The sequence below is a fragment of the Pseudomonas sp. FP2254 genome (assembly GCF_030687695.1).
Lineage (GTDB): Bacteria > Pseudomonadota > Gammaproteobacteria > Pseudomonadales > Pseudomonadaceae > Aquipseudomonas > Aquipseudomonas quebecensis.
On the sequence record NZ_CP117444.1, the window covers coordinates 2,499,281 to 2,556,951 of the forward strand.

A 57,671-nucleotide genomic window follows, 5' to 3' on the forward strand; every position below is an offset into this window, starting at 1 on the left:
TGCGGATGGAAAACGACTACCTAAAAAAGCTCGATGCCTTGGTTCAGGAGAAGAAACGAATAGCGCAGCAGAAAAAGCGCAAATCGTAATAGGACTGAGGCCGCTGCATTCTCTCGAAAGCCTGCTGAAATTTGCCGGTTTGGCACGCAGCACCTTTTACTATCAGCAAAAGGCGCTGCAAGCGGCTGATAAGTACGCAGAGCTGAAAGACAAGATTCGCTCGACGTTCGACGAGCACAAGGGCCGGTATGGCTATCGCCGCATAACGGCTGCTGTACGGAGCGCTGGTCATCTCGTCAATCACAAGACTGTTCAGCGACTGATGGCGCAGCTTCAGCTCAAGAGCTTGGTGCGGGTGAAGAAATACCGGGCCTACAAGGGAGAGGTAGGCAAGGCAGCGCCTAATCTTTTGAAGCGTGAGTTCGAAGCTCCGTCACCCAATCAAAAGTGGGTAACCGACGTTACAGAGTTCAAAGTTGGAGGTCAGAAGCTTTATCTGTCTCCCGTTTTGGATCTGTACAACGGCGAAATCATTTCCTACGAGGTTGCCAGAAGACCGTTGTTCGATATGGTCGGGAAGATGCTCAAAGGTGCATTCAAGCGGCTTCAGCCGCATGAAAAACCGGTTTTGCACTCAGACCAGGGCTGGCAGTATCGAATGCCCATTTACCTGCGGGCTCTCAAAAAATGCTCCGTTACGCCGAGCATGTCGCGCAAGGGTAACTGCTATGACAACGCGGCCATGGAGAGTTTCTTCGGCACACTGAAGTCCGAATTTTTTATCTGAAAAAATTTAACGACCTGGATGAGCTTCACGCAGGCATCGACGAGTACATCCAGTATTACAATCACTCGCGTATCAGACTGAAGCTAAACGGCCTGAGTCCTGTTGAATACAGAATTCAGGCCGCTCAGGCATAGATAGAAAATCGTCCAACTTTGTGGGGTCAGTTCAGGGAGCGTGGGAACGATTTGTGCCGTGTTTGATCGTTCCCACGCTCTGCGTGGTAACGCCTCCTGGGACGCTCCGCGTCCCGCCAAGCGCCGCCAGCTCAGGCTACTGCGCGCAGGCGACGCGGAGCGTCACGGGCTGCATTCCCACGCGGGAGCGTGGGAACGATCAGTGCAGTACTTAACCTTTAATATCAGCCAGTGAACGGTCACCCTCAGGCCAGGTTCTGCTCGGTCAAGCGTTGCACCGCCAGTCGCCGGTAATGGGACGGGGTCATGCCCTTGAGCTGTTGAAAGCGTCGGTTGAAGTTGGAGATGTTATTGAAGCCCGACTCAAAGCACACATCCGTCACGGCCTTATCGCCATCGGCCAGCAGCTCGCAGGACTTGCTGATGCGCAGCCGATTGACGAATTCGATAAACGTACGCCCGGTGGCCTGTTTGAACACGCGGGAGAAGTAGGTGGGTTTCATGCCCAGGTGCTCGGCGACTTCTTCGAGCGGCAACTCCCGTGCGTAGTGGGCGAAAATGTAGTCCACCGCGCGGTTGGTGCGGTCGATGCTGTGTTCGTCGGCCGTTTGCGGTGCGGTAACGCCGGACAGCAGTTGGTAGTCGTCACACGCGCTCAATACGTCCAACAGGATAAAGAAATGCCCCAGGCGCGCCATGCCCTGGGCGTCCTCGATGCGCTGCATCAAGGCCATGGCCTGGGCGATGGTGTGCTTGCAGCGAAACTCAATACCCGACTGCGCGCGCTCCAGCAGCGGCGCGAGGTTTTTGAGTTCGGCGAAAATATGGCTGCCCTGTTCAAGCAGTTCATCGGTGAAGTTCACCAGCATGTCGCGCTTGGGCACCACTTCGTCTTCCTCCACCTGGCTGATCCAGTTGTGGGGCAGGTTGGGGCCGGTGAGGAAAAGGCTCTCGGGGTAGAAGTTGCCGATATAGTCGCCGATAAACACTTTGCCGGAGCTGGCGACGATCAGGTGCAGTTCGTATTCCTTGTGGAAATGCCAGCGCACCAGCGGGCAGGGGAAACCATGCTGGCGATAAATGATGGACAGACCGTTGTGATCGTCCATCAGCTCGTAGGAAGGGTCGGTGATGCGCGTTGCTCGGGTCATGCTGCCGTCGCTTTATTGTGGTCGCTGCGTAGGATAATGCCCCTTGTGCACCACGTCGCCAACGTCTGTGTTTACACGTTGCGGTTTTTCGCCTCGATCCACTGTGCCATGTACTGAGTACTTTTATGCGCGTGGTGGCGCAGCATGCTGCCGGTGAAGTTGTCGCGGCGATGGGCCGCGAGGTGGTGGCGGCATTGTTGCAGGCATTCGATCAGTGCCGGGCCATGGACCGCCTGATCGTAACGGCGGGCAATCAGGTTGCGGCCGTCGTTCTGCGCCCGATTCCAGCGCCCGCGGTCTTGATACAGGGCTACGGCAGCGATGGCCAGTGCATTGGCATCTGTGGCGATGGCTCCCGGCCATGGTTGCTCGTCGCCCATGGCTTCGGCGCCGATCGGCGTGGTCACATTTGGCGTGCCACACAGCATGGCATCGACCAGCTTGCCCTTGATGCCCGCGCCAAAGCGCAGCGGCGCCAGGCAAATGCGCGCAGCGCTCATGACTTGCAGCGCATCTTCAGCCCAGTTCATGACATGAAAGCCCTGTGCCGGGTTGTGCAGGGCAGTGGCCTTGGGCGGGGTGTAGGAGCCATAAATATGTAACTGGGCGCCCGGCAGTTGCTGACGGATCAGCGGCCACACGCTGTTCTTCATCCATAGCACCGCGTCCCAGTTGGGGGCGTGGCGAAAGTTACCGATGCTGAGAAAGTGCGCGCGGTCTTCAAACGGCGTGAACGGCTCGCTCGGCGGCTCGAGCATCAGCGGGCACCAGTGGAGCAGGGTGGCCGGCACCTTGAACTGCTCGGTGAGCAGGCGGATTTCCACGTCGGAGATCATCAGGCTGATGTCGCATCGGTAGATCGCGGCAATTTCGCGCTTGGCCAGGTCGGTGTCGGCCATGTGCTGGAACTCCTCGGCGAGGGCCGGGGCGAACAGGTCGGCAAAGTCATCGCTGTCGGGCTCGGCCTTGAGGCGCGCTTTCAGGCGCTGATGGCGAGCGTCGCGCAGGCTCTGCAGGTCGGATGTCTCGAGCACGCGCAGGGCGTTCGGGCAGTGCTTTTCGACGCGCCAGCCGAACTGCTCCTCCATCATGAAACGGTCGAACAGCACGATATCCGGGGCCAGTTCGCGGACAAAGTCATCGAAACTGCTGTTATTGAGCTCGATGGCGCATTCGGCGATGCCCAGCGCCGACAGGTCGGCCTTGTGCTCGCCGAGTGCGGCGGGGCTGCTGAAGGTGATGTCCCAACCTTGCGTCAGAAAAGTTTCGAGGATCTGCATCATATGCCCGCCCGCAGCCGAGGAGCGCGGCTCCGGCCAGACGTAACCAATGACCAGGACTCGGGTAGCAGGCGACTTCATCGACAACGGTTTCCTTGCAGGGCAGGGCGAAAGGCGCGCAATTAAACCACAACCGACGACATGACAATTTGTGTCCGGCGGTAGGTGGTCACCGTACTTTGTGGTTAACTTCGGCCTCTCGAATTCGTTTAACCCAAACTCAGCATAAGGATTCTGTTCATGGCTCAAGTCACCCTCAAAGGCAACCCCGTCCAGGTTGAAGGCGAACTGCCGCACGTTGGCGCCAAGGCCCACGACTTCACCCTGACCGCCGGCGATCTGTCGGACGCAACCCTGGCGACCTTTGCCGGCAAGCGCAAAGTGCTGAACATCTTCCCAAGCGTCGACACCCCGACCTGCGCCACTTCGGTGCGCAAGTTCAACGCCCAGGCGAATGAACTGAACAACGCCGTGGTACTGTGCATCTCCACCGACCTGCCATTTGCCCAGGCGCGCTTCTGCGGCGCCGAAGGCCTGGAAAACGTCAAGAGCCTGTCGGATTTCCGTGATTCGGATTTCGCGGTTGATTACGGCGTGTCCATTGCTGACGGCCCGCTCAAAGGCCTGACCGCCCGCGCGGTCGTCGTGCTGGACGAGAACGACACCGTGCTGCACAGCGAGCTGGTAGCGGAAATCGGCCAGGAGCCGAACTACGAAGCAGCCCTGGCTGTTTTGAAGTAACTGTTTCGGCGCATTGCTGTCGCTTGGCGGTAACACGCTTGATACATGATTGCGGCCTGGCCTAGTCCAGGCCGTTTTTATTTGCGCTTCAGGTGCTTAGCTCAAATAGCCGATGAACTGAGCTGCTGAAGTCAGACGTTGTAAGCCCAAGGTAAATAGCCGGTAAAGGCGCTTTTCTAAATGCGCCCCAGTGCTTATCTTTCAGCCTCCCAAAGAAGAAGCTCTCGCGCCCAATGGTTGACCACTCAATGCAATCCTCCCCCCGTCGTTCCCGTCGCTGGCTGTTCGGCCTGCTCGTGTTGCTGGTTATCGCCGGCCTGTGCTGGAAATTCTGGCCAGGCGGCGCGGCCCATAAAGACGCACCCGCCGGGCACACCGGCAAAACCGGCATGGCGCGCCCGGGCTTCGGCGGCTCTACCGGCCCGGTGCCGGTGCGCGTGGCGCCGGCGGTGTTGGGGGAATTCCCGGTGTACTACAAGGCGCTGGGCACGGTCACGGCGCTCAACACCATCAACGTGCGCAGCCGCGTGGGCGGGGAGTTGGTAAAAATAGCCTTTGAAGAAGGGCAGATGGTCAAGGCCGGCGACCTGCTCGCCGAGATCGACCCGCGCAGCTACCAGAACGCATTGCTCCAGGCCCAGGGCACGTTGTTGCAGAACCAGGCCCAGTTGAAGAACGCCCAGGTCGACGTGCAGCGCTATCGCGACCTGTATGCCCAGGACAGCATCGCCAAACAGACCCTGGACACCGCCGAAGCGCTGGTCCTGCAATACCAGGGCACGGTCAAGACCAACCAGGGTGCGGTGGATGACGCCAAGCTCAACCTCGAATTCACCAGGATCCGCGCGCCCATCAGTGGCCGCGTAGGCCTGCGACAGCTTGACGTGGGCAACCTGGTAGCGGCCAACGACACCACCGCGCTGGCTGTGATCACCCAGACCCAGCCGATCAGCGTGGCCTTCACCCTGCCGGAAAATACCCTGGACACGGTCCTGGCCCGTTACCACGCCGGCAATAAGCTGCCCGTGGAAGCCTGGGACCGTGGCGACGCGAAGATTCAGGCCACCGGCGTGCTGCAAAGCCTGGATAACCAGATCGATGTCACCACCGGCACCCTGAAATTCAAGGCACGCTTCGATAACAAGGACCAGGCGCTGTTCCCCAACCAGTTCGTGAATGTGCACCTGCTGGCCGACACCTTGCACAACGTGGTACTGGCCCCCTCGGCGGCCATTCAGTTCGGCAACAACGGCACCTTCGTCTACAAGCTTGATGGCGACAAGAAGGTCAAGGTCCAGCCGCTGGTAGTGGGCGACACCGACGGCGACAACACCGTGATCAAGCAAGGCCTGGTCGCCGGCGACCGGGTGGTGCTGGAAGGCACCGACCGCCTCAAGGATGGCAGTGAGGTCGAAGTGGTCAATGACAGCAGCGAAGTACCGACCACGCCAACTCAACACCTGCAGGGCAAGCCCGCGGCCAAAGGGGAGACCGGCGACACCGCCGGCAAGGCGCAAAAGGTCGGTTCATGAACCTGTCGCGGCTGTTTATCCTTCGCCCGGTCGCGACCACTCTGAGCATGCTGGCCATTGTCCTGGCCGGCATCATCGCGTACCGCTTGCTGCCCGTGTCGGCCTTGCCGCAGGTGGATTACCCGACCATCCGCGTGATGACCTTGTACCCCGGCGCCAGCCCTGATGTGATGACCAGCGCGGTCACCGCCCCCCTGGAACGCCAGTTCGGGCAGATGCCCGGCCTGACCCAGATGGCTTCCACCAGCTCCGGCGGCGCCTCGGTGCTGACCCTGCGCTTCAACCTCGACATCAATATGGACGTGGCCGAGCAACAGGTGCAGGCCGCGATCAACGCCGCCACCAACCTGCTGCCCAAGGACTTGCCGGCGCCGCCGGTGTACAACAAGGTCAACCCGGCGGACACCCCGGTGCTGACCCTGGCGATCACCTCCAAGACCATGCTGCTGCCCAAGCTCAATGACCTGGTCGATACGCGCATGGCGCAGAAAATCGCGCAGATCAGCGGCGTCGGCATGGTCAGCATCGCCGGCGGCCAGCGCCAGGCGGTGCGCATCAAGGTCAACCCCGAAGCCCTGGCGGCCAACGGCTTGAACCTGTCGGACGTGCGCACCTTGATCGCGGCGTCCAACGTCAACCAGCCCAAAGGCAACTTCGATGGCCCTACGCGGGTCTCGATGCTCGATGCCAACGACCAGTTGGTCTCGCCCCAGCAATACGCCGAACTGATCCTGGCCTACAACAACGGCGCGCCGCTGCGTCTTAAGGACGTCGCGCAGATTGTCGACGGCGCCGAGAACGAACGCCTGGCCGCCTGGGCCAACCTGAACCAGGCCGTGCTGCTCAATATCCAGCGCCAGCCGGGCGCCAACGTGATCGAGGTGGTCGACCGTATCAAGGCACTGCTGCCGAGCATTACCGACAACCTGCCGGCCGGCCTGGAAGTCACCGTGCTTACCGACCGCACCCAGACCATCCGCGCATCGGTCAAGGACGTGCAGCACGAGCTGCTGATCGCCATTGCCCTGGTGGTGATGGTGACATTCCTGTTTCTGCGCCGGTTCAGCGCCACGATCATTCCGTCCATAGCGGTGCCGCTGTCGTTGGTCGGTACGTTTGGCGTGATGTACCTGGCCGGGTTTTCCATCAACAACCTGACGCTGATGGCCCTGACCATCGCCACCGGCTTTGTGGTGGACGATGCCATCGTGATGCTGGAAAACATTTCCCGCTATATCGAAGAGGGCGAAACGCCGCTGGCTGCCGCGCTCAAGGGCGCCAAGCAGATCGGTTTCACCCTGATTTCCCTGACGCTGTCGTTGATTGCGGTGCTGATCCCGCTGCTGTTCATGGCCGATGTGGTCGGGCGGTTGTTCCGCGAATTCGCCATCACCCTGGCGGTGGCGATCCTGATTTCCCTGGTGGTGTCCCTGACCCTGACGCCGATGATGTGCGCGCGTCTGCTCAAACGTGAGCCCAAGGAAGAAGAACAGGGCCGTTTCTATAAAGCCAGTGGCGCCTGGATCGACTGGTTGATCGAAGGCTACGGGCGCAAGTTGCAATGGGTGCTCAAGCACCAACCGCTGACCCTGCTGGTGGCCATCGCCACCCTCGGCCTGACCGTGGTGCTGTACCTGGTGGTGCCCAAGGGCTTTTTTCCGGTGCAGGACACCGGCGTGATCCAGGGTATTTCCGAAGCGCCGCAGTCGATCTCCTTTGCGGCGATGAGCCAGCGCCAGCAGGAGTTGGCCAAGATCATCCTCGCCGACCCGGCGGTGCAAAGCCTGTCGTCCTATATCGGTGTGGACGGTGACAACGCCACCCTCAACAGCGGCCGTCTGCTGATCAACCTCAAGGCCCATGGCCAGCGCGACCTCAGCGCTGCCCAGGTGATTACCCGCCTGCAGCCGCAGATCGACCAGTTGGTGGGCATTCGCCTGTTTATGCAGCCGGTGCAGGACCTGACCATTGAAGACCGCGTGAGCCGCACCCAGTACCAGTTCAGCATGTCGTCGCCGGACGCCGAGCTGCTGGCGCTGTGGAGCGACAAGCTGGTGCACGCCCTCAGCCAGTTGCCGGAACTCACCGACGTGGCCAGCGACCTGCAGGACAAAGGCCTGCAGGTGTACCTGGTGATCGACCGCGATGCGGCCTCGCGCCTGGGCGTCAGCGTTTCGACCATCACCGACGCGCTGTACGACGCCTTCGGCCAGCGGCAGATCTCGACCATCTACACCCAGGCCAGCCAGTACCGCGTGGTGCTGCAGGCCCAGTCCGGCGAAACCCTCGGCCCGGACGCGCTGAACCAGATCTACGTAAAAACCACCGACGGCGGCCAGGTGCGCCTGTCGAGCCTGGCCAAGGTGGAGCAGCGCCAGGCCCAGTTGGCCGTGGCGCACATCGGCCAGTTCCCGGCGGTGATGATGTCATTCAACCTGGCGCCCGGCGTGGCGCTGGGCAAGGGCGTGGAGCTGATCAACCAGACGCAGAAAGACATCGGCATGCCGGTGGGCGTGCAGACCCAGTTCCAGGGCGCGGCCCAGGCGTTCGAAGCCTCGCTGTCGAGTACCTTGCTGCTGATCCTGGCGGCGGTGGTCACCATGTACATCGTGCTGGGCGTGCTCTACGAGAGCTATATCCATCCGATCACCATCCTGTCCACCTTGCCCTCGGCGGCGGTGGGGGCTTTGCTGGCGTTGCTGCTCAGTGGTAATGACCTGGGCATGATCGCGATCATCGGCATCATCCTGCTGATCGGTATCGTCAAAAAGAACGCGATCATGATGATCGACTTCGCCCTCGACGCCGAACGCAACCAGGGCCTCGACCCGCAGACCGCGATTTATCAGGCCGCGCTGCTGCGTTTCCGACCGATCCTGATGACCACCCTGGCCGCGCTGTTCGGCGCCGTGCCGTTGATGCTGGCCAGCGGTTCCGGTGCGGAGCTGCGCCAGCCCCTGGGCCTGGTGATGGTCGGCGGGCTGCTGGTGAGCCAGGTGTTGACGCTGTTCACCACGCCGGTGATCTACCTGTATTTCGATCGGTTGGGACGCCGCTGGCGCAAGACCGACATTGAGGACGTGGTGTGATGGGCGTGGCGAAAGCAGTGGCAAGCGGCAAGCGGCACGCTGCAAGGGAACGGCAGGGGCAGCCTACGTCTTTTGCAGGTAGCTTGAAACTTGCCGCTTGGAGCTCCCCCCCATGAACCTGTCCGGACCGTTCATTCGCCGGCCGGTAGCGACCATGCTGCTGAGCCTGGCGATCATGTTGCTCGGCGGGGTGAGCTTCAACCTGCTGCCGGTGTCGCCGTTGCCGCAGATCGACTTCCCGGTGATCGTGGTGTCGGCCAGCCTGCCCGGCGCCAGCCCCGAGGTCATGGCGTCCACCGTAGCCACGCCGCTGGAGCGCTCCTTCGGCTCGATTGCCGGCATCACCACCATGAGCAGCAGTTCCAGCCAGGGCTCGACCCGGGTGATTCTGGCGTTCGACTCCGACCGCGACATCAACGGCGCGGCGCGGGAAGTGCAGGCGGCCATCAACGCCTCGCGCAACCTGCTGCCCAGCGGCATGCGCAGCATGCCCACCTACAAGAAGATCAACCCGTCCCAGGCGCCGATCATGGTGCTGTCGCTGACCTCGGACGTATTGCAGAAGGGCCAGCTGTACGACCTGGCGTCCACCATCCTGTCCCAGAGCCTGTCCCAGGTGCCGGGGGTGGGCGAGGTGCAGATCGGCGGCAGCTCCTTGCCGGCGGTGCGCATCGAACTGGAACCCAAGGCCCTCGACCAGTACGGCGTGGCCCTGGACGATGTGCGCAACACCATCGCCAATGCCAACCAGCGCCGGCCCAAGGGCTCGCTGGAAGACAGCGAACGCAACTGGCAGATCCAAGCCAATGACCAGCTGGAAAAGGCCAAGGACTACGAGCCGCTGCTGATTCGCTACCAGAACGGCGCGGCTTTGCGCCTGGGGGATGTGGCCAGGATCAGCGACGGCGTGGAAGACCGCTACAACAGTGGTTTCTTCAACAACGATGCGGCCGTTTTGCTGGTGATCAACCGCCAGTCCGGGGCCAACATCATCGAGACCGTGCGCCAGATCAAGGCACAGTTGCCGGCGCTGCAGGCGGTGCTGCCCTCCAGCGTCAAGCTCAGCCTGGCCATGGACCGCTCGCCGGTGATCACCGCCACCCTGCACGAAGCGGAGATGACCCTGCTGATCGCGGTGGGGCTGGTGATTCTGGTGGTGTACCTGTTCCTCGGCAATTTCCGCGCTTCGCTGATCCCGACCCTGGCGGTGCCGGTATCGCTGGTGGGCACGTTCGCGGTGATGTACCTGTACGGGTTCTCGTTGAACAACTTTTCGTTGATGGCGTTGATCCTGGCCACCGGCCTGGTGGTGGACGATGCCATTGTGGTGCTGGAGAACATCTCCCGGCATATCGATGACGGCGTGCCGCCGATGAAGGCGGCCTATCTGGGCGCCCAGGAAGTCGGGTTTACGCTGTTGTCGATGAACGTGTCGCTGGTGGCGGTGTTCCTGTCGATCCTGTTTATGGGCGGGATCGTCACCAACCTGTTCCGCGAGTTTTCCATCACCCTGTCGGCGGCGATCATTGTGTCGCTGGTGGTGTCGCTGACCCTGACGCCGATGCTCTGCGCGCGCTGGCTCAGGCCCCATGTCAAAGGCCATATGACCGGTCTGCAGCGGTGGAGCCACAGGATCAACGAGCGCATGGTCGCCGGCTACGCCCGCAGCCTGGACTGGGTGCTGCGCCATCGGCGCCTGACCTTGCTCAGCCTGTTGCTGACCATCGGCGTCAATGTGGCGCTGTACATCGTGGTGCCGAAAACCTTTATGCCGCAGCAGGACACCGGGCAGTTGATCGGCTTTGTGCGCGGCGACGACGGCCTGTCGTTCAGCGTGATGCAACCGAAGATGGAAATCTTTCGCCAGGCCGTGCTCAAGGACCCCGCAGTGCTCAGCGTGGCCGGCTTTATCGGTGGCAACAACGGCACCAACAACGCCGTGATGCTGGTGCGGCTCAAACCCATCAAAGAGCGCAAGGTCTCGGCCCAGGCGGTGATCGAGCGGCTGCGCAAGAACGTGCCGCCGGTGCCGGGCGGGCGCCTGTTTCTGATGGCCGACCAGGACCTGCAGTTCGGCGGCAGTCGCGACCAGACCAGCGCCCAGTATTCCTACATCCTGCAAAGCGGTGACCTGGCCGCGCTGCGCCTGTGGTACCCGAAAGTGGTTGGCGCGCTGCGCGAGCTGCCGGAATTGACCGCCATCGACGCCCGCGAAGGCCGGGGGGCGGCGCAGGTCACGCTGGTGGTCGATCGCGACCAGGCCAAGCGCCTGGGCATCGACATGAACATGGTCACGGGGGTGCTGAACAACGCCTACAGCCAGCGGCAGATTTCCACGATCTACGACAGCCTCAACCAGTACCAGGTGGTGATGGAGGTCAATCCCAAATATGCCCAGGACCCGATCACCCTGAACCAGGTGCAGGTCATTACCGCCGACGGCGCACGGGTACCGTTGTCCACCATCGCCCATTACGAGAACAGCCTGGCGGACGACCGCGTCAGCCATGAAGGCCAGTTCGCCTCGGAAAATATTGCTTTCGACATCGCTCCCGGGTTCACGGTGGAGCAGGGCACAGCCGCCATCGAACGGGCGATTGCCAAGGTTGGCCTGCCGGAGGATGTGATCGCCAAGATGGCCGGCACCGCCGATGCCTTTGCGGCGACGCAGAAGGGCCAGCCGTTCATGATCCTCGGCGCGCTGGTGGCGGTGTACCTGGTGCTGGGGATTCTCTACGAGAGCTATATCCACCCATTGACGATCCTGTCGACGTTGCCCTCGGCCGGTGTCGGTGCATTGCTGTCGATCTACCTGCTGGGTGGCGAGTTCAGCCTGATCTCATTGCTGGGCCTGTTCCTGCTGATCGGGGTGGTGAAGAAAAACGCGATCCTGATGATCGACCTGGCGCTGCAATTGGAACGCCATGACGGCATGAGCCCGCTCGAGTCGATCCGCAGCGCTTGCCTGCTGCGTCTGCGGCCGATCCTGATGACCACCCTGGCCGCCATCCTCGGCGCCTTGCCGCTGCTGCTCGGCGCCGGCGACGGCGCGGAAATGCGTCAGCCCCTGGGCCTGACCATCATTGGCGGCCTGGTGTTCAGCCAGATCCTGACCCTTTACACCACCCCGGTGGTTTACCTTTACCTCGACCGCGCGCGCCACCGCTTCAATGCCTGGCGCGGCGTACGGACCGATGCTGCCCTGGACACTGCGCTATGACCGATTCATCCCTCGCCCCGAAAAAGCTGTTGGCAGCGGCACTCTGCGGTCTGTTGCTCAGCGCCTGCGCCATCGGCCCGGATTATCAGCGCCCGCAGGTCATCGAACCCGCGCAGTTCAAGCAAGCGCAAGGCTGGCGCCAGGCCACGCCAAGCGACTCACTGGCCCGTGGCGCCTGGTGGGAATTGTATGGCGACCGTCAGCTCAATGACCTGGTCGCGCGCCTGAACAATGCCAACCAGACCGTGGCCCAGGCCGAGGCGCGCTTTCGCCAGGCCCAGGCATTGGTGCGCAGCTCACGCGGCGCGTTCTACCCCAGCGTCGACCTCAGCGTGGGCAAGACCCGCGCCAGCCAGGGCACCGGCAGCAGCAGTGCCAGCCTCAGCAGCTCCAGCAGTGGCATCCGCGACACCCTCAACGCGCAGTTGGGCGTGAGCTGGGAGGCGGATGTCTGGGGCAAGTTGCGCCGTGGCCTGGAGGCCAACGAGGCCAGCGCCGAAGCCAGCTCGGCGGACCTGGCCGCGATGCGTCTGAGCCAGCAATCGGAGCTGGTGCAAAGCTACCTGCAACTGCGCGTGATGGATGAACAGACGCGGCTGCTGCAGGCCACCCTCGACACCTATCAGCGCTCCCTGCAAATGACCGAGAACCAGTACCGCGCCGGAGTCTCGGGCAAAGAAGCGGTGGCCCAGGCACAGACACAGCTCAAGACCACCCAGGCCAGCCTGATCGACCTGATCTGGCAGCGCGCTCAGCTGGAAAATGCCATCGCGGTACTGATCGGCGAGGCGCCGGCCAACTTCAACCTGGCCGTGAGCAAGGACATTCCGCAGTTGCCGCAGATCCCGGTCGGCCTGCCGTCGCAGTTACTCGAACGCCGCCCGGACATCGCCTCGGCCGAACGCGCGGTGATCGCCGCCAACGCCAATATCGGTGTGGCCAAGGCGGCCTATTATCCGGACCTGACCCTGAGCCTGGCCGGTGGCTATTCCAGCAGTACCTATGCCGACTGGATCAGCCTGCCCAACCGCTTCTGGTCGGTGGGACCGAAACTGGCCATGACCCTGTTCGACGGTGGCCAGCGCTCGGCGGAAGTCGACCGCACCGTGGCGTCCTATGACGAAACCGTGGCCAAGTACCGTCAGACCGTGCTGGATGGCTTCCGCGAAGTGGAGAACTACATGGTTCAACTCAAGGTGCTGGAGGACGAAGCCGTGGTCAGCAACGAAGCGCTGGAGGCGGCACGCGAGTCATTGCGCCTGACCCAGAACCAGTACAAGGCCGGGCTGATCGCTTACCTGGACGTGGTCACCGTACAGGCTACCGCTCTGAGTAACGAACGCAGTGTGTTGACCTTGCTGCAGTCGCGCCTGGTGGCCAGCGTGCAATTGATTGCCGCACTGGGCGGTGGCTGGGATGGGCAGACGCCGATCGATGCCAAGGATTAAGCCGCAGCACCCGCGCTTTCCATCGCGGACGGCTGAATACACAAGGCCGCGCACGGGCGTTTTTGAGCCGGCGGATTGACGTCAAAAAGCCCATGATGGCCTTGTGATAATTATTCAACTGTCGCCGAATATTTATCGCTACAATCCGCCGCTTTGCCACTCGGTACGGGCGTTCCAGCTCGTCGCCCGCGAGACTCGTCATGCTTATCGGTAGCTATTCCCCTTCGCTGGTCGTGATCTCGCTGTTCGTTGCGATCCTGGCTTCCTACACGGCACTCGACCTGTCCGGCCGCATCGCCACCGCCCAGGGGCGCGCTGTCTACCTGTGGATCGCCGGCGGAGCGCTGGCGATGGGGGTAGGGGTGTGGTCGATGCACTTTATCGGCATGTTGGCGCTGCGTTTGCCGTTCGCCCTGGGGTTCGACGTCGGCATCACTGCGTGGTCGCTGTTGATCGCGGTGCTGTCCAGTGGCTTCGCCCTGTGGCTGGTCAGCCAGGCCCGTTTACCCGCCTGGCAATTGCTGTTCGGCGCGCTGGTGATGGGCGCCGGCATCAGTTGCATGCATTACACCGGCATGGCCGCGATGCGCATGACCCCGGGCATCGACTACGACCCGACCTTGTTCGGCGCTTCGCTGCTGATTGCGGTGGCGGCCTCGGGCGCGGCCCTGCTGATCGCGTTCAACCTGCGGCGCAACACCCCCCATGTGCGCCTGCTGCGCGGTGGTGCCGCAGTGGTGATGGGCGTGGCCATCGTCGGCATGCATTACACCGGGATGGCGGCGGCCAGTTTTGCCGATGACAGCTACTGCGCCGCCGCGCTGGACGGTCTGAGCGGCAACGGCCTGGACAACCTGGTGCTGGTCACCACCCTGGCGGTGCTTGCCATCGCCTTGCTGACTTCATTGCTCGACGCCCGCCTGGAAGCGCGCACCGCCGTGCTCGCCACGTCCCTGACCCAGGCCAACCAGGAGCTGACCCACCTGGCCCTGCACGACATGCTGACCGGTCTGCCCAATCGCAGCCTGCTCGCCGATCGCATTCAACAGGCCATGCAGGCGGTGGAGGAACAAGGCGGTTGCTTTGCGCTGATGTTTATCGACCTGGATGGCTTCAAGCCGGTCAACGATGCCTTTGGTCATCATCTGGGCGACCAATTGCTGCGCGAGGTGGGCCTGCGCCTGCGCGAGGACTTGCGCAGCCACGACACCCTGGCGCGCATTGGCGGTGACGAGTTTGTACTGCTGGTGCAACTCAGCCAGCCGGACGACGCCCTCGGTCTTGCCGAGCGCCAGGTGCAATTGATCAACCGCGCGTTCCAGGTGGCCGAACACGAACTGAAAATCTCTGCCAGTGTCGGTATCGCGTTGTTCCCCGGCAACGGCGGCACCCCGCAGGACCTGCTGATGAATGCCGACGCGGCGATGTACCACGCCAAGGGGCTGGGCAAGAACGGCTATAGCTTTTTCGATGTGTCGATGAACACCAATGCGCGCAAACAACTGCAGCTGTTGCAGGACCTGCGCAATGCCGTGGAGCAGCAGCAGTTTCGCTTGTATTACCAGCCCAAGTTCGATGCCGCCAGCGGCATTGCGGTGGGCGCCGAAGCCTTGTTGCGCTGGGAGCATCCGCAACAGGGCCTGTTGATGCCCGCGACGTTTATCGACCTGGCGGAGAAAACCGGGCTGATCATTCCCATCGGCGAATGGGTGCTGAATGAAGCCTGCCGCCAGATGCGCGTGTGGTACGTGCAGGGTTATGAAGAGTGGCGCATTGCGGTGAACTTGTCCGCGTTGCAGTTTTGCCATGCCGGGCTGGTCGACAGCGTCGCTGCCGCGCTTGAACGCCATCAGTTGCCGCCTAACAGCCTGACCCTGGAAATCACCGAAACCACCGCCATGAGCGATGCCGACGCGAGCATGAACGTGTTGCAGCAGCTGTCCGACATGGGTGTCGACCTGTCGATTGATGACTTCGGCACTGGCTATTCCAGCCTGATGTACCTCAAGCGCCTGCCGGCCAACGAGCTGAAGATCGACCGGGGCTTTGTGCGTGATCTGGAACACGACAGCGACGACGCCGCCATCGTCTCGGCCATCGTCGCCCTCGGCCAGGCCTTGGGGCTGCGGATCGTGGCCGAAGGTGTGGAAACCGACCGGCAGCAGGATTTTCTGACGCGCCTGGGCTGTAACTCCCTGCAAGGCTACTTACTGGGCCATCCGCTGCCGGCAGACGGTTTCATGGCCGATATTCGCCGTGCCGAAGACGCCGCGGCGCCTGACAAAAACCTGGGATGAGGGGGTCTCAAAACGCTTCGCCCCACTCGGCACCTCGCTCAGGCTGGGTGTGCCCGTAATCCGGCCAGCTTGGTTAGCGGGGCGCCTGAGGTCAAAAGCAAGAGCGGCTCGCTTCGCATCGTGGTTAGGGTTGGTGGCTGCGCATCTTCGGTAAAAACATAGCCTTGGAAAATGAGGTTCTGGTGGTGGGCAGGCTTTCTGTGGTGAGGCGCTTGTTGTGGTGAGCGGGCTTGCCCCGCGTTGGGCTGCGAAGCGGCCCTATCTCAGGCGATGTGGTTTAGCTGACACACCGAGTTGCCTGGGTTTGGGGCTGCTTCGCAGCCCAGCGCGGGGCAAGCCCGCTCACCACAGCAAGCCCGCTCACCATAACAAGCCCGCTATCACAAAGTTATTTGTCAGACTTTAAGAATATCTATGCCCCGATGGGGGCCTCACAGCCGACCAGGATGCTACCAATGCGCTCATGTCCACACATAACGCAGCGCGGCATAACCTTTACTGGAAAACTCGCTGAGCAGGCTGGCTTCGGATTTTAGTCGGATGCCGTAGCCCGCATTGAAAAAACCGTCGATCTGCCCGTTGCGGGTCCGACTGTCGCTCAGATACCTGTCGTCGGCGTTGTCTATGAACCGCAGTACCTTTTCCAGGTTATACGCGGCATCGGCCCTGGCGTCCGGGTTGGGGTTCGCCTCGGTCCAGTCGCCGACCTGCCACTTGAGCGCGTCGGCGAGCGGGTAGTGATCACGGCTTTCCAGGAAGCGCGACAGGACCGCGCTTTGCTCGATAATCCTCTCTGCCGATCGATGATCGCCGTCCGGACGGCGCACGGGGCCTGTCATCTCGCGCAGTTGATTGCGTTCAGCGGTGCGCATGTAGTTGGGGGGCACGGGTAATGGCTTGATGCCTGCGGGCAGGACAGAGTTCATAGAAAATCTCGACGTTGAGCAGCAGGGGGCTTTCTTTAATGAGCACATAGCCTGGGTGGTCCGGCTGACGCTTCGGTTCCAGTCAAAACGACCGCGCAATCCTCCCCAGCGTCTCCATCGCTTTTTCCGACGCTTCTGTCCAGGGGCTGCCGTAATTCAAGCGGATGCAATTCCTGAAGCGCTGGGTTGCGGAGAAGATCGGCCCCGGCGCGATGCTGATGCCTTGGGCCAATGCCATTTGGAACAGTTTTAACGAGTCGATCTGTTCCGGCAGTTCCAGCCACAGGAAGTAACCACCGGCCGGTTGGCTGACGCGGGTTTGTGCCGGGAAGTAGCGGCCGATGGCAGCGAGCATGGCGCTTTGCTGTTCCTCCAGGGCATAGCGCAATTTGCGCAGGTGCCGGTCGTAGCCGCCGTGTTGCAGGTAGTCGGCTATCGCCGCCTGCGCCGGCATCGATGGGCACAGTGAGGTCATCAGCTTCAAACGCTCGACTTTCTGCGCATAGCGCCCGGCGGCAACCCATCCCACCCGATACCCCGGCGCGAGGCTCTTGGCGAAGGAGCCGCAGTGCATCACCAGGCCTTCGGTGTCGAAAGCCTTGGCCGGCTTGGGCGCGTGCTGGCCGTAGTACAACTCGGCGTACACATCGTCTTCGATCAACGGCACCTGGTGGCTGCGCAGCAGTTCCACCAGCGCTTGTTTTTTGGTTTCGGGCAGGGTGGCGCCCATGGGATTCTGGAAACTGGTCATGCTCCAGCACGCCTTGATCGGGTAGCGCGCAAGGCTTTGCGCCAGGGCATTGAGATCAATGCCGTCGCGCGGGTGCACCGGGATCTCCACCGCCTTGAGCTTCAAACGCTCCAGCACCTGCAGGCAGGCATAGAACGCCGGTGCTTCGATGGCCACCAGGTCGCCCGGCTCGGTCACGGCCTGCAGGCACAGGTTGAGCGCTTCGAGGGCGCCGTTGGTGATCAGCAGTTCTTCCATGGGCAGCATCAGGCCGCCGACCATATAGCGCAGGGCAATCTGCCGACGCAATTGCGGGTTGCCCGGCGACATGTCGGTAACCACCAGGCGCGGGTCCATCTCCCGGCTGGCGCTGGCCAGGGAGCGGGCCAGGCGCGGTAACGGGAACAGCATCGGGCTGGGAAACGCCGAACCGAAGGGCACGGTGTTGGGGTCTTTGATCGAGTCGAGCACCGAGAACACCAGTTCGCTCACATCCACCTCAGTGGATTCATGCACCTGCTCGCTCACCACCGGCTCGGAAAACGGGCGCGGTGCGTGGGTATTGACGAAATACCCGGAACGCGGACGGGCGCGGATCAGTCCACGGCGTTCCAGCAGGTAATAAGCCTGGAACACCGTAGAGGGACTGACGCCGTACGTCTGGCTGGCATAACGCACCGACGGCACGCGCTGGCCAGGCCCCAGGACACCGGAGCGGATCAGTTCGGCGATGTCGTCGGCGAATTTTTCGTAGCGTTTCATGGGGGCCTTAAACTTTTGTTTTTTATATGAGTGCAGATCCCACATTGGATCATCATCATTTTTCGATACCGCGCGCTCAGCGGTTGAGCGGCGCCACGAAGCGGCTTTCAGCCGCGTTGTAGACCCACGGCTCATCCACATCCGTCACCTTGAAGCGCAGCGTCTGCGAACTGCTCGCCGGCTTGTCCGCCAGCAGTGTGACCGACACCGGCACATCGACGATCTCCCCCGGCGCCAGGCTCAGTTCGGTCTTGCCTTGCAGTTGGAAACCGTAGGCTTCCACCAGCTCCACCCGGTATTGCTGGCGCTGCTGGGTCTTGTTGATGACCTTGAGACTGTAGATGTTTTCAATCAGGCCCTGGCTGTTTTCGCGGAACAGGCCACGGTCCTTGGTCACGTCCAGCGACACCATCGGCCGTTGCATCAGGGCCACCACCAGCGCGGCGATCATCACCAGCAGCACGGCACTGTAGCCGATCAGGCGAGGGCGTAGCAGGTGTGTCTTGCCGCCCTGCAGTTGATGTTCGCTGGTGTACCGCACCAGGCCGCGCGCATAGCCCATCTTGTCCATGATCGAATCGCAGGCGTCGACGCAGGCCGCGCAGCCGATGCATTCCATTTGCAGGCCGTCGCGGATGTCGATGCCGGTGGGGCACACCTGAACGCACAGCTGGCAGTCGATGCAATCGCCCAGGCCGAGGTCGGCCGGCCTGGCCTCGCGTTTACGCGGGCCGCGCTGCTCGCCACGCGCGGCGTCGTAAGAGATGGTGAGGGTGTCTTTATCGAACATCACACTCTGGAAACGCGCGTAGGGGCACATGTGCATGCACACCGCTTCACGCAGCCAGCCGGCGTTGAGGTAGGTCGCGGCGGTAAAGAACAGTACCCAGAACAGGCTGACGCCGCCCATCTGCCAGGTCAGCAGTTCCGTCGCCAGCGGGCGGATGGGGGTGAAATAACCGACAAAGGTCAGACCGGTCAGCACACTGATGCCCAGCCACAACGTGTGCTTGGCCGAGCGCCGCGCCAGTTTGTTCAGGCTCCAGGGCGCCGCTTGCAGCTTGATGCGCTGGTTGCGCTCGCCCTCGGTGACTTTTTCGCACCACATGAACAGCCAGGTGAACGAGCTTTGCGGGCAGGTGTAGCCGCACCAGACGCGCCCGGCGAAGACCGTAATGGCAAATAGGCCGAAGGCACAGATGATCAACAGCGCCGATAAGAGGATGAAGTCCTGGGGCCAGAATGTCGCACCGAAAATGTGGAACTTGCTTTGCGCCAGGTCCCATAGCACGGCTTGCCGGCCGCCCCAGTTCAGCCACACGGTGCCGAAGAAGGCCACGAACAGAAAGCCGGCACCGAACACGCGCAAGGTGCGGAACAGCCCGGTGAAGCTGCGGGTATGGATCAGGGTGTCGCTGGATTTGGCCTTGACCTTCTTTGGGTGCACAGGCTCAAACATTTCCACGGTAGGGATTCGTTCGCTCATGGTCGTTCGCTCATCAGCCTCCATCAGGCCAATGGACTATGCGCGGCAAGCTGTTTGCAGAACAGACTCAGCTGGAACGATAAAAAGCGGATCAGATGCCCTGCAGATGCAGGCCTGCGACAGTGTGCTGCACCCTAGGGCTATCAGGGTGCAGTCGGTTGCACTGCGCGTTGATACAGATCAATCAAATCGCCGATCCCGATTCAGTGACCTTTTTGTGCTGGCGCCCATCGATTGCGCCGGCCACAGTAAGAGCGTCGGCCTCCTGTTCGGTGATGTAGACGCGCTCGGCACCTACGTCCACATACGACATGGCGCGGGGCATGTCGGTGCTTACCGTTACTTCTGCGGCCGGCAGGCTGTATTCGCGACCCTCGTCATTGACCTTGAAAAAACACGTCTGGTTATCGATACGGACAGGCATGGCGTTCTCCTTTCATAGACAGTCAGCCGTTAGGGCGTCGGCACGTGCCCGACGTTCCCGGCAACTGACTGGCGGTCGCCGCTGTCAATCCTTTACCCATAATTAGAAAGGAAAGGTGTATGGACGCTTGGTGGCATGAAGTGTGGGTGACCCTGCAGGCTGAGTTCGCCGATATCGGCGATGCGCGGCAAGTGACCCAGATCACCGTGCGCTTGCTGATCGCCGCGCTCCTCGGCGGCATTCTGGGGTTTGAGCGAGAGCACAAGGGCAAGGCTGCCGGGGTGCGCACCCATATGCTGGTGGCGTTGGGCGCGGCACTGTTTGTGCTGGTGCCACAGATGTCCGGCAACCAGGCCGATGCCATGAGTCGGGTCGTGCAAGGGGTGATTGCCGGGATCGGATTCCTGGGCGCCGGTACCATTCTCAAAGGCAAGGAGGACGAGGCAGGCCAGCAAGTCAAGGGCCTGACCACCGCGGCCGGGCTGTGGATGACCGCCGCCATCGGCGTGGCGGCGGGCATGGGGCGCGAAGCGACAGCGGTGTTGAGTACGTTGCTGGCGCTGGCGGTATTCAGCGTGGTGCCGATGATCGTCAAGCGCTTCGAGAAGGACTGACAACCACGCCAGGATGTGGGGCAGGTGGCTCCTGCATGGGCGGTGGAGGGTTTTCAGGCGGTTCCTGCTCGGGGATCGGCTCCGGTTCAGTAGGCGGCAGGGTCGGGTTATCGATATTCGGGTCGGGCGTTTCAGCCGGGATCGGGATCGTCATCGGTGTGGCCTCCTTTGTGCTTTGCTCTACCGGTGGACATCCGCACGGGTGATTTGATTCCCGCCCAATGGCGGCACATCCACCTGAACTTTTAATGCAGGCGCAGGCTCGGACCTAATGCGCCAACGCTCAGGGAGAGTGCTGGCGTATTGGATTCGGATCTAGCAAAGAGCGTCCACTGGGCGTAAGGGGAAGATGCTCGATGACTGCTGAAACACAGGTTCCAGACACTGCCGTATTGCCGCTGTCCCAGGCTTTGTTATTGCCCAGGATCGCGATCGAAAGCACCAGCCCCGTGATTGACGGTGGCGAGTTCGCGGTCAAGGCCGTGGTCGGCCAGTGCATTCACGTGACCAGCAAAGTATTTGCCGACGGTCATGACAAGCTCGCCGTGCTGATCCGTTGGCGCCCGCTGCGTGACGAGAGCTGGCATAGCGTGGTGATGACCGACGTCGGTAACAATGGCTGGGAAGGCGCGTTCACGGTGGCCCAACAGGGGCCCCATGAATACTGCATCGAAGCCTGGATCGATACCTACGCCAGCTTTTGCTACGAGTTGCGCAAGAAGCACGAAGCCGGCGTGCCGGTGAGCCTGGAGCTGCAGGAAGGCCGCAGCCTGGTGCAGCAGGCCGCCGAGCGCAGCGACAACGAACTGCGCGATCGCCTGATGCTGCTGCACCATGAACTTTCCGGTTTGCTGGAAACCGAGCAAGTGGCGTTGTTTCTGCACGAAGACAGTGCACACCTGATGACCCAGGCCGACCACCGCGCTTACTTGAGCATCGGCAAGGTCTACCCGATTGACGTCGAACGTGAACGCGCGCAATTTGCCAGCTGGTATGAGCTGTTTCCGCGCTCGATCACCGACGATCCAGCGCGTCACGGCACGTTCAATGACGTGCACTCGCGCCTGTCGATGATCCACGACATGGGCTTCGACGTGTTGTACTTCCCGCCGATCCACCCGATCGGGCGCAGCCATCGCAAAGGCAGGAACAACTCACTCACCGCCGGCCCGGACGATCCTGGCAGCCCTTACGCCATCGGCAGCGAGGAGGGCGGTCACGAGGCCATCCATCCGCAGTTGGGCAGCCGTGAAGACTTCCGCCGCCTGGTCAAGGCCGCCGCCGATCACGGCCTGGAAATCGCTCTGGACTTCGCCATCCAGTGCTCCCAGGACCACCCGTGGCTCAAGGAGCATCCAGGCTGGTTCAACTGGCGCCCGGACGGCACGATCAAATATGCCGAGAACCCGCCGAAGAAGTATCAGGACATCGTCAACGTCGACTTTTATGCCGCCGATGCGATTCCGGGGTTGTGGACCGAATTGCGCGATATCGTCGTGGGTTGGGTGGAAGAGGGCGTGAAGACCTTTCGCGTCGACAATCCCCACACCAAACCGCTGCCGTTCTGGCAGTGGTTGATCAGCGATGTGCGGTCCAAGTACCCCGACGTGATCTTCCTGGCGGAAGCGTTTACCACGCCGGCAATGATGGCGCGCCTGGGCAAGGTGGGTTACTCCCAGAGCTACACCTATTTCACCTGGCGCAACACCAAGGCCGAGTTGAGCGAATATTTCACTCAGCTCAATCAGTCGCCGTGGCGCGAGTGCTACCGGCCGAACTTTTTCGTCAACACGCCGGATATCAACCCCGCGTTCCTGCACCAGTCCGGGCGCCCGGGTTTTCTGATCCGTGCAGCGCTGGCGACCATGGGCTCCGGCCTGTGGGGCATGTATTCGGGCTTCGAACTGTGCGAAGCCGCGCCGGTGCCGGGCAAAGAGGAATACCTGGACTCGGAGAAATACGAGATCCGACCACGGGACTTCACCGCGCCCGGCAACATCATTGCCGAGATTGCCCAGCTCAATCGCATCCGTCGCCAGAACCCGGCGCTGCACACGCACTTGGGCTTGAAGATCTATAACGCGTGGAACGACAACATCCTGTACTTCGGCAAGCGCAGCGAGGACGGCAGTAACTTCATTCTGGTGGCGGTCAACCTCGACCCTTATAACGCCCAGGAAGCCCATTTCGAACTGCCATTGTGGGAGATGGGCCTGCCGGATGATGCCCAGACCCAAGGCGAAGACTTGATGAACGGCCATCGTTGGACCTGGTATGGCAAGACTCAGTGGACGCGCCTGGAACCGCAGATGCCGTTCGGGATCTGGCGCATCACCACCTGATGTGGGAAGGGGCAAGCCCCTTGCACATTGAGCCTGCAAGATTTATCGAGTGTTTCAGGAGTTTTCAATGGCGAAGAAACCCAAGGCTGCCACCTTTATCAAAGACCCGCTCTGGTACAAGGACGCGGTGATCTATCAGGTGCACGTAAAATCTTTTTTCGATTCCAACAATGACGGGATCGGCGATTTTCCAGGCTTGATCGCCAAACTCGACTACATCGCCGATCTGGGCGTGAACACCATTTGGTTGCTGCCGTTTTATCCATCGCCGCGCCGCGACGATGGCTACGACATTGCCGACTACCGCGGCGTGCACAGTGACTACGGCACCATGGCCGACGCCAAGCGCTTTATCGCCGAAGCGCACAAACGCGGCCTGCGGGTGATCACCGAATTGGTGATCAACCACACCTCCGACCAGCACCCCTGGTTCCAGCGGGCGCGCAAGGCCAAGCCCGGTTCGGCCGCACGGGACTTCTACGTGTGGTCCGATGACGACCAGAAATACGACGGCACCCGTATCATCTTCCTCGATACCGAAAAGTCCAACTGGACCTGGGATCCGGTCGCCGGCCAATACTTCTGGCACCGCTTCTATTCCCACCAGCCCGACCTCAACTTCGACAATCCGCACGTGATGAAAGCGGTGCTTGAAGTGATGCGCTATTGGCTGGACATGGGCATCGACGGCCTGCGCCTGGACGCCATTCCATACCTGATCGAGCGCGATGGCACCAATAACGAGAACCTTGAAGAAACCCACGGGGTGCTCAAGCAGATCCGCGCCGAGATCGACGCCAATTACCCCGACCGCATGCTGCTGGCCGAAGCCAACCAGTGGCCGGAAGACACCCAGCTGTATTTCGGCGACAAAAAGGGCGACGACGGCGACGAATGCCACATGGCCTTCCACTTCCCGTTGATGCCGCGCATGTACATGGCGCTGGCCCAGGAAGATCGTTTCCCTATCACCGATATTTTGCGCCAGACCCCGGAAATTCCCGCCAATTGCCAGTGGGCGATCTTCCTGCGTAACCACGATGAACTGACCCTTGAAATGGTGACGGACAAGGAGCGCGACTACCTGTGGAACTACTATGCCGCCGACCGTCGCGCGCGGATCAACCTGGGCATTCGTCGACGCCTGGCGCCCTTGCTGGAGCGTGACCGCCGCCGGGTCGAATTGCTTAACAGCCTGCTGCTGTCGATGCCGGGCACGCCCACCCTGTATTACGGCGATGAAATCGGCATGGGCGACAACATCTATCTGGGCGACCGCGATGGCGTACGCACGCCGATGCAATGGTCCATCGACCGCAACGGCGGCTTCTCCCGCGCCGACCCGGCCAGCCTGGTGTTGCCGCCGATCATGGACCCGCTCTACGGTTATTTGTCGGTCAACGTCGAAACCCAGACCCAGGACCCGCACTCCCTCCTGAACTGGACCCGGCGCATGCTGGCGGTACGCAAGCAGTCCAAGGCGTTCGGTCGCGGCAGCCTCAAAATGCTCTCGCCGGCCAACCGCCGCATCCTGGCCTACACCCGCGAATACACCGGCGCCGATGGCCGCACGGAGATCATCCTGTGCGTGGCCAACGTGTCGCGCAGCGCCCAGGCGGCCGAGCTGGACCTGTCGGCATTTGCCGGCATGGTCCCGGTAGAGATGCTCGGCGGCAACGCGTTCCCGCCCATCGGCCAGCTGAATTTCCTGCTGACCCTGGCGCCCTACGGGTTTTATTGGTTTGTGCTCGCCGCGGAAAACCAGATGCCCAGTTGGCATGTGGAACCGGCGCAGAGCATGCCCGACTTCACCACATTGGTATTGAAAAAACGCATGGAAGAACTGCTCGAAGAACCTTGCCGCACCACCCTGGAACAGACCTCATTGCCGGCCTGGCTGCCCAAACGGCGCTGGTTTGCCGGTAAGGACACGGCGATCGACAGCGTACGCATTGCCTACGGCGTGCGATTTGGCGATGCCGAGCATCCGGTGTTGCTGAGCGAGCTGGAAGTCAGTGCCGGCGGCCAGGTCAGCCGTTATCAATTGCCGTTGGGCTTCCTCGGTGAAGACCAATTCACCAGCGCCTTGCCGCAGCAACTGGCCATGGCCCGGGTACGTCGAGCCCGCCAAGTGGGGCTGGTGACCGACGCGTTCAGCCTTGAGCATTTTGTTCGCGCGGTGATCCAGGGCCTGCAAGCCGGCACGCGGCTGGCCTGCAATGACGGCGAGTTGCGGTTCGACGCGACGCAACACTTGGGCGCGCTGCAACTGAACGATGAGTCGCCGGTGCGCTACTTGTCTGCCGAGCAGTCCAACAGTTCGGTGGTGGTAGGCGAGAGCCTGGTGCTCAAGTTAATCCGCAAAGTCAGCGCCGGGGTGCACCCGGAGCTTGAGATGAGCGCGTACCTGACCGAAGCCGGTTACGCGAATATTTCGCCGTTGATGGGCGCCATGGTGCGTCACGACAGTGACGGCCAGGACAACCTGTTGATGATCGCACAGGGCTATCTAAGCAATCAGGGCGACGCCTGGACGTGGACCCAGAACAATCTGGAACGCGCGATCCGTGACGAACTGGCCGAGGCCCTTTCCGAGCAGGAGCAGCACTACAACGCCCTGGGCGAACTGGCGGATTTTGCCGCACTGCTCGGCCAGCGCCTAGGCGAAATGCATCAAGTGCTCGGCGCCACTACCACCCATAAAGACTTCAAGCCCGAAGTCACCAGCGTTAAGGACACCCAGGCCTGGGCCAAGGATGTCGGGGCGCAGATCAGTCGCGCGCTGCAACTGCTCGAACTGCATCAAAACCAATTGAACCCTGCCGATCAGGCACTGGTCAGTGAATTGCTGTCGCAGAAAAAAGCCATCGCCACGCACGTGAACAGCCTGGCGAAGGCCACCTTGGGCGGCTTGCGCATTCGCGTCCATGGCGATCTGCACCTCGGCCAGGTACTGGTGGTGAAGGGCGATGCCTATTTGATCGACTTCGAAGGCGAACCGGCGCGACCGCTGCATGAGCGACGGGGCAAGCACAGCCCGTACAAAGATGTCAGCGGTGTGCTGCGCTCCTTCGATTACGCGGCGGCGATGGCTTTGAATCTGCAAGGCGTCGACCATTCGGCCCAGGCCGATCAGGCACGCCAGCGTGTGACCGAGCGCTATGTGAAGGAGGCGCGTCAGGCATTTATCCAGGCTTATCAGCAGGCTACGTCTACACTGGCGCATGACTGGCAGGATGCCAACGGCCAGGACGCCGCGCTGACTTTGTTCAGCCTGGAGAAGGCCGCGTACGAAGTGGCCTACGAAGCGGAAAACCGCCCGACCTGGTTGCCCGTGCCTCTGCAAGGGCTGCACAGCCTGTTGAGCGGGCTTATACCTATATCGAAAACTGCACGCGGTGGGGAGACGTCATGAGCTATACACATAAAGAACCGCTGCAGCCAAAGTTGACTGCAATGCCGGCGTCCAAGGACGTCGAAGCGCTGGTGCGCGCCGAGCACCACGACCCGTTTTCGATTCTCGGGCCCCATGACGATGAGCAGGGTGGCCAATTTATCCGTGCATTCCTGCCGGAGGCATTGAGTGTGCAGGTGCTGAGCCGCGACGGTGGCGAAACGCTCGGCAGCCTTGACGCGACTCAGGTGCCTGGGCTGTTTGTCGGGCACTTCTCTACTCGTCAGCCGTACTTATTGAAAATTCAGTGGGCCGGCGGCGAGCAGATCACCGAAGACCCCTACAGCTTCAGCCAATTGCTGCTGGGCGAAATGGACCTGTATCTGTTTGCCGAGGGCAATCACCGCGACCTGGGCAACTGCCTGGGTGCACAGGTCACCAGCGTCGACGGCGTGCAGGGCGTGCGCTTTGCCGTGTGGGCACCGAATGCCCGGCGTGTGTCGGTGGTGGGTGACTTCAATATCTGGGACGGACGCCGTCATCCGATGCGCCTGCGTCATCCTTCCGGCGTGTGGGAGATCTTCATCCCACGCCTGCAGCCGGGTGCCGCCTACAAATACGAGATTCTCGGTGCCCACGGTATTTTGCCCCTCAAGGCCGACCCCGTGGCGCTGGCGACCCAACTGCCGCCGGACACCGCCTCGAAAGTTGCCGCGCCGCTGCAAGTGGACTGGCAGGACCACGACTGGATGCAGGCGCGTGCCGACAAGCAAAAGTCCAGCGCGCCCTTGTCGATCTATGAATTGCACGTCGGCTCCTGGCAGTGCGAATTGGACGAGGCCGGTGAAGTGGCCCGACAGTACGGCTGGCGGGAACTGTCGGAGCGTTTGATTCCCTATGTTCAGCAACTGGGCTTCACCCATATCGAGCTGATGCCGATCATGGAACACCCGTTTGGCGGGTCCTGGGGCTATCAAGCCCTGTCGCAGTTCGCGCCCAGCGCGCGCTTCGGCTCGCCGGAAGATTTCGCTTACTTCGTCGATGCCTGCCACCGGGCTGATATCGGTGTGATCCTTGATTGGGTGCCGGCGCATTTTCCGACCGACACCCACGGCCTGGCGCAATTTGACGGCACCGCGCTGTACGAATACGCCAACCCGCTCGAAGGCTTCCACCAGGATTGGGACACGCTGATCTACAACCTGGGCCGCACCGAAGTGCACGGCTTTATGCTGGCGTCGGCGCTGCACTGGCTCAAACACTTCCACGTCGATGGTCTGCGCGTGGATGCGGTGGCATCGATGCTGTATCGCGACTATTCGCGCAAAGCCGGCGAGTGGGTGCCCAACCGGCATGGCGGGCGCGAGAACCTGGAGGCCATCGACTTCCTGCGCCACTTGAACGACGTGGTTGCGCTGGAGGCGCCGGGAGCCCTGGTGATCGCCGAGGAGTCCACGGCCTGGCCTGGCGTCAGCCAGCCGACCCAGCAAGGCGGCCTGGGCTTCAATTACAAATGGAACATGGGCTGGATGCACGACTCGCTGCACTACATCCAGCAGGACCCGGTATACCGTGCCCATCATCACAACGAGCTGAGTTTCGGCCTGGTGTATGCCTGGTCCGAGCGTTTCATCCTGCCGATCTCCCATGACGAAGTGGTCCATGGCAAGCATTCGCTGATCGACAAGATGCCCGGCGACCGCTGGCAGAAATTTGCCAATCTGCGCGCCTACCTGGCGTTCATGTGGATGCATCCGGGTAAGAAGTTGCTGTTCATGGGCTGCGAATTCGGCCAGTGGCGCGAGTGGAACCATGACCAGCAACTGGACTGGTACCTGCTGCAATACCAGGAACACCAGGGTGTGCAAAAGCTGGTGGGCGACTTGAATCGCCTGTACCGCCAGGAGCCGGCCCTGCACGAGCAGGACGACGCGCCGCAAGGTTTCCAGTGGCTGATCGGCGACGATGCGATCAACAGCGTCTACGCCTGGCTGCGCTGGAGCAAGGACGGCAAACCGGTGTTGGTGGTGGCCAACTTCACGCCGGTGCCTCGCGAGCACTATGCCGTGGGCGTGCCGTTTGCCGGGCGCTGGAGCGAGGTGATCAACAGTGACGCGGATATGTACGCCGGTTCCAATTTCGGCAATGGTGGCGAAGTGTTCACCGTCGACGAGCCGCGCCATGGTCAGCCCGTTTCGCTGTCGTTGAATCTGCCGCCACTGGGGGTGCTGATTCTGCGGCCCGAGCCGAGTTAAAGGCTCTGCGGTGCGGGATTCTGTTGTCCGCGTTGCTGGCAGGGTGCCACAATGGCGCCTTTGTCGCGGCAACGGAATCAGGCGTATTTCATGAATGGTCTTGGACACGGGCAGGATCAGGATGAGCGCATCGAGCAGCAAGTGCGGGCCGACCGCCTGCACCAGCTGTTCCGACAGTCATTCGCGGCGATATTCGGCAGCTATCTGGCGGCGGCGATGCTGTGCTGGTTGTGCTGGGACCGCCTGGATCAACCCATCATGCTGGTCTGGCTGGCGGCCCTGGGCGTTTCATCGCTGTTGCGCATCCTGATGTTCATGGAGTGGTTTCGCTGCCCCAACAGCGAGCGCCTGCCGGCGCGCTGGGAACGGCGCTATTGGATCACGCTGGTGCTTTCTGCGGGGATCTGGGGCGGCGGTGCGTTTGCGCTGATACCCACCGATGACCGCCTGTCCCAGGTGCTGGTCATGCTGTTCACCGTGGGCATGTCGGTGGCTGCGGTGTCCTGTTATTCGGCGTATCGCTACATGACGGTGGTCTCCATCAGCCTCGTGCTGATGCCCTGCACGGTGTGGCTGTTGCTGCAGCCGTCGTCGATGCAGGTCGGCGTCGCGATTGCGGTGCTGGTGTTCTCCACTTTTGTATTCAGCGCCACCCGCAAGCTGTCCGACGCCTTGGAGAAGGCTTTTCGCCTGACGCGGCAGATGGAACGGGCCCATAGCATATCCACTCGTGCCGCACAGACCGACGAACTGACCGGGCTGATGAATCGCCGGGCGTTTTTCGAGCGTGCCCAGGCGTTGTACGCACAGTGTCGACATCACCAGCAGCCGCTGTGCGCGCTGATGCTCGACATGGACCATTTCAAACAGATCAACGACACCTACGGCCACCAGGCCGGCGACCAGGTGCTGCGCCAGATCGGCGCAGTGATCAGCACCTCGTTCCGGCAGGCCGACGTGTACGGGCGTCTGGGCGGCGAGGAATTTGCGGTGCTGCTGCCCAACACTTCGCTGGAGACGGCGCGCGCTATCGCCGAGCAGTTGATTGCGTCCATCGCCGGCATGGCCGCCGAGCCGGTCAAGGGCCTGTCGGCCAGCCTCGGTGTGGCGTCCACCCACCCTGGGCAGCAGGACCTGCACGGGCTGATGAATACCGCAGATAAAGCGCTGTACCGCGCCAAGGCTTTGGGCCGCAACCAGGTCGCGGTGGCGGAGTAGGGCGCTCAATCCCTGAGCATGGCCTTGATCAGCACGCGAGAGACCTGATCGGCCGAGTAGGGCTTGGGCAGGAACTCAAATCCCTCATAGCCGTTTTCCGCCAGTTCTTCGCTGTAGCCCGAGGTGAGCACCACCGGCAGATCGGCGCGGCGTTGGCGCAACACCTTGGCCATGGCTACGCCGGTCATGCCGGGCATCACCACATCCGAGAAAATCGCATCGAATGCGTTCGCGTCCTGGCCGGCCAGGGTCAACGCCTGTTCGGCATCGGTGGCCCACGTTGTCTGGTAGCCCAGGTCCTGCAGGATCTGGCTGGCGAAGCGTCCGACCTCAAGATTGTCTTCCACGATCAACACACGGCAGTGCGCGGTGTCATGGGCCGGTGCCGGTTCGTCAGTCCGGCCGGGGTGGACCGACGCCTGAGCTTCGACCTGCGGCAGGTACAGGGTGAACACCGAGCCCTGGCCCAGGGTGCTGGCCACGTCGATATTGCCTCCCGACTGTTTGGCGAAACCGAACACTTGGGAGAGCCCCAGCCCTGTGCCTTTGCCGACAGCCTTGGTGGTGAAAAACGGCTCGAAGATACGCTCGATGGTGTCGCTGGCAATGCCGGGGCCGGTGTCGGCCAGTGCGATAGCGATATGCGCCTGGCGCGAGCCGGCATCGCCACGGATGCGCGGCAGCGGGCGTTGGCCGGTGACGCGCAGGGTCAGCGTGCCCTGGCCGTCCATGGCGTCCCGCGCATTGAGGGCGATATTGATCAATGCGGTTTCGAACTGGCTTGGGTCGATCCGTGCAAAACAGGGCTGCGTCGGCAGCTCGACGCGCACTTGAATACGTGCACCGGTGACGCTCTCGAGCATCTCGCCGATATTCTGCACGCGCTGGCCGACGTCGAAGACTTCCGGGTTCAGCGGCTGGCGCCTTGCGAAAGCGAGCAACTGGCTGGTCAACTTGCTGGCGCGTTCGACGGTATCGGAGACCGCGCCCATGTAGCGCTGGCGGCGCTCTTCGGACAAGCCCGGTTGGCGCAGAAAGTCCACCGAGGAGCGAATGATGGTCAGCAGGTTGTTGAAGTCGTGGGCCACGCCGCCGGTCAACTGGCCGATGGCCTCCAGCTTTTGCGACTGGCGAAGTGCCGCTTCGGCCTGGGCCAACGCCAGGGTGCGCTCTTCGACACGCTGTTCCAGAGTGGTATTGAGTTCGGCATAGGCGGCCAGGCCGGCGCGCACATCGGCGTCGGCGCGCACGCGCTCGATATGTGCCCAGGAGCGCTCGGTGACTTCGCGCAGCACGGCCAGGTCGTACTGCGACCACGGCCGCGCCGTTTTGTCGTGAACGGCCATCAGCGCGCTCAGGCGACCGTTGCGGATCAGCGGCATGCAGATGGTGGCGGTCAAACCCAGTGCCTGGAATTGCGCGGCTTCATGGGGCGGCAGTTCGCGCAGATTGTTATGGATCACCAGCGGCTCACCGGCGCGCAGGCACTTGACCGCGCGCTCGCCGAATGCCGCAAGGCTGTAACGGCCGACAATGCTCGGCGAACCGGGAGCGGTCCAATTGTCGCGGATGGTAAAGCCGTCTTCATCGTCGTCCATGTCGGCGTAGGCGCAGTTGCTCACCTGCAAATGCTCAGCCACCAGGCGGGTGGTGGTGGTCATGATCGCCTGGGCGTCGTTGGCGTTGGTTACCGCGCTGCCGATGGCGTCCAGCAGCGCCAGGCGACGCGCGAGGAACACCGTGGCGGTGGTTTCGGTCACGGTGTCGAGCATGCCGACCACCTTGCCCTGAGGGTCGCGTATCGGGCTGTAGCAGAACGTGAAGTACGCCTGTTCCGGCGCCGGGCCGCGCTCGATCATCAGCGGGAAGTTTTCGATGTAGGTCGCATGGCCTTCGAAGGCCGCGCTGGCGATATGACTGACCTCGTCCCAGACCTCGCTCCAGATTTCACTGAACGGGCGGCCGAGGGCATAGGGCTTGTTGCCCAGGATCGGAATGAAGGCGTCATTGTAGAGCGTGATCAGTTGCGGCCCCCAGACGATCGCCTGGGGAAAGCTCGACGCGAAACACAGCGCCACGGTGGTCTTCAAAACATCCGGCCACTGCTCCAACGGCCCCAGGGGCGTACTTGCCCAATCATGCTGACGAACCTGTTCAGCCATGTCGCTGCTGCTTTGCAGCCAATTCATCATTGGGGTAACACCTTGTTTGCCACGCTCGTTAGTTACTTGGATAGGCCAGGCAGCCAAGCTACAGACCCGAATGGCCGCCGCCAGTTCAGCGGATTATCCACGAGATGGCATTTTGATGCTCTGTTGGTTTTAAAAGGCGAGGGTTGCCGACCGCCCTCTATTGTTGTGTGCCGAACAGCGCCGTCCAATAGATGCCTGCATCGCTCTTCGGGTCCATGGCGTACGCGGCGCCCAGCTCGCGAAATTGCGGGTTCATCAGATTGGCACAGTGGCCGGGGCTGGCAAGCCAGCCGTCTACCACCTTGCGCGGCGTGTCGAGGCCGGCGGCGATGTTTTCGCCGACCGTTTTGGCGGTATAGCCGGCCAGTTCGGCACGGTCGCCGGGGGTACGGCCATCGTGGTCCAGGTGATCGAAGAAATTACCGTTGGCCATATTGCGCGTATGGCTGTTGGCCGCGCCCGCCAGGTTGTCATTCCAGGTCAGCGCGGTGGTGGCGGTAAAGGCTTGCGTACCGCACTGGTGGGGCTGCGCGCGGGCGGCGTTGATCAGGCTGAGCACTTGCTTGCCCTCGGTCTGCCAGTCGCCTCGGCCGCTGGACAGCAATGGGCGGGCCAGCACGATGCGCCAGTCCTGGCCTGTGTTGCTCACGCCGATATCGACGTATTGCGGGTCCAGCACCACACGGCAGAAGCTCTCGCTCACCGCCTTCATGGCCGCTGCCGCGTCCTTGGGACCGGACAGGCTGATGGCCTGCACGTTCACCATCGGGTACGCGGCCCGGGCCAGCGCCTGCTGCAGATCGCCGGCGCTGTTGGCCGGCAGCACCAGGCGCGTGTCGCTGGTCAGCGGCGGCAATTCCTGGGAGCCCTGGTCGCCGCAGCGCTGCACCTGGCTGCGGTAGGCGTTGATCTGTTGTACCAACTGACTTTCTTCATTCGCCATCGCGCTGGCGCAGAACACCGTAGTGGCGGCCAGCGTCGTAAGACCCATCATCAATGACAGAACGCGCATGGACGTTACCCTTGAGCTTGAAAGTGCCCATGATGCGCGATGTAACCCGGTCTGGCGCAACGCCTTTTTTGTTTTTTTGCCTCAACGGGTGTTCAGCGGGGTATTCAAAGTGGCAATGCGGCAAACTGCCATCGCAGCGGCCAGGACGATCAGGCCCACCGCGACGCGGAAGGTGATGTGCAGGCCGTGGGTGACAGATGCAGGTGTGGCGTGGATGACGTCCGGGCTGGCCCAGGCGAATACCGCGCCCAAGGCTGACGTGCCGAGAATCAGGCCCAGGTTGCGTGACAGGTTGAGCAAGCCCGAGACCGTGCCACGGCGGGCGGCGTCCACGTTGCTCATGACGGCGGTGTTATTGGCGGCCTGGAACAGGCTGTAGCCGCAGGTCAGCATCACCAGCGCTCCCAGATAGGCCATCAGCCCCGACGCCAGGGACAACAGCAGCGCGCCGCCCAGCAGTGTGCTCAGCCCGATCAGTGTGACGCGCCGGCTGCCCAGGCGGTCGGTCAGGCGCCCGGCGGGTACGCCGGTGAGCGCGGCGACACCCGGTCCGACGGCCATCGCCAGGCCCATCCATTCAGGCGCGAGGCCCAGCCCACGGGATAAATAGAACGGACCGACCACAAAGGTGGCCATGATCACCGCCGACACCAGCGCGCTCATGGCCAGGCCGGCGCGTAATGACGCGGCTTTCAAGGGTGACCACAAGCTGCCGGGCGCGCGTGCGTGCGGCAGATCCACCGGCAGATAGTGCCAGGCCAGGGCGGCAGCCAATAGCCCCAGTGGCGTGCCCACCCCAAACAACGCGCGCCACCCCCACAGGCTGAGCAGCAGGCCGCCGACACTGGGACCCATCGCCGTACCGAGTGCCGACAGGGTGCCGAGCAGCCCCATGACTCGGCCCATACGCTCTTTGGGCACGGTATCGCCCACCAGGCCCATGGCCATCGCCATCATGCTTGCCGCGCCGAGGCCTTGCAGCACGCGCGCGGTAATCAAGCCGTTCAACGACGGGGCGACACTGCACACTGCGCTCGCCACCGCGAACAGCAGCAACCCGGCGATCAACACCCGGCGCCGCCCCAGGCGATCACCCAAATGACCTGCACTGACGATAACCGCCGTGATGCCCAGCAGGTACGCCAGCACCACCCATTGCACTGCCGGGAACGCTGCGTTGAAGGTCTGTGCCAGCGTCGGCAGGCCGACATTGGCGATGCTGGTGCCCAGCGAGGCCAGCAGCATGGCCAGGCCCAGGCTGACCAGAGCGCCGCGCGAAGAAGCGTGCATGGGGGGATTCCTTAATGATTGTGACTGTCGCAACTCTACGGCCTGATCTACCATGGCGGAAGACGCAGGGATTGCATTGAATACCTGCACAAAACGCCTGTTGGGGAACGCTGATGCCCGATTTGAACCTGCTGATCACCCTGGATGTGCTGCTCGCCGAAGGCAGCGTCGAACGCGCGGCCAAGCGCCTGCGCTTGAGCCCTTCGGCCATGAGCCGTGCCTTGGCGCGCCTGCGGCACACCACGGGCGACCCGTTGCTGGTGCGCGCCGGTCGGGGCCTGGTGCCGACCCCCCATGCGCTGGCGTTGCGCGAGCAGGTCGGCCGGCTGGTGCAGGACGCCCAGGCGGCCTTGCGTCCGGCACGGGCGGTGGACATGGCCCAGGTCGAGCGCACCTTTACGTTGCGCACCAGTGAGGAGTTCGTCGCGTGTTTCGGCGCCGCGTTGCTTGCCCGCATGGCCCTGGAGACACCCCGTGTGCGCCTGCGCCTGCTGAATAAAACCGACAAGGACACCGCGCCGCTGCGCGACGCCCGTGTGGACCTGGACATCGGCGTGGTCGACGCCGACGCCGGCCCGGAGCTGTTGACCCAGGCGCTGTTCCGCGATCGCCTGGTCGGCGTGGTACGCAGCGGCCATCCCCTCAGTCGCGGCGCGGTCAGCCTGCAGCGCTACGCCGACGGCCAACACCTGTATGTCTCCCGCCGAGGCCAGGACCGCGGCCAGATCGACGATGCGCTGCAAGCCCTGGGCGTTACGCGGCAGATCCACACCATCGTCGCCGGATTCGCCACCGCCATCGCCCTGGCGCGCGACACCGACCTGATTGCCAGCGTCCCCGAACGCTACATCGCCCATCGCAGCGAGCTGTTCTGCTTTGACCTGCCGCTGAGCCTGCCCACCTTCAGCGTGGCCATGCTCTGGCACCCGCGGCTGGACGCGGACCCGGCCCATCGCTGGCTGCGCGGCTGCCTGCGTGAGGTGTGCGGACCATGACCCCGGCGTAACAGGTACAATCGCCACTGCCTTGAAGCCCGACCCCCAGGAATGTGCATGTTCAGCCTCACCCGTTACACCACACCGTGCCCCGAACCCATCAACGGCCAGATCCTGCAGATGGTGGTGGACAACCTCACCGACATCAGCAGCGTCGCGCTGCCGCCCAGCAACCTGCTGTACAACATTTATCAGTACGCCATCGGCTACGAGGTGCACCTGTACCTGGAGGCGTTGAACGGTGAGAAGGGCATCACGGTCGAGTTGGTGGTGGCGACGGATGCCGAGGACCCGGAACAGGTGATCGGGTTTCTGTTGTGTCTACCGGTCAAGGATGACCCCGAGGCCTGCGGCATTCCCTTTATGGCCGTGCAGGCCGGGTCGCGGCGCCACGGGGTAGGGCGCGCCATGATGCAGGACGTGCTGGGGCGCTATCCCCATGCGGAACTGGCCTGCTCCGTGGAAAAGGTGCCGGCCTTCCAGGCCATGGGCTTTCAGGTACGCGGTGCGCGCGACACCCAGGTGCTGATGAACACGCGCCACTACGGCACCGACGGGTTGATGGGCGTGCTGGACGTGGCCGCGATTTACCGCTCGCTGGAAGTGCAGCAGATCCACACCTACCTGCTGCAACGGCACGGCAAACGCGCCATGGTCGACGCGGAGCGCCAGCGCGACCGGCACCTGGATCAACTGGCGCGCAAGGTGCAGGTGTTCGTCACGGGCGCGGGCGATTGACCATGGCTGAAATGCTGGCCTGCAATTCCTGTTGCGCCTCTTCGCGGCTGATCTCGCCGTTGGCCGCTGCGTGGGACAACGCCTCGGCCGCCCCGAGCATTGCCCTCAAGCCGGCTTGAGACACCGTGCCGGAGGGGGCGAAGGGCGTCAGGACATCGCGGCACTTGTCGAGGAAGATCGCTTCGTACTTGCGCTTGAGGGTTTCCAGTTCCGGGGAGCTGCTCAACGCCGCGATCACGCCCGGGATCTCACGGCCCTGCAGTAACACGCAATCGACGTAGGACGAGGCAATCACACCTGCGCGGCCTTCCAGGGTGGCCTCGCTGGCGTCGAGTGCGTCGACGAAAGCCTGGTTCTGGCGCCCGTCGAAGTCTTCGTACAGCGCCGCCAACAACCCCGCGCGGGTGACGAAATGGTCATAGACCACCGGCTTGGTGACGCCGGCCAACTCTGCCACACGGCCCAGGGTCAGGGCATCGGTGCCTTCATCGCGCACCAGCTGCCAGGCCACCTCCAGTAATTGCTGCAGGCGATCTTCGCGGGACAGACGACGGCGGGGTGCAGGGGAATCGTGGCTTGACATGCTTATATACCAAAAGTAACTTACTGTTCGTAACTTAAGCCCAGAGCCTAAACCGAACCGGAGTGAATGTCATGCACGCACTGATCGTTGTTGCCCATCACGACCCACAATCCCTGACTCACAGCATCGCCGCCCAGGTAGCCGATGGCCTGCGCCTATCGGGTCACACCGCTGAAATCGCCGACCTCGCCGCTGAGGGCTTCGACCCCCGTTACAGCGCCGCCGACCATCGGGTGCACCGCGAGCGCGCCACACCACCGGCCGATGTGCTGGCCGAACAAGCCCGCATCGACCGCGCCGATGCGTTGGTTCTGGTGTTTCCCATTTATTGGTGGTCGATGCCCGGCCTGCTCAAGGGTTGGATTGACCGCGTGTTCGTCAACGGTTGGGCCATCGACTACGGCCCGGACACCCCGGTCATGAAAAAACTCGGGCATTTACAGGTGCACCTGCTGGCGCTTGGCGCGGCGGACTTCAGCGCGTTCGAACGGCATGGTTATGCCCAATCGATGCACACGCAGATTGACTACGGCATCTTTGATTACTGTGGCGCGAAGGTGCTCACATCCGAACTGCTACTGGACTCGGAAAGCGGCAGCGCAGAGGCCCATTTGAGCACCGCGAGAACCGTGGGCCAGGGCCTGTTCAAGGCCGAGACGGTGGCAGGTTGATTTACCCGTCGCGAAACAGGTCGTGGGCGTCCAGCAAGCGATAGGCAATCTCCGGACGTTTTTCCATGCCCCGGCGAATCGCCGCCGGAATGGCCTGCCGGGTTTTGCGGCACAGGCCGGGCAGGTCGTCGATGACAATCTGAATGCCGCGCATGCTCTTGACTTCGGTATGGCCCGGCGCGACGTGCACGCGGATGCCCAGCAGTTCGTACATGCGTTGCTGCATGCGCTCCAGGTCCTGCAGGTTCTGCAGGTTTTCCAGACGTTCAAGCAGGCGTTTTTCTTCCTGGCGGGTGAGACCGAGGATGCGTAAGTCGGCGTCGGGCGCTTGCAGCAATTGCTCGCGCTCGCATACGCAGGCGCCGGGTGGGCAGGGTTGGCGAATGTTCATGTTCAGTCCTCCCCATTCCGGCGCGCCGGGCTCAATAGGTCAGCGCGACACCCAGGCTGCTCAGGGCCTTCCAGTAGTCGGGATAGGTCTTGGCCACGCAGTCCGGGTCCTGGATGCGAATGCCCGTTACCTTCAACCCGGCCAGGGCAAAGCACATGGCGATGCGGTGATCGGCGTGGGTGTCGATCAGCGCCGAGCAGGCGGTGCCGGCTAACGCCGGGTCACTGGCCACCAGCAGGTCGTCGCCTTCGATGGTCGCCAGGCCCGGGCGGATTTCATTCAGGCCGTCGTGCAGCGCCTGTACCCGGTCACATTCCTTGACCCGCAGATTGGCCAATTCGGTAAAGCGCACCGGGGTGTTGTTGAACGCCGCCAGCACTGCCAGGGTCGGGATCGCGTCCTGCATCTGCGAGCCCACCACGGTGGCCTGCATATCAGGGAACTGGGCGATCAGCGCCTGCGCCTTGGCATCCGGTTGGGTGAAAGCCTGGGCGGCCACGCCAATGTCGATGCGGCCAGCGGTCAGCGCTTCGGCGGCCCACAGGTAGGTGGCGGCGGAAGCGTCCGGTTCGATCAGGTAGTCATGGGCGGTGTAGCCCGTTGGCGCGACGCGCCAGGTGGTGTCGTCGACAGCGTCGACCTGCGCACCGAAGGCGCGCATGCAATCCAGGGTCAGGTCCACATAGCCGCGGGCGCCGATGTCCTTGCCGGTCAGTGCCACTTCAATCGGCGCTTCACCGCAGGCGGCAAGCATCAGCAGGGCCGATACGTATTGGCTGGACAGCCCGCCGTCGATCTCGAAGCGCTTGGCCTGCACCTTGCCACGGCCATGCACGGTAACCGGTGGGCAACCCGTCGGGCTGTCGACCTGGATGCCGTTCCGGCCGAGGGTGGCCAGCAGCGGGCCGATCGGGCGCTTGCGCATGTAATCGTCGCCATCAAGCACCACGGTGCCCTGTACGGTGGCCACCGCGGCGGTAAGAAAGCGCATGGCGGTGCCGGCGTTGCCGAGAAACAGCGGTTGTGTCGGCAACTGCAGCTTGCCCTGGCCGGTGACCACGAACGTGGTGTCGTCCGGCTCGTCGATGGTCACGCCCATCTGGCGCAGGGCCACCGACATGTGGCGGGTGTCGTCGCTTTTCAGCGCGCCGCTCAAGCGGCTGGTGCCCTTGGCCAGGGCCGCCAGCAGCAGCGCGCGGTTGGTAATGGATTTGGAGCCGGGGGGCGCGACCTTGCCGATGAGCGGGGCGTTGGGTGGCGTAACGGTCACGGTTTTCTGCGAACTCAAGGTACAAGGCTCCTGATTCAAGGCAAGGTGGCACGGAGTGGCCGACGGGGCGGACCCGAATAATCGGGTATTGATGCCGTGCTGTCGAGGCTTAGCGCTGGCTCGACCAGTAATCATGCAGCGCCCGCGCCGCCGGTTCGATCTCGCTGGCGCGCTGCTGGTGGGCCGGGATATCCAGGTCGGCGGGCAATTCGAAGTTGTCCTGCTCGGCGCACCAGGAGATTTTTTCCAGGTTCGCCGCCTGTTCCGTCGGCAGGGGTGGCCAGTTACCGATGGCGGCGCCACGCAGGTAGCCGAAGCACCATTCTTCGGCCAGGGTCACCGTCTGGGCCCGATGCTCGGTTTCGTCGAAGCGCGGCGTAAAGCCCCGGGCGTCGCCGGCCAGTTGGGCCGCCAGGGTGTTGAGGTGGCGCACGCACAGGTCCAGAAACTGCTGCGCTTGGTCGGCGCTTTCCCACTTGGGGTTCTGGCCGCCCCAGATCGCCGGGAACCACTCGTCGATGGCCACCGGCGCCGGGCCGGAGACCAGGGCGGTGAAGTAGCCGTCGAGTTCGGCCACGTTCAATACCGAATGGTCATCGCCGTACCTGAGCAGGGTGTCTTCGAGGGCTTCGAAATCGGCGGGGGCGAGGGGCTGGGCGTGCATGGGCATATCCTTCAAACGTCGAGCGCCGCGCACTGCGCGGCTTAAAGCGCGAAGGATGGCGCGTGCGCGAGGTTTTATCCAGCGTCTTTTCGATCCCGTCGACCAGTCCCGCATTTGGCCGATGCGCCGTCGCGCAGCCTTGTTATAGTCTGGGCCTTCTCACCCGCCAGTCAGGGATCATGGCCATGTCCGAATACCAAGCCTTCGTCGTCGAACTCCACGACAACGTTGCCCATGTGCAGATCAACCGCCCGGAAAAGATCAACGCGATGAACGCCGCGTTCTGGACCGAGATCATCGACATTTTCCAATGGATCGACGACACCGACGCCGTGCGCGCCGTGGTGCTCAGCGGCGCCGGCAAACATTTCTCCTCCGGCATCGACTTGATGATGCTGGCCTCGGTGGCCAATGACCTGGGCAAGGATGTGGGCCGCAACGCGCGCCTGCTGCGGCGCAAGATCCTTGAGCTGCAAGCCTCGTTCAACGCCGTGGACACCTGCCGCAAGCCGGTGCTGGCGGCGATCCAGGGCTATTGCATCGGCGGCGCCATCGACCTGATCAGCGCCTGCGACATGCGCTACGCCGCCGAGGACGCGCAGTTTTCCATCAAGGAAATCGATATCGGCATGGCTGCCGACGTCGGCACTTTGCAACGGCTGCCGCGTATTATCGGCGACGGCATGCTGCGCGAACTGGCCTATACCGGGCGCATGTTCGGCGCCGAAGAGGCGCGCAGTATCGGCCTGGTCAACCGTGTGTATGCCGATCACCAGAGCCTGTTGGCCGGCGTGCTGGAGATGGCCCGTGACATCGCGGCCAAGTCGCCGATCGCCGTGACCGGCACCAAGGCGATGATCAGCTACATGCGTGACCACACGATCAATGATGGCCTGGAATACGTTGCCACCTGGAACTCGGCTATGTTGCAATCCAACGACCTGCGTGTGGCCATCGCGGCTCACATGAGCAAGCAGACACCCGAATTCGTGGATTGATAAACATGACCCCAGGCTGGATTACCACAACGCTGCTGGACAACGACGCCCCCGGCGGCTGGGCCGTCGCCCGCAGCCGCGAGGGCTTTTTGCATGACGCCAATGGCCCGCTGTTCCCCCGGGAATGGCTCAAGCGCCAGGACCTGTCGGTGTTCGCCGAACACGGCATCGGCCACCTCGACGGCGAGCCGGTGTACCTGCTTGAGCTCAACTCGGCCGGCGAGGTGCCGGGTTGCAGCTGGCAGGGCTTGCGCGGCTTTATGCTGCAGGGCGATCACACGCTCTACAAGGTCCTGGGCTATGCCGCGCAGATCGGCACCTGGGCCCGCGAACATCGCTTTTGCGGCAGCTGCGGCCAAGCCATGGCGCAGGTGCCGCGCGAACGCGCGATGTATTGCCAGGCGTGCGACCTGCGCAGTTACCCGCGCATCTCGCCGAGCATGATTGTGCTGGTGACCCGTGGCGACGAGATTTTACTGGCACGTTCGCCGCGTTTTGTGACCGGGGTCTACAGCACGTTGGCCGGATTTGCCGAGCCGGGCGAGTCGGCCGAAGACTGCCTGATCCGCGAGGTGCGCGAAGAGGTGCAGGTGGAAGTCAGGAATATTCAGTATGTGGGCAGCCAGTGCTGGCCGTTCCCGCATTCGATGATGCTGGGCTTTCATGCCGAATACGCCGGTGGCGATATCGTGCCCCAGGCCGACGAGATCGAAGACGCACAGTGGTTCAACATCCATGACCTGCCGCCGTTGCCGGCGTCACGCTCGATTGCGCGCTACCTGATCGATCTCTATGTGGCGCGCCGCTTAGGCCACGCTGAACCAGTGCTGCCAGGCTAGGCGCACGGTCAGGCCGAGGACCACGGTGATAAACACCGGACGAATGAATTTGGCGCCGCCGCTGATTGCGCTGCGAGCGCCAAAGAAGGCACCGCCCATCACCGAAATCCCCATCGCCAGCCCGACTATCCAGTCCACCGAGCCGTTGAAGATAAACACCGACAGTGCTGCCGCGTTGCTGACGAAGTTCATGCTGCGCGCCACGCCGCTGGCTTTGACCAGGTCGATGGGGTGCAGCAGCAGGGTGCTGACGGTCCAGAACGCGCCGGTCCCCGGGCCTGCTACACCATCGTAGAAACCCAGGCCGAAGCCTTGGGTGGCCTGCCATTTCTTCTTGATCGGTGCGTCGGCTTCCAGCGGTGCCTTGGGCGTGCCGCCGAACAGCAGGTACAGGCCGCAGGCGAATACGATCACCGGGAGCATTTTGTTCAGGGTCTCGGCCGGCAGGTAATGGGCGACCACCGCCCCGGCAAGCGCGCCGACCAGCGTACCGACGATGGCGTGCACCCACTGGCGCGGGTGGAACAGCTTGCGACGATAGAAGGTGAAGCTGGCGGTGGCCGAGCCGAACGTGGAACTGAGCTTGTTGGTGCCCAGCACCAGGTGTGGCGGCATGCCGGCGGTGAGCAGCGCCGGGGTGGTCAATAGCCCGCCGCCGCCGGCGATGGCGTCGATGAATCCGGCAATAAAGGCCACAACGGCAAGAATGGCGAGGGTGGTGAGGTCAACGCTGAGTTCGAAGGGCATGGGCAGGGCTTATGGTTGGCAGGGCGCTATGCGGAAGGTCGCCATCTTACCTGCCGAATGTATGCAGAACCAACTGTGGGAAGGGGCTTGCCCCCGATTGCGGTGTATCAGTGACAGATAAGCTGACTGACACATCGCCATCGGGGGCAAGTCCTCTCCCACCTATTTGGCTATTTGTGGGTGCCCAGCCACTCCAGCGCGGTGCGCCAGATGCAAATCCCCAGAAAGTATGCCGACATCAGCGACCACAGGCCGAATGTCCACGGATTGGTGTTGGGATAATCCACGACCATCAAAAAGCTGCACAGCAACCAGATGGTGGTCACCGCGATATTGATCGGCATAAAGCGCTTGACCCGAAACGGGTGCAAAAACTTCATCGGCGTGACGGTCAGCAGGGCCAGGCCGATGACCGTCAGCAAGGTCACCCAGGCGTCCGGCTGGATGATGTACACGCACAGGGCCACCACATTCCAGGCGGCGGGGAAGCCGACGAAATAGTTGTCCTTGCTTTTCATATTGACGTTGCAGAAGCAGAACAATGACGACACCAGGATCACCGACACGGTAAACAGGTGAGTAAAGTCCGGCAGATCGATGTAGCGGTAGATAAACAGGGCGGGGATGAACACGTAGGTGAGGTAATCGATCACCAGGTCCAGCACCGAACCGTCGAAGCTGGGCAGCACCGTGCTGACATTGAGGCGGCGCGCCAGGGAACCGTCGACGCCGTCCACCACCAGTGCCAGGCCGAGCCACAGCAGGCAGGCCTTGGGCGAGTTTTCCAGCAGGGCCAGGGTGGCGAGGAAGGCCAGGACCACACCGGTGGCGGTAAAGCCGTGGGCGCCCCAGGCTTTGATTCTGGCTACATGCAGGGTCGATATCACGGGCGGTTCTCCAAAGGTGGAACGGGGCAGCCGACAACGTGACGCCGTCGGGTCTGGCCGGGGAATGCAGGTATCGACCGGGTAGGGGGGGATAAGGTTCACCGCCCGGCGTATCGCTTAGGGTAGCAAGCGTAGGACTTTTCGGCATCAGTCCTGACGAAACACCAGGGCTTTCAGACCACTTTGCGCATCGATATCGGGAAATTCGGGCGGGTTTTCCAGACGCTGTACGAAGCGCAGACCCGGCGCCTCGCGTGTCACGCCGTCGATCAGGAAATCTTCGCCGAGTGCCGGGTCGTTCATGCACGCCAGCACCGTGCCATGGGCGGCGAGCAAGTCCGGCAGGCGGCGCAGCACGCGTTGATAGTCCTTGGTCAGCAGGAAACTGCCCCTCTGGAACGACGGTGGGTCGATGATCACCAGGTCATAGGCGCCGCTGTTGATCACCTTGGCCCAGGATTTGAACAGATCGTGCCCAAGGAACGTGACCTTGCTCAGGTCATGGCCGTTAAGCCGATGGTTATCGCGGCCGCGGCTCAGGGCGCCGCGCGCCATGTCCAGGTTCACTACCTGCTCGGCGCCACCTTCGATGGCCGCCACGGAAAAGCCGCAGGTGTAGGCAAACAGGTTGAGTACGCGCTGGCCCCTGGCCTGTTCGCGCACCCAGTTGCGCCCGTAGCGCATATCGAGGAACAGGCCGGTGTTCTGTTTTTTACCCAGATCGATCAGGTAACGCAGGCCGCCCTCGGTAATGATCAGCTCATCGATCGCTTGCCCCACCAGCCATTCGGTGGTGCTTTGTGGCAGGTAGCGGTGCTGCAGGGCGACGGTGTGCGCACCCGCGTGTGCCCAGTCGATGTCCAGCAGCATGCTTTTCAATGCCTCCAGATCTGCCGGTTCCGGCGCTTTGAACAGCGCCACCAGCACCACGCCTTGCAACCAGTCCACGGTCAATTGCTTCAGGCCCGGCCAGCAACGGCCTCGGCCGTGGAACAGACGCCGGGTTTCACTGGGCGGATCAGCCAGTGCGGTGAGCAGATGGGTGTGCAGAGTGGCAAGTGCGTCAGGGGTCATCGTTGAGCATCAGGTCATTGAGCGGGCGGCATTTTAACCACAAGCAGGGGATTGAGCGGTATGAACCGACGGGCACCTGTTTGAACCCAGGGGTTACAACGCGGCAATCAGGGCGGGCCCAAATGCGTCTTTCAGGAAGCTCGGTGCGATATACCGCTGGTAATGGGCCTCGGACAGCAGGAAAAACTCTCGGTCGATGGCATCGCGCAAGTCCGCCAGATGGCGCTCGCGAAACTCCGGCAGCAGCGCCAGGCCGTAGGCGTCCAGCCTGGAGATTACTCGTGCGCCACGCGCGATCAATTGATACGCCCAGCAATACGGCGACTGGTGCGGCATGAAACGGATCTGGCGGTCCTGCAACTGCTGGCGCAAGCGCTCGACGTCGAACACTTCGAGCTTGCTGGCCATCACCTGCACCAGCAACTGCTCCAGGCGTTGCCACACCGCCTGCTTTTCTTCGGCGGTGTAGCCGTTCCACTGGATCACTTCATGGTGATACCGCTTGCAGCCCCTGCAGACCAGGTCGCCGTATACGGTGGAGCACAGGCCGACGCAGGGGGTCTTGATGGTGTGATTGGGCATAAAAGATATCGGCAAGTAAACAACACGGCCCCCGAAGGGGCCGTCTCAATCAATCCCAGCTCAGCGCGCCGCCGGTCTGGTACTCGATCACGCGGGTTTCGAAGAAGTTTTTCTCTTTCTTCAAGTCCATGATCTCGCTCATCCACGGGAACGGGTTGGTCGTGCCTGGATACTCTTCTTTAAGGCCGATCTGCGACAGGCGACGGTTAGCGATGAACTTGAGGTAATCCTCCATCATCGCCGCGTTCATGCCGAGAACACCGCGAGGCATGGTATCCCGCGCGTATTCGATCTCCAGCTGCGTCCCCTGCAGGATCATCTGGGTCGCTTCTTCCTTCATCTCGGCATCCCACAAATGCGGGTTTTCGATCTTGATCTGGTTGATCACATCGATACCGAAGTTCAGGTGCATCGACTCGTCACGCAGGATGTATTGGAACTGTTCCGCCACGCCGGTCATTTTGTTGCGGCGGCCCATGGACAGGATCTGGGTAAAGCCGCAGTAGAAGAAGATACCTTCCAGCACGCAGTAGTAAGCGACCAGGTTACGCAGCAGCTCTTTATCCGTCTCGACGGTGCCGGTTTCGAACTTCGGATCGGAGATCGAGCGGGTGTACTTCAGGCCCCAGGCCGCTTTCTTCGCGACGGATGGAATCTCGTGGTACATGTTGAAGATCTCGCCTTCATCCATGGCCAACGATTCGATGCAGTACTGGTAGGCGTGGGTGTGGATCGCTTCTTCGAAGGCCTGGCGCAGGATGTACTGGCGGCACTCCGGGTTGGTGATCAGGCGGTAGACGGCCAGCACCAGGTTGTTGGCGACCAACGAATCCGCAGTAGAGAAGAAGCCCAGGTTGCGCATGACGATGCGGCGTTCGTCGTCGGTGAGGCCTTCGGGGTTTTTCCACAGGGCGATGTCGGCGGTCATGTTGACCTCTTGCGGCATCCAGTGATTGGCGCAGCCGTCGAGGTACTTTTGCCAGGCCCAGTCGTACTTGAAGGGCACGAGTTGGTTGAGGTCGGCGCGGCAGTTGATCATGCGCTTTTCGTCGACGGCGACGCGGGCGGAGGCGCCTTCGAGTTCGGCGAGGCCTTCGGCGACGTCGAGTTTGTCCAGGGCGGCCTTGGCGCGCACGATGGCGGCGGAGTCACTGGCGGTGACGGCGCGGGCTTCGATGGCGGCGGCGGCGCCGGCACCGTCGAGGCGGTCCATGTTGGCTTCGGTGGCGTGGCCGGCGTTGGCGCCTTTGATCACCGCTGTGCCGGTGTCTTCGTTGTCGACTTCATCCCAACTCAGCATCGAAATATTCCTTCAAGGTCTGTTCTGACGGGGTGTCAACCCCGTCCAAAAAATAGGTAATTTGCAGGCATCAAGGCATTGAAATAGTGCGCAGAGTGTGGTCAGTAAACACCGATGTCTCACACTATGTAGTGGTCTGCATTGTTAGTGGGCACACTATATGGTGTGTAACAAGGTTGGTCAACGCAGCAGGCCGGTTACGTCGTCGCACCCTGCGCGTGCAGCCTGACCTCGGCACAGAGCCCGCCCTGCGAGCGGTTGCTCAAGGTCAGCGAGCCACCAATTGCCACGGCCAACTGCTGCGCGATCGCCAGGCCCAGACCTGTGCCGCCGGTGCCGCGATTGCGCGAGCTTTCGACCCGGTAGAAGGGCTGCAGCACCTGCGGCAGTTCGTCTTCGGCGATGCCCGGTCCATCATCCAGCACCTTGATCGACAGTTCGCCGTCAGCCATGGCCGCGACTTGCACGTGGGCGGAACCGGCGAATTTGAGGGCGTTGTCCACCAGGTTCACCAGTATCCGGCGCAGCGCGTGGGGGCGGGTGTCGAGCACCGCCGCGCTCTTGCCGCTGAGGGCGACCTGTTTGTGCATGTCCTGGTAGTCGAACACCAGGCTGTCGAGAAAGGCGTCCAGGTCGATGCGCTGGCTGGTCTCGCTGGCGCCGTGGACGCTGCGCGCGTAGGCCACGCCTTCGCGCACCAGGTGCTCCATTTCCCCCAGGTCGTTCCACAGTTTGTCGCGGTCGGTGGAGTCTTCCATGAACTCGGCGCGCAGCTTCATGCGGGTGATCGGCGTTTGCAGGTCGTGGGAAATCGCCGCGAGGATCTGCATGCGTTCCTTGAGGTAGTCGGCGATGCGTTGTTGCATGTGGTTGAACGCCGCTGCGGCATGGGCCACTTCGGTGGGGCCTTTTTCGTCCAGGGGCGTGGGGTGGGCGTTGGGGTCCAGGGTTTCCACTGCGCGGGCCAGGCGCGCGAGCGGGCGGATCGCCAGGCGCACCGCGAACCCCGTACAACCCAACAACAGCGCCAGCTGCAGTACCAGCACCACCGGCAGCCAATAGGCCACGGGGACGGCGGCGGGACGCACATCAACAGTGACCGGGCTGCCGTCCGCCAGGGTCAGGTGCGCCTGGAAGTGCGGCCGCGCCCCGGGGATATTTCGAAACGTCAGCGTGTAATGCGAACCCAGCGCCTCGGCAATCGAGGTGGCGGCCATGGGCATGTCATCGCTTGAGAAGGGCTGGCCTGGTTCGCCGGCGTTGAGCAGGTAGCGGTAATTCTGCCGGTTCAGGCGGGGCAGCCAGCTGGCGCGCTCATCGGCGGGCAAGCGGTCCAGAATCGCCACCGAGGTGGCCACATCGTTTTCCAGGTTGCCCAGCATCGCCGTGCGCGCGCTGATGTAGCGCTCGTAGAACTGCGCACTGAACGATAATCCATGGGCGCACACCAGGCTGATCAGGAAGATCAGCGACAGTTGCGACGCCAGGGTGCGGGGCCAGCCCAGCCGCCAGCTCATTGGTCGGCCTCGAGGATTTTGACCGGCAGCGAGAACACGTAGCCTTCGCTGCGCACGGTCTTGATATACGCCGGCTCACGGGCGTCATCCAGCAGGCGTTGGCGCAGGCGACTGACCAGCAGGTCGATGGAGCGATCGAACAGGTCGGCGTCACGGCCCTGGGTCAGGTTGAGCAACTGGTCGCGATTGAGCACGCGTTGGGGATGGTCGAGGAACACGCGCAGCAGGCGGTACTCGGCGCCACTCAAGGCCACCAGCGTATCGTCATCGTCGAGCAGGTGGCGCGCGGTGGTGTCCAGGCGCCAGCGGCCGAAGCGGATCAGCCGCCCGGTCTCGCTGACCACCAGGTTGGGCGGCAGCATCCGCGTGCGGCGCAGCACCGCATTAATGCGTGCCAGCAGCTCTCGGGCGGCAAAGGGCTTGACCAGGTAGTCGTCGGCGCCCATTTCCAGGCCGATGATGCGGTCGGTCTCGTCGTTGCGCGCGGTCAGCATCAGCACCGGCGTAGTTTTGTGCTTGCCCACCCGCAATTCGCGGCACAGCTGCAGGCCATCGTCGCCGGGCATCATGATGTCCAGCACGATCAGGTCCACGGGAGTGGTCTCCAGAAAGCTGCGCATCTGCCGGCCATCGGCGACCACGGTGGTGCGCATGCCGTTCTTTTTCAGGTAATTGCCCACCAGTTCACGGATCTCCCGGTCGTCATCGACAATCAGGATGTGATCGACATGATCCATGCTGCCTTCCTCGTTGAATGCTCGTTGGGGCGCAGTCTAGCGACTGTCATCCGCGTTGCCTTGTACGCTTTGTATTGCAGTGTATCTGTCGCCGGATGGATACACGGTGAAGCAAAAAACCGTCTCGGCGCGATCAATCTCCGGGCTTGCCGGCTCCGCTGCGCAGCAAGGCCTCGAAGACCCGTTGCACGCGCGGTTCGTCGCTGTGGGCCACGTTGAAACGCATCGAATCGCGGTGGGCGGGGTCGTAGCCGAACAGCGCGCCCGGCGCCAGCACCATGCTGCGTTTCAAGGCTTCCTGGGCCAGCAGTTCGCCGTTTACGCCCGCCGGCAGGCGCGCCCAGATGAACATGCCGCCCTCGTAGGGCATCGGCAGTTCGCAGCCGCAGCGCCTGAGCCATTGCTCCACACGGCCGCCGGCCTCCACCAGCCGCTGGACCATGCGCTTGCGATGCTTGGCGTAGCTGCCTTCACTGAGCATGCGATAGACGATCTGCTCGAACAGCTCCGAGGTCACGCCGCCGCTCATCAGCTTCATATTGGTCAGGTTGGCCGCCAATTGCGGCGCGGCCACCACGTAGCTGACGCGGGTGTTGGCGCTGAGGATCTTGGAGAACCCCGACAGGTAAGTCACCTGTCCGAGGCCGGCGAGGGTCGCCAGGCGGGGCGGTGGGTTGGGGTGCAGGTCGCCGTAGAGGTCGTCTTCGACGATATGGCAGTGGTAATGCTGGGTCAGTTGCAGCAGACGGAACGCTTGGCTCGGGCTGAACGAATGGCCGGTGGGGTTATGCAGCACGCTGGTGGTCAGGTACAGGCTGGGGCGGTGTTCGGCCAGCAACTGTTCGAGGGCGGTAAAGTCGAAACCGTCCGGGCGACGCTGGATGGTTACCACCTTGACCCCATGCAGCGCCAGGTTGGCGTGAAAGTTGAAGTAGCACGGCGCGTCCAGCAATACCGTGTCGCCGGGGCGCGCCAGCAGGCGCATGAGCATGTCCAGGCCCTGCACGGTGTTGGGCGTGGTGATGATCTGCTCGACCGGCACCGACAGGCCTTCCCCGTGCAACTTGTGTTGCAGGGCCTGGCGCAGCGGCAGCAGGCCTGCCGGCGTGCCCAGCCCGGCAATCCGCAGCGACGGCGCGCGCACTACGCTGCGCATGGCCTGGCGAATGGCCTCGCCGTTCAGCCAGGCTTCGGGCAGGTGGCCGCCGCCGGGGCGCAGTTCGCCGCTGGCGGTGACCAAGGGGCGGCGCAGTACGCTGAGCAGGTCCTGAGGCAGCAGGTCGACCCAGGTGGCCGACGCCGGTCGCGCACTGTCCATCGCCACGAAGTAGCCGCGGCCCTGGCTGGAGGTCAGCAGGTTGCGCCCGCGCAGGCGGTCGAGGGCTTCGTTGAGGGTGAATTTGCTCACGCCCAGGATATGGGTCAACTCGCGCACAGAGGGCAGTTTGCTGCCCGGTGCCCACTCGCCGTTTTCGATGGCCTGGCTGAACGCCTCGACAATCTGCTGCACCTTCGGCGTGCCTTCCACAAAGGCGATGGCGGATACGAACATAAACCTTCCTTGTCTTTGCCGGTGGTTTTACCGGTGAAGTTAGGCCGGATTAGGCATCACTTTACCTGCCTTGTGCAACGCCACTCCCCTAGACTGCGCGCCATCTCGCCCGGATATGGCGATTTTCCCTACAAGTGAGCAATGGATTCTGCATTTCTTATGACGACTTATATGTGCGCACCCTGTGGCTTCATGTACGTAGAAGCATTGGGCATTCCGGAGGACGGAATCCCGGCGGGCACCCCTTGGGAAGAGGTGCCCGAAGACTGGACATGCCCGGACTGCGGCGTGACCAAGGCCGATTTCATGGCCATCGAACTCCCCGCTCACGCCTGACCCTCCATCAACGAAAGGAATCGCTCCATGGAAAGTAAACTGATCACGGGTGCCGTACCGTTCTGCACCGGCGTCGCCCACCAGAAATATCTGAGCGCCGAGCAAGGCCTGCAGACCGCGGTTGAAGGCGGCTGCACCCACTGGTACATCGACGGCAGCCTGTTCGGCGAAATGGTCGACGACTGGACCGAGGCGCGCATTGTCAGCCTGCAGGAACAGATCCAGGCCAGCGGGGTAAAACCGGTGTTCCACGGTAACTTCAAGGCGCCGCTGGGCAGCGATGTGCAGGCGTTCCGCGTGGCGGCGGTGGCGTACGTCAAGCAGGAGATTGACATCGCCAGCCGCCTCGGCGCGCCGCTGATTATCCACGGTGGCTGTATCGTCGAGCCGAAGATGGTGCTCAAGGCCAAAAAGGTTGCGCTGGAGCACTACCTGCAGTCGGTACAGGAGTTGGCGCGATATGCCGAGGCCAAGGGGGTGGATATCTACCTGGAAAACCTGTCCAACTACGTCAACTACCGGCCATTCCATTACATCTTTACCCATGAAGCGGAATACGCGTTCGTGTTCGAACGTCTGCAGGCTCATCCCAACGTGTTCTTCTTTCTCGATGCCGGCCACGCCAACATCGAGAACGGTCTGCCGGCCGAGGTGGTGCGCAAATATCACCACTTGATCAAGGGGATTTCCTTCAGCAACAACAACGGCGTGCAAGACCAGCATTTCGGTATTCATGACGGCAACTGTGATTACGCCGACGTGATGCAAGCCGTCGTCGAAACCAACTGGAAGGGCCTGGTGGCCTTCGAAACCCGCAACCAGAGCGCCAAGGCGGCCCTGGCTGAACTGGCGGTGATGTACCGCGAGTCCCTGACCACCGAAATCGCGGTGGCTTGATAAGGCCAGGGGCGGGCGCTGAACGGTCCGCCCCTTTGCTGTTGCTTCTCCCTAGCCAAGGTCCAGGACCATGACAAGCGCATTAACGCTCTCTTCGTTTCTCTACTTTTTGTTGTTTTGCGCCACCATGACGTTCAGTCCCGGCCCCATGACCCTGCTGCTGTTGAGCCTGGGCTTGAAGGACGGCCTGCGCAGCTCGATCCCGGCGCAGATCGGCGCCAGTGTGTCTTACCTGATTTCGATATTGATCTTTGCCGTGGGCTTCTCGGAACTGATCAAGGGCAACCTCGCCATCACCCAGACCATCCAGTTCGTCGGCGTGGCCTACATTCTGTACCTGGCTTATAAACAGTGGACCAGCAGCGGCGTGTCCATCGACAAGGCCGGCGCCGTGGAAGGCTCGCGCAGCCTGTTCGGCAAAGGGTTGCTCACGGGGTTTTCCAACCCCAAGACCATCATCATGTTCAGCGCGGTGTTCCCGCAGTTCGCCGGGGCAGGGGAGCACAGTTCGGCGACGGATATCGCCATACTGGGGCTGACGTTCCTGCTGTTGCAGTTCGCCAGCGGCTGCTTGTATTGCTACTTTGGCCAGCGCATCAAACACGTGCTGGAAAACCCCAAGCGCCGCGTGCTGTTGCAGCGTGCCACGGCCGTGCTGCTGCTGGGGGTGGCGCTGATGTTGGCGCGGGGTTTTTCCCACTGAGCAACGTCCCTGACAGCAGTAGTGGCAATTTGCCGGTGCCCTGATAGACTCCAGGCATTCCTCCAGGATTGTCCTCATCATGCCCGCCATCGGAGGAAAAGGACTTCCGCTCGCCATTCGCCTTCACAAGACTCGCGCCTTCGGAATGGCCTTGGGCGTTGTGTGCGTGGTGTTCGCCATGTACCCCCTTAACCCGCCTGCGTGGGTGTGGGCCTGGATGCTGATCAATGCATTTGTCTGGCCCCATCTGTCCTTCCAATTGACCCTTCGCGCCAGCCAGACCCTGCGCAGTGAGCGTCGTCACCTGCTGTTCGATTCGTTCTGCGGCGGTTTCTGGGTCGGCGCCATGCACTTCAATCCGCTGCCCAGTGTCACCGTGCTGTCGATGATGTCGATGAATAACGTGTCCATCGGCGGGCCGCGTTTCGTATTTGCCGGCTGGTGCGCACAGGCCTTGGGCGTCGCTGCGGCGTGGTGGTTGATTGCGCCGGCGTTCATTGCTGTAACCACCCAGGCGCAGTTGTATGCCTGCCTGCCGATTCTGATGGTGTACCCGCTGGTACTTGGCTGGATCTGCTATCGCCAGGCCCAGAGCCTGTCCCGACACAAGCGCGAGTTGCTGGCCTTGAGCCGCACCGACAGCCTCTCCGGGCTGCTCAACCACGGGGCGTGGAAAGATCAGTTGGAGATCGAGTTCCAGCGCTGCCGTGCCGAGCAGCGAGGGGCGGCGATTGCCCTGATCGACATCGATCACTTCAAGCTTATCAATGACACCTACGGCCACGTCACCGGTGATATCGTGTTGCGCCAGCTCAGCAAAGTGCTGCGCCAGAACCTGCGCATCACCGACCAGGCCGGGCGCTATGGCGGCGACGAGTTCTGCGTGATCCTGCCGGACATGCCGCTCAACCGCGCCACCGAGGTCATGGATGCCTTGCGCGACCGCTTCAACGCATTGGCCTACGCCCAGGACCCTACATTGCGCGCGAGCCTGAGTATCGGCCTGGCGCCGTATCAGCCAGGGCATGCCGACTCCATCAGTTGGCTCAACGACGCTGACCTGGCGTTGTACCAGGCCAAGAACACCGGGCGTAACCGAGTCAGCGCGGCGCAGGGGAGTTGGTTGCGGTCGGTCTAGTGGGGTAGGGTGTGGCGTGCACCCTTCAACAACAAACAAGGATCGGTTCATGCCTTTCAACTTCCCGCGCACCCTCCTGGCGGCCACCCTGGCTGTGTCCTTCGCCGTACCTGCCTACAGCGCCGAACTTTATAAGCCGATTCAGGCGGACGCCGAACAATACAAGGCCGAGGCCCTGCGACTGCTGGAGCGCCTGGTCAATATCGATTCCGGTTCAGGCTATGGTCCGGGCCTGACCCACGTCAGCGACATTGCGGTCGATGAGCTCAAGCAACTGGGCTTCAACATTGAGCGGGTGCCGGATGCCGCCGCCAACAGCAGCCATGTGATTGCGACTCTCAAGGGGACTGGCAAGGCCAAAATCCTGCTGATGGCGCACATGGACACGGTGTTCAAGGAGGGCTCGGCGGCCGAGCGCCCGTTCCATATCAAGGACGGTCGCGCCTATGGCCCTGGGGTGATGGATGATAAGGGCGGTATTGTCGCCGGTATCTATGCGCTCAAAGTCCTGAAAAACCAGGGCTTCAAGGACTATGCGCAGATCACTTTCCTGCTCGACGCCAGCGAAGAGACCGGCTCGGACATAGCGTCGGAACTGATCCGCACCACCGCCAAGACCCACGACGTCACCTTGAACCTCGAACCCGGCCGCCCGGCCGATGGCCTGGTGGTATGGCGCAAGGGCAGCGCCACGGCGCTGGTCGACGTCAAGGGCAAGGCCGCCCATGCCGGCGTCGCCCCGGAATTGGGCCGCAACGCCGCCATGGAAGCCGCGCACCAGGTCCTGCAACTGGGCAAACTTGGGGATGCCGAAAAGAAAACCACCATCAACTTTACCGTGCTCCAGGCCGGCGACCGCACCAACGTCATCCCCGATCACGCCATGGCCAAGGCGGATGTACGCGCGGCGCTGCCGGAGGAATTCGACCGTATTGAAAAAGACCTCGCGCGAGTATCGGCCGACAAACTGATCCCGGAAACCGAAGTCACCACCACTCTCAAACGCGGCCTGCCGCCCATGCCGCAGACGCCGGAGTCGGACAAATTAGTGGCGATAGCCCAGGGGATTTATGGGGAGTTGGGTAAAAAGTTGACCATTGAAGGCAGTGGCGGCGCGGCGGACGCCAGCCTGTCCGCCGGGGTGGGAACGCCGACGCTGGATGGGTTTGGTATTGTCGGCGGCAATATCCATACCCCGGAGGAATATGCGGAGGTGGAGAGCGTGGTGCCGCGCGTTTATTTGTTGAGTCGAATGATTATGGAGCTGGCGAAGCGGTGACCGGACGTTAGGCCCGCTGACACCTACAGTTGAGCTTTTTTGTGGTGAGCAGGCTTGCCCTGCGTTGGGCTGCGTAGCAGCCCTAGGCAATCGCGTCGCTGCCCGGTGCTTTGGCATCCATGGGTGCCAGGACAACGCTGGCAATGACCGGAATCAAGACACGGCCCCAACAACCAGGGCCATCACGAAACAAACCATCTGCAATCCCTCGCACTGTGTGATCAGGCGAGGGACTTTGCAGCGGTTCTTAGTGCAGAGGAGTAGAGCTTATCCGGCGGTTATGTGGGACGTTTCGACAACCTTGGTCTTCTCCCGCCCCAGCACCAGGCTGCACAGCGCCGGCAGAAACAGCAGCGTCAACACGGTGCCCACCAGCACCCCGCCGATCAGCACGTAGGCCAGGGAAGACCAGAACACCGAGAGCGTCAGCGGGATAAACGCCAGCGCCGCTGCAAGCGCGGTCAGCACCACCGGCCGGGCGCGGCGTACGGTGGCTTCGATGATCGCCTCGCGGATGGCCATGCCGTGGTCCTGGTTCTGGCGGATCTGGTCGGTGAAGATCAGGGTGTTGCGCATCAGTATCCCGCCGATGCCGATCAGCCCGAGGATGGCGTTGAACCCAAACGGCTGGTTGAACAGCAGCAAGGTCGGCACCGCGCCAATCAAGCCCAGCGGCGCGGTGGCGAAAACCATGAGCATCACGCCGAACGAGCGGACCTGGAACATGATCACCGTGAGCGTCAGCAGGATCATGATCGGGAAGAGCGCGGCCAGGGCTACGTTGGCCTTGGCGCTTTCTTCCACCGGGCCGCCGATTTCGATGCGATAGCCCGTGGGCAACTGGGCGATCAGCGGTTGCAGGTCTTTGTACACGGCCATTTCCACGTCCGGCGGTTGGACGCCGTCGACGATGTCGGCGCGCACTTCCACGGTATTGGCGCGGTTGCGGCGCTTGAGGATCGGGTCCTCCATCACTGCCTGCAAGTGCCCCACCTGGGCCAGCGGCACCGCCGTGCCGGCGCTGTTGGTCAGGGTCATATTGTTGAGGTTGCCGAGGTTTTCTCGCTGGCTGCCCTGGGCACGGGCCACCACCGACACGGTGCGGTTGCCCTCGCGCACTTCGGTGATCGGGTTACCGCTGAGCAGCGCGTTGAGCTGGGACTTGACCTCGTCAGGCGTAAAGCCCAGCAGGCGCAGGCGATCCTGGTCCAGGACCAGGCGATAACCGCTGGTGCGCTCGCCCCAATCAAGGAACGCGTCGTGGGTCAGCCGGTTGGCGGCGACGACGTTGCGCACATCTTCGGCTACGCCGCGCAGCACATCCGCATCCGGGCCGGACACGCGAAACACCACCGGGAACGGTACGGGAGGGCCGAACAGCAATTGGGTGACGCGCACCCGCGCCGCCGGGAATTCGCCGGCGGCAATACGCTCGCGCATGCGCAGTTTCAACGCGTCGCGTGCGTGGGAGTCGGGGGTTTGCACGATCAGTTTGGCGAACGCCGGGTCGGGCATTTCCGGGTTCAATGACAGAAAGAACCGAGGCGCGCCGCCGCCCACATAAGTGTCGACCATGCGGGTCTGCGGCTCCTGCAACAGCGCTTTTTCCAATTGCGCGGCGACCGCCTCGGTGCTTTTAAAGGCGCTGCCCGGCGGCATGTACACCTCCAGGATCAACTCGGAACGGTCGGAGTTGGGGAAAAATTGTTTTTTCACCACGGCCATGCCCAGCACGCACAGTACAAAGGCCGCGACCACCAGCCCGGTGACCAGCCAGCGCCGGCGCACGCAGGTCTCGACCAGACTGCGCAGCCTCTGGTAATAGCGGCCGGCGTAGATAGCGTCATGGCCGCCGGGCACCGGCTTGATCGCCGGCAGCAGTTTCACCCCCAGGTAGGGCGTGAACACCACTGCCACCAGCCATGAAGCGATCAGGGCGAAGCCGACGATCCAGAAGATATTGCCGGCATATTCCCCGGCGCCGGAACGCGCAAACCCCACCGGCAGGAAACCGATGATGGTCACCAGCGTGCCGGTCAGCATCGGCGCCGCCGTGGAGCTCCAGGCGAAGGTGGCGGCGTGGATGCGGTCAAAGCCTTCTTCAAGTTTGACCACCATCATCTCGATGGCAATGATTGCGTCGTCCACCAGCAAACCCAGGGAGATAATCAGTGCGCCGAGGGTAATGCGGTCGAATTCGCGCTCGGTGACCAGCATGATCACGAAAACAATCGACAGTGTCAGCGGTACCGCCGCCGCCACCACCAGCCCGACGCGAAAACCCAGGGCCAGCAGGCTGATGACCATCACCACCGCCAGCGCGACGAAGAATTTGAGCATGAACTCGTTCACCGCCAGGCTGATGTTTTTTGCCTGGTCGGACACCTTGGCAAAATTCACGCCCTGGGGCAGGTCGGCCTGGATCCGCGCTTCCTCGGCCTGCAGGCTTTTATCCAACTCCAGGCCGTTCCATTTTTTCTGCATGATGACGCCCAGCATCAGCGCCGGGTCGCCCTGATGACGGATGCGGTAGCTGGGTGGGTCTTCGTAGCCACGGCTGACGCTGGCCACGTCGGCGATGCGCAGCACGCGACCATTGGCGACCAGCGGCACGTTTTCGATCAGCGAAAGGCTGTCGAAGGCGCCGTCGATGCGGATATACGCACGGGCGCCGGCGGTCTCGACAAAACCCGAAGGCGCCACCGCGTTCTGCGCGGCGAGGGCGGCAAAGATCTGCGCCGGCGTGATACCCAGGGTTGCCAAGCGCTCGTAGGAAAACTCCACAAAGATCCGCTGCGCCTGTTCACCGAGGATATTGACCTTCTTCACCCCCGGCACGGTAAGCAGGTTCTGGCGCAGATCCTCGGCCATCTGTACCTGCTGGCGGTGGGGCAGGTGCTCGGCTTCCAGGGCATACAGCGCAAAGTACACGTCTGAATATTCGTCATTGAAGAACGGCCCGATCACGCCATTGGGCAGGCGAGTGGCTTCGTCGCTGAGCTTTTTGCGCGTCTGGTAAAACAAATCCTGGATTTCACCGGGCCGTGTGGATTCCAGGAATGTCATGCGCATCGACACGAAACCCGGCTGAGCGATGGTCTCGACGCGGTCGTAGTAGTCCAGTTCCTGCAGGCGTTTTTCCAGACGATCAGCGACTTGTTCCTGCATTTCCCGGGCGGTGGCGCCGGGCCAGGCGGCGGTGATGGTCATCACCTTCACGGTGAATGACGGGTCTTCGGCGCGCCCCAGTTTGCCGAAGGAGAAGACGCCTGCCGCGAGGATCGCCAGGATAAGAAACAGCGTGACGGCGCGGTGCTTGACCGCCAGTTCGGAGAGGTTGATGCCGCGCATGTTCAGTTGTCCTGTTTACGGTTGAGAGCCAGCGCCTGGGCGGGCAGCAGGCGCACGGTGTCGCCGCTGTGCAATAAGTGCGCGCCTAACGCAACGAC

44 protein-coding genes and 1 pseudogene (2 of these 45 running past the window's edge) are annotated in these 57,671 nt (G+C 62.5%); 22 read left to right on the plus strand and 23 right to left on the minus strand.

Annotated features, from left to right (window positions below; genetic code table 11):
- A pseudogene (locus tag PSH94_RS11475) lies at positions 1-921 on the plus strand (IS3 family transposase) (it extends 451 nt beyond the left edge of the window).
- Positions 922-1,166: 245 nt separating this feature from the next.
- Here PSH94_RS11475 and PSH94_RS11480 read toward each other — a convergent pair.
- Both PSH94_RS11480 and PSH94_RS11485 read right to left on the minus strand, forming a co-directional pair.
- Complete coding sequence (locus PSH94_RS11480; RefSeq protein WP_181077330.1) at positions 1,167-2,072, minus strand: AraC family transcriptional regulator; 906 nt, start codon at positions 2,070-2,072, stop codon at positions 1,167-1,169.
- 71 nt (positions 2,073-2,143) lie between these two features.
- Positions 2,144-3,433, minus strand: coding sequence for a glycosyltransferase (locus tag PSH94_RS11485; protein WP_305437546.1), 1,290 nt, complete (start codon positions 3,431-3,433; stop codon positions 2,144-2,146).
- Positions 3,434-3,592: 159 nt separating this feature from the next.
- Between PSH94_RS11485 and tpx the strand changes: the two genes are divergently transcribed.
- The 6 genes from tpx to PSH94_RS11515 all read left to right on the plus strand — a co-directional run bounded on the left by tpx (position 3,593) and on the right by PSH94_RS11515 (position 15,679).
- A complete protein-coding gene (tpx, locus tag PSH94_RS11490) occupies positions 3,593-4,093 on the plus strand; it encodes a thiol peroxidase (RefSeq protein ID WP_305437548.1) in 501 nt (166 codons plus the stop codon).
- 233 nt (positions 4,094-4,326) lie between these two features.
- Complete coding sequence (locus tag PSH94_RS11495; protein WP_181077336.1) at positions 4,327-5,625, plus strand: MdtA/MuxA family multidrug efflux RND transporter periplasmic adaptor subunit; 1,299 nt, start codon at positions 4,327-4,329, stop codon at positions 5,623-5,625.
- Positions 5,622-8,714, plus strand: a complete 3,093-nt coding sequence (locus tag PSH94_RS11500) for an MdtB/MuxB family multidrug efflux RND transporter permease subunit (protein WP_181077338.1) — start codon at positions 5,622-5,624, stop codon at positions 8,712-8,714. Before PSH94_RS11495 ends, PSH94_RS11500 begins: the two co-directional genes overlap by 4 nt.
- 112 nt (positions 8,715-8,826) lie before the next feature.
- Positions 8,827-11,934, plus strand: a complete 3,108-nt coding sequence (locus PSH94_RS11505) for an efflux RND transporter permease subunit (protein ID WP_181077340.1) — start codon at positions 8,827-8,829, stop codon at positions 11,932-11,934.
- Positions 11,931-13,382 (plus strand): efflux transporter outer membrane subunit, encoded by a 1,452-nt coding sequence (locus tag PSH94_RS11510; protein WP_181077341.1) that lies wholly within the window; start codon positions 11,931-11,933, stop codon positions 13,380-13,382. The genes PSH94_RS11505 and PSH94_RS11510 overlap by 4 nt, the downstream gene beginning before the upstream one ends.
- Positions 13,383-13,582: 200 nt before the next feature.
- A complete protein-coding gene (locus tag PSH94_RS11515; RefSeq protein WP_305437549.1) occupies positions 13,583-15,679 on the plus strand; it encodes a bifunctional diguanylate cyclase/phosphodiesterase in 2,097 nt (698 codons plus the stop codon).
- Between the two features lie 461 nt (positions 15,680-16,140).
- On the opposite strand, the gene PSH94_RS11520 is transcribed toward PSH94_RS11515, so the two are convergent.
- The 4 genes from PSH94_RS11520 to PSH94_RS11535 all read right to left on the minus strand — a co-directional run bounded on the left by PSH94_RS11520 (position 16,141) and on the right by PSH94_RS11535 (position 20,007).
- Complete coding sequence (locus PSH94_RS11520) at positions 16,141-16,605, minus strand: hypothetical protein (protein WP_305437550.1); 465 nt, start codon at positions 16,603-16,605, stop codon at positions 16,141-16,143.
- A gap of 82 nt (positions 16,606-16,687) precedes the next feature.
- Complete coding sequence (mapR, locus tag PSH94_RS11525; protein ID WP_181081838.1) at positions 16,688-18,097, minus strand: GntR family transcriptional regulator MpaR; 1,410 nt, start codon at positions 18,095-18,097, stop codon at positions 16,688-16,690.
- A 76-nt stretch (positions 18,098-18,173) separates the two neighbouring features.
- Complete coding sequence (gene ccoG / locus PSH94_RS11530) at positions 18,174-19,583, minus strand: cytochrome c oxidase accessory protein CcoG (RefSeq protein WP_305437552.1); 1,410 nt, start codon at positions 19,581-19,583, stop codon at positions 18,174-18,176.
- 184 nt (positions 19,584-19,767) lie between these two features.
- The gene (locus tag PSH94_RS11535) at positions 19,768-20,007 is read right to left on the minus strand and encodes a DUF3203 family protein (protein ID WP_181081836.1); all 240 of its coding nucleotides are present in this window, start codon (positions 20,005-20,007) and stop codon (positions 19,768-19,770) included.
- Between the two features lie 119 nt (positions 20,008-20,126).
- Here PSH94_RS11535 and PSH94_RS11540 point away from each other — a divergent pair, with 119 nt between their 5' ends.
- The 5 genes from PSH94_RS11540 (at position 20,127) to PSH94_RS11560 (ending at position 29,830) form a co-directional block, all read left to right on the plus strand.
- Entirely contained in the window at positions 20,127-20,621 is a 495-nt protein-coding gene (locus PSH94_RS11540) for an MgtC/SapB family protein (protein WP_181081835.1), read from the plus strand.
- Positions 20,622-20,977: 356 nt separating this feature from the next.
- Entirely contained in the window at positions 20,978-22,963 is a 1,986-nt protein-coding gene (locus tag PSH94_RS11545) for an alpha-1,4-glucan--maltose-1-phosphate maltosyltransferase (RefSeq protein ID WP_305437554.1), read from the plus strand.
- 67 nt (positions 22,964-23,030) lie between these two features.
- The gene (gene treS / locus PSH94_RS11550; RefSeq protein WP_305437556.1) at positions 23,031-26,378 is read left to right on the plus strand and encodes a maltose alpha-D-glucosyltransferase; all 3,348 of its coding nucleotides are present in this window, start codon (positions 23,031-23,033) and stop codon (positions 26,376-26,378) included.
- Entirely contained in the window at positions 26,375-28,612 is a 2,238-nt protein-coding gene (gene glgB / locus PSH94_RS11555) for a 1,4-alpha-glucan branching protein GlgB (protein WP_253507098.1), read from the plus strand. The genes treS and glgB overlap by 4 nt, the downstream gene beginning before the upstream one ends.
- A gap of 51 nt (positions 28,613-28,663) precedes the next feature.
- Entirely contained in the window at positions 28,664-29,830 is a 1,167-nt protein-coding gene (locus tag PSH94_RS11560) for a diguanylate cyclase (protein WP_181081831.1), read from the plus strand.
- 5 nt (positions 29,831-29,835) lie between these two features.
- Here the strand turns inward: PSH94_RS11560 and PSH94_RS11565 are convergent, their stop codons facing one another.
- From PSH94_RS11565 to PSH94_RS11575, 3 genes are all read right to left on the minus strand, one after another.
- Positions 29,836-32,022: a GAF domain-containing protein gene (locus tag PSH94_RS11565; RefSeq protein ID WP_253507101.1), complete on the minus strand. Its 2,187-nt coding sequence runs from the start codon at positions 32,020-32,022 to the stop codon at positions 29,836-29,838.
- A gap of 157 nt (positions 32,023-32,179) precedes the next feature.
- Positions 32,180-33,034 carry a CAP domain-containing protein gene (locus PSH94_RS11570; RefSeq protein ID WP_181081829.1) on the minus strand — a complete coding sequence of 285 codons (855 nt, stop codon included), beginning with the start codon at positions 33,032-33,034 and terminating at the stop codon, positions 32,180-32,182.
- Positions 33,035-33,115: 81 nt separating this feature from the next.
- Positions 33,116-34,324 carry an MFS transporter gene (locus PSH94_RS11575; RefSeq protein WP_305437558.1) on the minus strand — a complete coding sequence of 403 codons (1,209 nt, stop codon included), beginning with the start codon at positions 34,322-34,324 and terminating at the stop codon, positions 33,116-33,118.
- A gap of 113 nt (positions 34,325-34,437) precedes the next feature.
- Between PSH94_RS11575 and PSH94_RS11580 the strand changes: the two genes are divergently transcribed.
- Both PSH94_RS11580 and PSH94_RS11585 read left to right on the plus strand, forming a co-directional pair.
- On the plus strand, positions 34,438-35,319 hold the full coding sequence (locus PSH94_RS11580) for a LysR family transcriptional regulator (RefSeq protein WP_305437559.1): 882 nt from the start codon (positions 34,438-34,440) through the stop codon (positions 35,317-35,319).
- A gap of 57 nt (positions 35,320-35,376) precedes the next feature.
- Positions 35,377-36,057: a GNAT family N-acetyltransferase gene (locus PSH94_RS11585; RefSeq protein ID WP_181081826.1), complete on the plus strand. Its 681-nt coding sequence runs from the start codon at positions 35,377-35,379 to the stop codon at positions 36,055-36,057.
- Here the strand turns inward: PSH94_RS11585 and PSH94_RS11590 are convergent.
- Positions 36,038-36,640, minus strand: coding sequence for a TetR/AcrR family transcriptional regulator (locus PSH94_RS11590; protein WP_181081825.1), 603 nt, complete (start codon positions 36,638-36,640; stop codon positions 36,038-36,040). The two genes, PSH94_RS11585 and PSH94_RS11590, sit on opposite strands and share 20 nt — an antisense overlap.
- Positions 36,641-36,711: 71 nt before the next feature.
- Between PSH94_RS11590 and PSH94_RS11595 the strand changes: the two genes are divergently transcribed.
- Complete coding sequence (locus PSH94_RS11595) at positions 36,712-37,311, plus strand: NAD(P)H-dependent oxidoreductase (protein WP_305437560.1); 600 nt, start codon at positions 36,712-36,714, stop codon at positions 37,309-37,311.
- Position 37,312: 1 nt separating this feature from the next.
- Here the strand turns inward: PSH94_RS11595 and PSH94_RS11600 are convergent, their stop codons facing one another.
- The 3 genes from PSH94_RS11600 to PSH94_RS11610 all read right to left on the minus strand — a co-directional run bounded on the left by PSH94_RS11600 (position 37,313) and on the right by PSH94_RS11610 (position 39,636).
- A complete protein-coding gene (locus tag PSH94_RS11600) occupies positions 37,313-37,702 on the minus strand; it encodes a hypothetical protein (protein ID WP_253507116.1) in 390 nt (129 codons plus the stop codon).
- A gap of 31 nt (positions 37,703-37,733) precedes the next feature.
- Positions 37,734-38,990 (minus strand): 3-phosphoshikimate 1-carboxyvinyltransferase, encoded by a 1,257-nt coding sequence (locus PSH94_RS11605; protein ID WP_181081822.1) that lies wholly within the window; start codon positions 38,988-38,990, stop codon positions 37,734-37,736.
- 91 nt (positions 38,991-39,081) lie between these two features.
- Positions 39,082-39,636, minus strand: a complete 555-nt coding sequence (locus PSH94_RS11610) for a UPF0149 family protein (protein WP_285429172.1) — start codon at positions 39,634-39,636, stop codon at positions 39,082-39,084.
- 185 nt (positions 39,637-39,821) lie between these two features.
- Between PSH94_RS11610 and PSH94_RS11615 the strand changes: the two genes are divergently transcribed.
- Positions 39,822-40,634, plus strand: a complete 813-nt coding sequence (locus PSH94_RS11615; protein WP_181081820.1) for a crotonase/enoyl-CoA hydratase family protein — start codon at positions 39,822-39,824, stop codon at positions 40,632-40,634.
- 5 nt (positions 40,635-40,639) lie between these two features.
- Positions 40,640-41,473, plus strand: a complete 834-nt coding sequence (gene nudC, locus PSH94_RS11620) for an NAD(+) diphosphatase (protein ID WP_266249073.1) — start codon at positions 40,640-40,642, stop codon at positions 41,471-41,473.
- Here nudC and PSH94_RS11625 read toward each other — a convergent pair.
- From PSH94_RS11625 to PSH94_RS11660, 8 genes are all read right to left on the minus strand, one after another.
- Entirely contained in the window at positions 41,441-42,220 is a 780-nt protein-coding gene (locus tag PSH94_RS11625; protein WP_181081818.1) for a TSUP family transporter, read from the minus strand. The genes nudC and PSH94_RS11625 overlap by 33 nt on opposite strands.
- Positions 42,221-42,390: 170 nt before the next feature.
- On the minus strand, positions 42,391-43,107 hold the full coding sequence (gene pcsA, locus PSH94_RS11630) for a phosphatidylcholine synthase (protein WP_181081817.1): 717 nt from the start codon (positions 43,105-43,107) through the stop codon (positions 42,391-42,393).
- A gap of 147 nt (positions 43,108-43,254) precedes the next feature.
- Entirely contained in the window at positions 43,255-44,181 is a 927-nt protein-coding gene (locus tag PSH94_RS11635) for a class I SAM-dependent methyltransferase (RefSeq protein ID WP_305437561.1), read from the minus strand.
- Between the two features lie 93 nt (positions 44,182-44,274).
- On the minus strand, positions 44,275-44,763 hold the full coding sequence (locus PSH94_RS11640) for a DUF1289 domain-containing protein (protein WP_181081815.1): 489 nt from the start codon (positions 44,761-44,763) through the stop codon (positions 44,275-44,277).
- A gap of 49 nt (positions 44,764-44,812) precedes the next feature.
- Entirely contained in the window at positions 44,813-46,063 is a 1,251-nt protein-coding gene (locus tag PSH94_RS11645; protein ID WP_305437562.1) for a ribonucleotide-diphosphate reductase subunit beta, read from the minus strand.
- Between the two features lie 197 nt (positions 46,064-46,260).
- Positions 46,261-47,580: an ATP-binding protein gene (locus PSH94_RS11650; protein WP_181079662.1), complete on the minus strand. Its 1,320-nt coding sequence runs from the start codon at positions 47,578-47,580 to the stop codon at positions 46,261-46,263.
- Positions 47,577-48,317 carry a response regulator gene (locus PSH94_RS11655; RefSeq protein ID WP_181079663.1) on the minus strand — a complete coding sequence of 247 codons (741 nt, stop codon included), beginning with the start codon at positions 48,315-48,317 and terminating at the stop codon, positions 47,577-47,579. Before PSH94_RS11655 ends, PSH94_RS11650 begins: the two co-directional genes overlap by 4 nt.
- A 133-nt stretch (positions 48,318-48,450) precedes the next feature.
- Complete coding sequence (locus PSH94_RS11660) at positions 48,451-49,869, minus strand: PLP-dependent aminotransferase family protein (protein WP_305437563.1); 1,419 nt, start codon at positions 49,867-49,869, stop codon at positions 48,451-48,453.
- A 159-nt stretch (positions 49,870-50,028) separates the two neighbouring features.
- On the opposite strand from PSH94_RS11660, the gene PSH94_RS11665 reads away from it, so the two are divergent.
- From PSH94_RS11665 to PSH94_RS11685, 5 genes are all read left to right on the plus strand, one after another.
- Positions 50,029-50,205 (plus strand): rubredoxin, encoded by a 177-nt coding sequence (locus PSH94_RS11665; RefSeq protein ID WP_181079665.1) that lies wholly within the window; start codon positions 50,029-50,031, stop codon positions 50,203-50,205.
- Positions 50,206-50,232: 27 nt separating this feature from the next.
- Positions 50,233-51,102, plus strand: coding sequence for a sugar phosphate isomerase/epimerase family protein (locus PSH94_RS11670; RefSeq protein WP_253507139.1), 870 nt, complete (start codon positions 50,233-50,235; stop codon positions 51,100-51,102).
- 70 nt (positions 51,103-51,172) lie between these two features.
- On the plus strand, positions 51,173-51,805 hold the full coding sequence (locus PSH94_RS11675; protein WP_253507142.1) for a LysE family translocator: 633 nt from the start codon (positions 51,173-51,175) through the stop codon (positions 51,803-51,805).
- A 79-nt stretch (positions 51,806-51,884) separates the two neighbouring features.
- Positions 51,885-52,943, plus strand: coding sequence for a diguanylate cyclase (locus tag PSH94_RS11680; protein ID WP_181079668.1), 1,059 nt, complete (start codon positions 51,885-51,887; stop codon positions 52,941-52,943).
- A 49-nt stretch (positions 52,944-52,992) separates the two neighbouring features.
- Positions 52,993-54,222, plus strand: coding sequence for a M20/M25/M40 family metallo-hydrolase (locus tag PSH94_RS11685; protein WP_305437564.1), 1,230 nt, complete (start codon positions 52,993-52,995; stop codon positions 54,220-54,222).
- A 267-nt stretch (positions 54,223-54,489) separates the two neighbouring features.
- Here PSH94_RS11685 and PSH94_RS11690 read toward each other — a convergent pair whose 3' ends face one another.
- On the minus strand, positions 54,490-57,573 hold the full coding sequence (locus PSH94_RS11690; protein WP_305437565.1) for an efflux RND transporter permease subunit: 3,084 nt from the start codon (positions 57,571-57,573) through the stop codon (positions 54,490-54,492).
- A gap of 2 nt (positions 57,574-57,575) precedes the next feature.
- Positions 57,576-57,671, minus strand: the 3' end of a protein-coding gene (locus PSH94_RS11695; protein ID WP_253507158.1) for an efflux RND transporter periplasmic adaptor subunit. 1,008 nt of this gene lie beyond the right edge of the window; the window shows 96 of its 1,104 coding nt (coding positions 1,009-1,104); its start codon lies off the right edge, out of view; it ends in the stop codon at positions 57,576-57,578.

Coding starts and splice junctions, on each gene's coding strand:
- PSH94_RS11480 (WP_181077330.1), bottom strand. CDS start 2,072: ATGACCCGAGCAACGCGCATCACCGACCCTTCCTACGAGCTGATGGAC.
- PSH94_RS11485 (WP_305437546.1), bottom strand. CDS start 3,433: ATGAAGTCGCCTGCTACCCGAGTCCTGGTCATTGGTTACGTCTGGCCG.
- tpx (WP_305437548.1), top strand. CDS start 3,593: ATGGCTCAAGTCACCCTCAAAGGCAACCCCGTCCAGGTTGAAGGCGAA.
- PSH94_RS11495 (WP_181077336.1), top strand. CDS start 4,327: ATGGTTGACCACTCAATGCAATCCTCCCCCCGTCGTTCCCGTCGCTGG.
- PSH94_RS11500 (WP_181077338.1), top strand. CDS start 5,622: ATGAACCTGTCGCGGCTGTTTATCCTTCGCCCGGTCGCGACCACTCTG.
- PSH94_RS11505 (WP_181077340.1), top strand. CDS start 8,827: ATGAACCTGTCCGGACCGTTCATTCGCCGGCCGGTAGCGACCATGCTG.
- PSH94_RS11510 (WP_181077341.1), top strand. CDS start 11,931: ATGACCGATTCATCCCTCGCCCCGAAAAAGCTGTTGGCAGCGGCACTC.
- PSH94_RS11515 (WP_305437549.1), top strand. CDS start 13,583: ATGCTTATCGGTAGCTATTCCCCTTCGCTGGTCGTGATCTCGCTGTTC.
- PSH94_RS11520 (WP_305437550.1), bottom strand. CDS start 16,605: ATGAACTCTGTCCTGCCCGCAGGCATCAAGCCATTACCCGTGCCCCCC.
- mapR (WP_181081838.1), bottom strand. CDS start 18,097: ATGAAACGCTACGAAAAATTCGCCGACGACATCGCCGAACTGATCCGC.
- ccoG (WP_305437552.1), bottom strand. CDS start 19,583: ATGAGCGAACGAATCCCTACCGTGGAAATGTTTGAGCCTGTGCACCCA.
- PSH94_RS11535 (WP_181081836.1), bottom strand. CDS start 20,007: ATGCCTGTCCGTATCGATAACCAGACGTGTTTTTTCAAGGTCAATGAC.
- PSH94_RS11540 (WP_181081835.1), top strand. CDS start 20,127: ATGGACGCTTGGTGGCATGAAGTGTGGGTGACCCTGCAGGCTGAGTTC.
- PSH94_RS11545 (WP_305437554.1), top strand. CDS start 20,978: ATGACTGCTGAAACACAGGTTCCAGACACTGCCGTATTGCCGCTGTCC.
- treS (WP_305437556.1), top strand. CDS start 23,031: ATGGCGAAGAAACCCAAGGCTGCCACCTTTATCAAAGACCCGCTCTGG.
- glgB (WP_253507098.1), top strand. CDS start 26,375: ATGAGCTATACACATAAAGAACCGCTGCAGCCAAAGTTGACTGCAATG.
- PSH94_RS11560 (WP_181081831.1), top strand. CDS start 28,664: ATGGCGCCTTTGTCGCGGCAACGGAATCAGGCGTATTTCATGAATGGT.
- PSH94_RS11565 (WP_253507101.1), bottom strand. CDS start 32,022: ATGATGAATTGGCTGCAAAGCAGCAGCGACATGGCTGAACAGGTTCGT.
- PSH94_RS11570 (WP_181081829.1), bottom strand. CDS start 33,034: ATGCGCGTTCTGTCATTGATGATGGGTCTTACGACGCTGGCCGCCACT.
- PSH94_RS11575 (WP_305437558.1), bottom strand. CDS start 34,324: ATGCACGCTTCTTCGCGCGGCGCTCTGGTCAGCCTGGGCCTGGCCATG.
- PSH94_RS11580 (WP_305437559.1), top strand. CDS start 34,438: ATGCCCGATTTGAACCTGCTGATCACCCTGGATGTGCTGCTCGCCGAA.
- PSH94_RS11585 (WP_181081826.1), top strand. CDS start 35,377: ATGTTCAGCCTCACCCGTTACACCACACCGTGCCCCGAACCCATCAAC.
- PSH94_RS11590 (WP_181081825.1), bottom strand. CDS start 36,640: ATGTCAAGCCACGATTCCCCTGCACCCCGCCGTCGTCTGTCCCGCGAA.
- PSH94_RS11595 (WP_305437560.1), top strand. CDS start 36,712: ATGCACGCACTGATCGTTGTTGCCCATCACGACCCACAATCCCTGACT.
- PSH94_RS11600 (WP_253507116.1), bottom strand. CDS start 37,702: ATGAACATTCGCCAACCCTGCCCACCCGGCGCCTGCGTATGCGAGCGC.
- PSH94_RS11610 (WP_285429172.1), bottom strand. CDS start 39,636: ATGCACGCCCAGCCCCTCGCCCCCGCCGATTTCGAAGCCCTCGAAGAC.
- PSH94_RS11615 (WP_181081820.1), top strand. CDS start 39,822: ATGTCCGAATACCAAGCCTTCGTCGTCGAACTCCACGACAACGTTGCC.
- nudC (WP_266249073.1), top strand. CDS start 40,640: ATGACCCCAGGCTGGATTACCACAACGCTGCTGGACAACGACGCCCCC.
- PSH94_RS11625 (WP_181081818.1), bottom strand. CDS start 42,220: ATGCCCTTCGAACTCAGCGTTGACCTCACCACCCTCGCCATTCTTGCC.
- PSH94_RS11635 (WP_305437561.1), bottom strand. CDS start 44,181: ATGACCCCTGACGCACTTGCCACTCTGCACACCCATCTGCTCACCGCA.
- PSH94_RS11640 (WP_181081815.1), bottom strand. CDS start 44,763: ATGCCCAATCACACCATCAAGACCCCCTGCGTCGGCCTGTGCTCCACC.
- PSH94_RS11645 (WP_305437562.1), bottom strand. CDS start 46,063: ATGCTGAGTTGGGATGAAGTCGACAACGAAGACACCGGCACAGCGGTG.
- PSH94_RS11650 (WP_181079662.1), bottom strand. CDS start 47,580: ATGAGCTGGCGGCTGGGCTGGCCCCGCACCCTGGCGTCGCAACTGTCG.
- PSH94_RS11655 (WP_181079663.1), bottom strand. CDS start 48,317: ATGGATCATGTCGATCACATCCTGATTGTCGATGACGACCGGGAGATC.
- PSH94_RS11660 (WP_305437563.1), bottom strand. CDS start 49,869: ATGTTCGTATCCGCCATCGCCTTTGTGGAAGGCACGCCGAAGGTGCAG.
- PSH94_RS11665 (WP_181079665.1), top strand. CDS start 50,029: ATGACGACTTATATGTGCGCACCCTGTGGCTTCATGTACGTAGAAGCA.
- PSH94_RS11670 (WP_253507139.1), top strand. CDS start 50,233: ATGGAAAGTAAACTGATCACGGGTGCCGTACCGTTCTGCACCGGCGTC.
- PSH94_RS11675 (WP_253507142.1), top strand. CDS start 51,173: ATGACAAGCGCATTAACGCTCTCTTCGTTTCTCTACTTTTTGTTGTTT.
- PSH94_RS11680 (WP_181079668.1), top strand. CDS start 51,885: ATGCCCGCCATCGGAGGAAAAGGACTTCCGCTCGCCATTCGCCTTCAC.
- PSH94_RS11685 (WP_305437564.1), top strand. CDS start 52,993: ATGCCTTTCAACTTCCCGCGCACCCTCCTGGCGGCCACCCTGGCTGTG.
- PSH94_RS11690 (WP_305437565.1), bottom strand. CDS start 57,573: ATGCGCGGCATCAACCTCTCCGAACTGGCGGTCAAGCACCGCGCCGTC.